Source organism: Rhizobium sp. WW_1 (genome assembly GCF_003610155.1).
GTDB lineage: Bacteria > Pseudomonadota > Alphaproteobacteria > Rhizobiales > Rhizobiaceae > Rhizobium > Rhizobium tropici_A.
Window position 1 is genome coordinate 1 of record NZ_RAIN01000023.1, and the last position, 57671, is coordinate 57671.

Consider the following 57671-nt stretch of genomic DNA (forward strand, 5'->3'; position numbering starts at 1 on the left):
CTCATCTTCGCTTCCTTTGATAGAGCTACGATGAGCCGAAAATCCTCTCTTCTCAATTAAACCAATTCTGTCTCAAGGGCGCTGATGTCGGACAGCATAGCCCGGCCGACACCCTTTTGGGCTGGCACGAGTTTGCTGAGCAACTGGAAACGATGCGCGAGAATTCTGGCGCCGATTGGCTCGCGACAACCGACTACGGATTGACGGGAGAGCTGGCCTTTGAGCTAGGAAATGGCAGCCCCGTTGTGCAAATCGTCGATCGACAGCGTTTCACGTTCGAAACCCCGGATCCGCTATTGGTTGACAAGCCAGCGCTTCTCGTGGTGCCGACAAACGAGGGTGCGATTGAGCGGTATGCAGGCTGCTTCGACTCATTTTCAGTACTAGGCAACCTGTCACGCCAGGCCGGAAACCGCGTCATCCAGAGCTACACCATCGCCATGGTTCAGGGTGCACCGGAAAATTTGCTGTCGGACGGCTGCCCTTTGAAGCTGTAGTTGCCTCGCTCACACCGAGGTGCCGATCACTGTGCCAACCCCGGCGGTAACGGCCATCGCGATAGCCCCCCAGAAAGCGACGCGAAGCGTGGGTTTCAGTATGGCAGCTCCGCCAGCCCTGGCGCCAATCGCTCCAAGCAGCGCCAGAACAACCAGCGAAACTCCAAACACGGCAGGAACCAGAATATTCTTCGGCGCAATCAAAGCAGCCAAGACGGGCAGAATCGCGCCAGACGAAAAAGTTGCCGCCGAGGTCATGGCCGCCTGGATCGGATTGGCTGAAATTGTATCGGAAATTCCCAGCTCGTCGCGAGCATGAGCGGCAAGCGCGTCCTTTGCCATTAGCTGCTCGGCAACTTTCATAGATAGAGCCGGATCGACGCCACGCGATGCGTATATGGCCGCCAGCTCCTTAACCTCCGCATCACGGTTCGTCGCAAGCTCGCGTTTTTCCCTTGCGAGATCGGCGCGCTCCGTATCGGCCTGTGAGCTTACAGATACATATTCCCCGGCAGCCATCGACATCGCGCCGGCGACAAGACCAGCGATACCCGTCACGAGAACGGAGTTCGATGATGTTACGGCCGACGCGACCCCCACCATCAAACTGGCCGTTGATATGATCCCGTCATTGGCTCCAAGGACCGCAGCGCGAAGCCATCCAACGCGGTCTATAAAGTGCCGTTCCATTTGCGCACTGTCCATTCGATTTCCTTTGGGAGCTGAGAGGCAATCATTGGTCGCTGCTACCAAAACCTTCTGACGACCTCATGTCAAAGCGAACTTCAGAATTTTGTGTGGTGCCAAGCGCTTTGCTCGCCTCGCCGTCGGGGGATGCGTGCCCCTCCCTGGTTGCCCTTCACGGAAACAATCTCTCTCTTCCAATTTGAGCTGTCCGCGCCCAACTTCGCTTATCGGCAAGCTGCTGAAAGAAGATCTGCACTCAGCTTCGAAAACGCGATTACTGACGCGATCTTATAAGTCCCTTGTAAGAATCGAATGCCAGGTTCGGCTTGCGATCGAAAAATACCCATTCGATCCGAACCTCGGATGGATGAACCATCTGCAAAAACTGGCCGCGCTTGACGCATGACGCAAAAGCTCCGCTGAAGAAGGGCTTTATCAATGACCTCCATAACCTCCGTTGCGGCAACAGCGGCTGCATCAATCCCCTCAAAACTCCCCGCGCCTACGACTCCGGATTCCGATCCGGCCAAGACCTCAGCTCCAACGGTCGGCTCGTCCTCCGCAGCCAACGTTCCGTCTGCTATTGCAGCGTTGGCGTTGCGTGGAGATGCGGATGGGGACGCCGACGGCCACTAAAACCTAATTTGAAGAAGTAATCACAACAGCGACTGAGCTAGTTGGTTTTCTAGCGGCCTGATAGCTGCAGATAACGTTCACACACCAGAATGCCGCCTCGCCTCGTTTGGACGGCAATCGCTGCTCCGCCCAGGCAGCGCGATGCCTGGGCGGAGCAGCTTGATCTTGGTCCTTTCATTCACAAGATGAAACGCTATCCTACAAGTTTTGCTACTCAAGAGTCAGAACATCGACATCGATCCCGCCTTAGATGGTTCTGTTGCAAACTTCCTGGTTACTGGTGACATGGCATTGATCTCCTGAAGTCGCGGAGATTGGCAATGTTCAAAGGTCGGCATTTCGAGCAGTCAGTGATATTGCTATGCGTGCGCTGGTATCTGAGCTATGGCCTGAGCTTGCGCGACCTGAAGGAAATGATGGCTGAACGCGGCATCAGCGTCGATCATTCGACGATCCATCGCTGGGTCGTCCACTTTGCGCCCCTGTTGGCGGATCGGTTCAATCGGCGCAAGCGCGCCGTCACTGGCAAGTGGCACGCCGACGAGACCTATATCAAGGTTCGCGGCCGATGGACGTATCTCTATCGCGCCATCGACAGCAACGGCGATACGGTCGAGTTTCGGCTCAGCGAGCATCGTGATCTCTCCGCCGCCAAACGTTTCTTCAGAAAGGCTTTCGCCCGGCACGGCCGGCCGGAGCGCATCGTCATCGATGGCAGCCAGACCAACCGGGAAGCGATCATTTCCTGTGACACCACAAGCCGCCTTCAGGATCGGTCCTGCCGTCGTGCTGAATTCCTATGCATTCGACAGAGTCAGTATCTGAACAACCGCATCGAGCAGGATCACCGACGCATCAAGCGGCGTGTCAGACCGATGCTCGGCTTCAAGTCATTTAAATCGGCCGTGGCAACATTGTCCGGAATTGAGATGATCCAGATGCTACGAAAGCGCCAATTGCAGGACGCTTACGCGCCAACCCGTCAATCTCTGATCAGGTTGAGAGCCTGGCTGCCGCGTTCTGAGCAGCCGTGGCAATCTACCGACGCGACTACCTCAATTTTTGCAACAGAACCCGCCCGGGTCATGGGATGGGCCTGCCGGCAGATGCAATACTCCCCGATGTCGCGGACTTTGCTTTTCCGCCGGAGAACTAACTGGCGTGTGGGGACTTAGGGCCCCCAATTTCTGTTCAGTCGAGCTTTGCTTACGGACGCGTCGATGCTTGACCACGATAACTCGGACATCCCTTGCCATCATTTCACTCCTTAAGCCTCTTTCCAAATCAAAAGCCATTGCCTTTTGTTGGAGGAATATAGGGATCGGGATAGCCGAGTTTCGGCTTGCTTGCTTTACTACCTGTATTGCTTGACTGCTGCTGGCTTGGTTCCTTGGTCTTGTCAGACCCACTCGATTGGTAAGCATATGTGCCGAAGATGGCACCTGCTACCAAGGCAACCAGAAGAGCTGTACGCATGTCTATCTCTTTGTCATGAATCCGTCGTTGAGCGATCCCCGCGAACAGTGAGGTTGCGCCGGGCGCGCGGGATTAACTGGTGGGTTCTCTCAGGCTTCAGCCTTCATATGTGCCGCCATGCCGCCTCGGACGCGGAAGGGCGACAAGTTTATGGCTTCTAGTGCTTTGCCATGGTCGAAATCCGGTCGATATGAACCGAACATTTTGCGTGATGAACAACATTGTCGACCGTCGATCCAAAGAGCCTGTCGAAGACGTCGTTCGCATGAGCGGCAACAACGATCAGATCGGCCGATGTCTCGGCGGCCACCGCCAGAATCGTATCTGCGGCCCGGCCGGTTCGCACGTGAACGAGTGCTGGGATTGCGGGCTCCCTGCAGAGCTGCGACAGCTTTTCTTCCGCCTCGTTGATCACGGACATGGCCCAGTCGTCCGGACTTTGCCTGACAAGCGACGGAAATCGCTCGATAGCGTGGACGAGATGAAGGGAGCCATCGATATCGAGAAGCCCCTGAGCCATGTGCAGTAGATGTTCGCCCTTCTCCTTTGAGCCCAAGCCGATAGCGCAGACAATAGTCTTATACACGGACGTTGCTCCTTTAGAATCGGTCCTTCCCATCGCCGCCGACAAACTCGGTTTGAAAGCCAAGAGCTCGTGCACGCTTTAAAAACCGGTCTGCACCAAGTATGTCCACTTTGAAGCTATCGCCCAGACATTGCGCGAGAGGAGCAGACAACTCGCTGCGAATCCATGAATGGGCTCTTCCCGAGAGAACCGCAATTTCCCATTCGTCGTGATCGACATGATCAAGACGAAAGTCGCAATTTTGATTTCGAGAGACACAATATCCTGCGCCCGCAAGGAGCGCTTCTTCTATGCGAGTGGGGTCGTGTTGCATTGCCTTCGCCTCCTACTTTGCCGTTAGCAGTTCAACCTATGTGCAACTGATCATCGAGGGCGTGGACGCCTGGGGCAGACCACACGGCACGTTCTGCCGCTCCCCGCTCAAACAAGGTCCTGATGTTACCTCTCAAGGTGACCTTGCCGCCGGAGACCTCAACCTGGATGGCCTTGGCCTCCAGTTCCGCATCGCGTCCCAACGCCTCTTCAATGCGCCTCTTCACGTCGAAGGCGCTGACGCTCGGAACGACTTCAATGAGATTGGAGATGCAGACAATGCCGGCAAGATCCCTTACGGCATCCGCAGCAGCGTTCTTCTGGTACTGCCATTCAACCGTGCCGGTGAGCGTGACCACACCCCTGCACACACGAACCTGCACCTTCTGCTTCGGAATGGAAATGTTCCAGTCCACCATCTTGACCGCTCGCCGGGCGATGTCGTCGTCATCGGTCCGCCTCGGACCCAAGATGCGGACGTCAATCTCCTGGGCGATGCCACGAACGCCCTTTACGCGCCGCACAGCCTTCTCCGCGGCGTCCTTCTCCGCATATGTGCCGACGGTGGCGTCGCCTTAACGGCTTGGTTGGATCGACTTGGTATTCGGGTTGCCATGACCGAAGCTGCTCATGTTCACTTCAGACGCCACCGCTTTCCCGCTGAGATCATTGCCCACGCCGTATGGCTCTATTATCGGTTCCCGCTCAGCCTACGCGACGTCGAAGATCTGTTGGCTGAGCGCGGCATCAACGTCTCATTCCAGACGGTCTCGGAATGGGCGACGAAATTTGGCCTGAAGTTCGCTCATCAGCTCAGACGACGCTCACGCGGCCACTTTGCCGACAAGTGGCAGCTCGATGAGATGGTCGTGACGATCAAGGGAAGGAAATACTGGCTGTGGCGTGCCGTCGATGCAAACGGTTACGTCCTCGATGCCCTGCTTCAAAGCCGAAGGAACAAGGCAGCAGCGCTGCGTCTGATGCGCAAGCTACTCAAGGACCAAGGTATCGCCCCGCGGGTGCTGGTCACCGACAAGCTGCGTTCCTACGGTGCCGCAAAGGCCGACTTGATGCCGGGCGTCGAGCATCGCTCGCACAAGGGATTGAACAACCGAGCTGAGAATTCCCATCTGCCGCTACGGCGGCGAGAGCGACGTATGATGCGGTTCAAGTCCGCACGACAGTGCCAGCATTTCGTCTCAACTCACGGCCAGATCGCCAATCTTTTTCTTCTTCACCGGAAACACTTGAACGCCACCGACCATCGCCGGCTTCGTACTCACGCCATCTCGATCTGGCGTGAAATCGCTGGCTCCATAGCTGCCTGAAACACGGCACACATCCGCAACGCCGGTTCCCAACATTTAAGGCGACGCCACCGTACTGGGTGCAGCGGGCCAAAGACGCATAGTCCGCTTCAGAGACGGCGGTTTCGAGCGAGGAACCGAGCTCATCCCAGCCCTGTCGGAAATCCACCTCACCCGGCCCCCGAAACATGCCGTTGGCCAGCTCGCCGGCGCCAAAGCCGGTAAAGCGGATCAGTTGTGCCTGCTCCTTAAGTGTCGCCGGCCGGTCCTGCTTGGAGATGTTATTGGCAACGAGGATCGCCGCGACATTGGCGCGGGCACGATCCTTCCAGGACGAAGGTAAGCCGCGATCAGCCTCGATATAGAAGTTTGCCCGGAGCCTCCTCGGGCGTAACGGGGGCCGCGAGGGTACGGCCTTCGGGAGTGCGGATGCCGGCGCCGGCGCCGGCGGCGGCGGATCTGGATCGTCATCGTTGGCTGGCTCGACAGCCGTTACGGGCGCGAAGCTCCCAAAGGCCGTGACGCCGAGCCCAAGACCGGACGAGAGTGCGGTATTGCCGAACATGTCGAGCGTGAAAGGATCGTTGCTCATGATAAAATCTCCTGGTGAAAGCGCGCGTCATCGTTCCGCCAGGGCGATCGGCGGCGAAGGGACGCTGATGACGGTGGGGATCCCGCTGCAGCGGGGACGTTACGACCACTCGATGATGAAGAGTTCCATCGAGTCTGCGTCAAATCTGATGCCGAGATGTCTGGCATTGGGCGTGGCGGCGATCATTGCCTCCAGCTGTACGGCGTCGATGAATTCGACACCGTCATCTCCCCCGAAGGTCTTGCGCTTGACCTCGAACCAGTCGTCGTTCGTGCGCGGATCGCATTCGAGCGCATAGGCGACGAACGGCTTTTCTCCATCCGGCAATCTGCCGTTTGAGCACAAATACACGCCGTGATCACCCACGAGCCAGACACCCGGCTGTTCGTCACGACCGGGATCAAGGCCATAGTGAGGATTACGAAAGCCACCATTGGCTTCGGCGTCGGCGCGACCGCGGGCGATCACCGCCCGCACGGATTCGATTGGAAAGGAAAGCATGGAGCATCTCCTCACGCCGCGGCTGCCGCACGGGCAAGATGGCGCAGCTGGACGGGCAGCTTGGTGGCGATCTCATCGTCGGTCAGGTCGTCGAGCAGCTTCAACCGGGCAAACCCAGCACCGCGGTAGAGAGTGATGACGCGATGACCCGGCAAATAATGGGGGGAGCTTTCGTCGGAGTAGCCGCGATAGGCGTCCGCCGTGGCACTCCAGATGTGCTCGAGACGTTCATTCCGCGTCATCGCTCGCACCGGGCGCGTCTCCCGTTCGATGATCGCCAGCCGCATGTCTTCGACCGACTGGCCGTCGGAGAGATCACAATATCCATGGAAGTGACGGATGACCCCGTCGATCCGTAGCGCGAAGAAAACGGATGTGACAGATTCCGTCAGGAATTCGCGCATTGCGAACATTGAGCCCCGGATCCACAGCGGCGGCAGGATCTCGAACATAGTGTCGTGTTCACGCTCGGTGATTTCGAACCATTCGCCGGCATAAAGCGCACTTGCGTCAGCGTCGAAACGGTGAGGACGTTGCGCATGCCGATCGAACATGCGGAACATCTGATGGCGGTCGGCGACGCTCTGGTAGACTTTACGGATTGCGGGAGGGGTGCTCATTGACGGCTCCTTTGGCCCTGTCCGAACCGAAGCGCGGTGCTGCCTGTCGGCTCACCATCCTCTTCAGTCCTTCATGACCCCTCCCCTCACGCCGCCTCTCCGTCCGGGCGGGTCAAGGGCCGCTCTCGAGCGGGCGAAGCTTTACCCTTGACGCGACCGGCGGGCATGCGGCATGCCTCCTCGTCCTGCCCTCATTGCCATTTCCTTCTTTTCTTCTTCCCGCGCTTTCAGAGCGTCATTCCAGTCCTCGGCCGGCGGCGTCAGTCGTAACCAGTCGCAGCCGACCTCATCGGCAATGTCACGAAGGCGGCCGGCGAAGGTTTCGCCCTGACTATTTGCGTCGGTAGCCGCGACCAGAACAACACCGGGACGTGCGGCAAGCTTGCGGACCGCGGAGTCCGTGGTTGGCGACCACCCGCCGCCGGTGCTGAGATAGAGGCTGCTGTCTCGCAGCCCCTCGAAAGCAGCAAGGCTCATGGCGTCGATCGCCGCCTCGGTGACGCAAAGACGCATGGCATCGGAAGAACCAAGGCGAAACAGAATTTTCGAACCGCCCGCGGAAAACCCCCGCCAATTGGGACCGCGCTCCTCCCAGCCGGTAACAGCGCCATCGTCATTGACATGTGCGGCCCACATGCTGCCATAAGGGCCTTCCCGAAGGGCGTCATTGTAGATGGCCTCCCGGATGATTGTTGCGGGAAGGCAGCGCCCAGTTCGCAGATAGCGCCAGGTCATCGACCCCTGCCAAGGGCTCTGCCGTTTTGCCCAGCGTTCCCGGATGGAAGTGCTGTGAGCGAGGCTTCTCGACGGCCGAGACCAAACAGAATCTGTAGCGATGACGCCGACGAGGTTGGCCACCCGGTCAAGCGCTTCGACAAAGGTGACGTCGTCCAGATGCTCCGCGAGACCGAAGACATCGCCTTTCGCGTCCGACAGTGGATCGAACCAACCCCGCCCCCCATGAATGACGATGACGATTTCCGCGCCGCGCCGGTATTTTAATGCCTTGCGGGTGCTTTCCTTGACGTCGATGGCAAAGCCAGCTTTTTCCAGCAAGGCTGCGCACGGGACACGGTCCCGAAGTTCCTCCAGTTTCTGTTTCTCCATATTTTCCCGGCGCTTTCGCGTCCGCCCTTCTCTCCAGATTCATATCTCCCGCAATTTGCGGGACCGTTTCCGGCGGCCGCGAAGAGCAAAGGGGGCAAGGGCGCGCCCCGGCAATCTGCTGATCTGCAGATCAACGCCTACCGTCGGTGCCAAGGCGCGGCGAAGCTTCCCTTGCCGCCTGCCGTTCGCAAGCGGCACCAAGGAGAGGTAAATGCCGGCTCAATGAGCTGGCCAGGGATGGAATTCACGCACGATCTCCAGATCGTCTTCGTCATCGAGTTCGTCGCTCGGCAGAACGCCGAACTCGTCGCCGGACCTGAACAGCGTGACTGGAACCATCAGGGTGCGGGAAAGCTGGAAGGCATGGTTCTGCGCAAGCAAAAGATCGGTGTTCATCTGAGGCTCCATCTTTGGAGCGGGCCATTCCCGCTCGATGGCTCCCGTCAGTGTCCGGAACCGGTCGCGATCACCGCGAAGGCGAGAGCCGAAGCGGCCGCAGCTTGCCTAGCGGACCCCGTCAGCGGGTTGATCGACGGAGATCCGGGGCTGGACCAGGAAGCCATCCATCAAGAGCGGGAATGGGACGCCTCAACAGATCTGCCTCCGGCCAACAAAGATCGTGCTGATGCGGATCTTGTCGCGCTCCTCGATACCGGATGCTATCTTCTTTTCGCTCCAGTCATCAGGTCAAAGTCGATGCCCACGTCTGCTGGATACGGGTCACATAGGACGTGAAGCAGCGAACGCCTGACGTTGGCGATTGGGAGCCATGCGGAGCCGCCCCTTGAAAAGCCGACACGCAACCGATATATGTTGGTCATAGTCGAGAGCGCTGATCCGTCGGTGCGTTGAACGATTGTTTCACTCGGCTTACCGAATTGGAGCGGACCGCATGCGGTCCGCTTTTTCGTTTCAGGGGGATTCGTTGCATCTACTATATCTCGACGAGTCTGGTCACTCGCATGATCCAAGCTCCGACTTCTTTGTCCTTGCCGGATTTAGCATATTCGAGCGCCAAACGCATTGGCTGGAAGCCCAGATAGATCCTGTAGCGGCGCGCTTTAGCTCGACTAATCCTCGAGAAATCGAGTTCCATGGAAACCCAATGCGCTCGGGCAACGGTACCTGGAAAGGTGTGTCTCCCAACGATAGAGTTCAAGCCGTCGTCGATATCTTGTCGCTACTGGCCGACAAGCAGTTGCAGTTGAAGGTTTACGCCTGCGTCATCGAAAAGAAGCTCTTTTCTCCTAACGATATCTTGGCTCGGAGTTTCGAGGACGTGGCTTCGTGTTTCGATGGATATCTGAAGACACTCTATAAGAAAAAGAACCCCCAACGCGGCTTGGTCATCCTCGACAAAAGCAATTACGAGGAGAAAATCCAGACCCTGTCTCATGTGTTCAAGCACGTGGGGCATGCCAACGGGCAACTTCGAAACTTTGCCGAAGTCCCGCTTTTTCTGGATTCAAAAGCATCGCGCCTCATTCAGATGGCGGACTTGATCGCCTACTGGATTTTCCGTCACTTTCAATCAGGCGACCAGCGTGGCTACAATCTCATAAGGCCGTACTTTGCCCGGTATGGCGTCGGGCCAGTCTCAGGCCTGCGCTGTCATGTCACGCCGGAGACAGAAGCGCGCCTCGCAACACTTCCAGTTCCAGTTCATCCGTTCCCAAAACCATCGGCGAAACCTGTTGTCTCGGATGCATCCGAGGTCTCCATACTCGATGACTAAAGCGGCTTTGGAGGTGTAGGCGCCGCTTCCGACTCGCTGGCTTGAGCATTTTAGTGAAAATTCCGGCTCTTCACCTTCAGCCTATCGATATGAAGATCCGGAACATAGATCTCACGGGCCTTCATCGCTGCCCGCTCCCTCGCATCCGGACCACCGGGCGAACCATGGGCGAATTCATCGCCGCGACCGGTCGGTAGCTTGAACGCCTCGTCGTGATCGGCAAGTCCGGAGAGATCGTTTGAGAGATCGAAGAGTCGCTGGGCGATCAGATGCACGACCTCCCCTTCCCCCTGGATCCGACCATTGATCGCCATCATGCTGGACCCGAGCACGATCCGCCACCGTTGCCCGAAGAGCTTTGGCCAGACGACGACGTTTGCCGGACCGGTCTCGTCTTCCACGGTCAGGAACATCACGCCCTTGGCCGAGCCGGGCTTCTGACGGACGAGAACGAGACCCGCTGTCATCAGCCAGCGACCGTCTCGGGCCGCCATCGCCTCTTCGCAGGTGACGATGTTGCGTGAGATGAGATCCTTCCTCAGGAAAGCGACCGGATGGCTGCGCAAAGTCAGGCCGGTGTGGCTATAGTCGAGGATGACCTTGTGTCCTACCGTCATCGGTCGCAGATCGACCTCAGGCTCCTGCTGTTCGGCAATCGTCCTGCGTTCGCGGTCACCCGCCGCGGCAAACAGCGGCAAGGGTTCGTCCCGCAGCGCCTTGATCGCCCACAGCGCATCGCGACGCTGTAGATCGAGCGAGGAGAGGAAGGCATCGGCTTCGGCGAGCTGCACCAGCGAAGCCGCCGGCACGCCCGATCGGCGCCATAGATCATCGACGCTGTCGAATGATTGGTCTGCGCGGGCAGCGACGATGCGTGCCGCATCACCAATGTCCGCAATCTGAAGCTTCCGCATTGGAGGCGTTGGTTTGGCGTCGAAAACCGCTGTCTGGTGCCTGTCACCAGCTTTGCCGAGCCCGGATCCAGCAAGCCAGGAAGAAGGCGGCAATGTGCCGAACGCCTGGTTTGCTCGCGATGAAACCAAACCGCTGATGTTCTTTGCCGGCATCCACGTTCCGCAATGGACATCGGTGCGCAAGGTCAAGGATGGGCCGACCACGGATGACCTCTATGGGTTTCTGACGACGGATCCAAACAATCTGGTGAAGCCGATCCACGACAAGGCGATGCCGGTCCTGCTGCTGACCAGAGAAGAGACCGACGTGTGGATGAGGGCGCCCTGGGATGAAGCAAAGGATCTTGCCCGACCACTTCCGGATGAGGCGCTGATCGTCGCATCACGCGAGCCCTATGGATCGACGATCGTCACCAAGGAGGGTGAGCTGGTCAGTCCATCAGGCTTGCTGTAACGAACGGAGTCTCGACGGCTCAATGTAGCGGCGCCTGTTCGGACAAGAGGAGTTCGTGCACCGCCGTATCCACGATTTCCTTCAGCCTGCGCCAACCGTAAAGGTCACGTTCGCTCACCCGCTCCTGGATCGCGGCAATCATCCAGCCGGCCGCAGCTGTGTCGTCGACGTTTTTATGAACATTGAAGTGCTTCAGACATGCCTCGATCCGCGGGCGAGCCGAACCGTGGTCGAGGTCTATCGTCGCTATCAGCGAACGGGCATCGCGATAGGTCTTCGCTATATGATGCTTACCCTCCACTCCGCTCTCGACGATTTTCCTGACGGCAAAGAGCAGAGCCATCAGCAAGTCGGCCGTTTCGTCGGGCACCACGTCATACACCTCCCGCGCCTTCGCTCGCGTTTTGCCCTGCGGAGCCGCGTGCGCTACCTCTGGTTCGTTCAAGATCGACATTCATAGTTCTATAATACGTGGTTTTATGAACTGTCAAATGTTGTGTTTCCGCCATGGATGCGCGGCAGCGAGTGGCACTGAATCTCAGGCGAATACGGGTTATGCGGGGGATCTCGCAGGACAATCTCGCGCTTGAGGCCAATGTCGAGCGCGCCTATGTGGGGTATCTTGAGCGGGGCAATAAGAACCCGACTGTCGTGACTCTTGAGAAGATCGCGGACGCCTTGTCTTGCGATATTTCGGAGTTCTTCGTTCCGGTGGCCGACGATATCGGAGAAGTGAAGCCGCTGAAGAGCGGTCGGAAATCTTCGCGCGGATGATACTCACTCAGTGCTCGACCGAGTTTGGCAAGCACGAATTTGGTTTGATTCCTTCAGGCCAGTTTCAGCTATCCATTCTAGGGTTGAACCATGCGAGACTGGCGCCCCCAATCGAAGTTTCGCATGAGGTTCGCAAAACCTCTCAGCTCTGCCTCACGCCAACGAGGCAGAGCTTCCCCACTTCCGCGCGTGTCAGTAGACTCACGCAGTTCGAGCGAAGCTCTCTCCTGGCCCTTTATGCTCAATATCGTTGGGTATCAGGCACCCCGACAGGCCCGAAAGCTTCTCATTTGGCGACCAACGCTCTAGATCTACTTGATCCTTTTCACTGGATGGGCAATGACGTCTCAGCTGGACATGTTTTCGGAGAATGCGCAGTCCGTTCGCGGAGCGTCGGCGCCAACCTCACGCGTTCGACAGGCCGGATCAACGCCCAACGAAGCCGAGATGGTGCGGATCCTGCAAGCGACCGGACGCTACCAGATCCTGAAAAAGCTCGAGCCGCGTGCGATCGCCCCTGCCCCGAGGCCGGGTTATCCGCTGCGCGGTGTCATCCTTGACACCGAGACGACCGGTCTCGATGCGAAAAAGGACGAGATCATCGAAATTGGCCTGATCGGCTTTACCTTCAATGAAGAGGGCGAGATCGGTGATGTCACTGATGTCTATGGCAGGCTGCAGCAGCCGAGCATTCCGATCCCGGTCGAGGTCACCCGCTTGACCGGCATTTCAGACGCCATGGTCCTCGACCAGATGATCGACATGCCGGCGGTGCGTGCGCTCATCGAACCCGCCGACCTCATCATTGCTCATAATGCCGGCTTTGATCGGCCGTTCTGCGAGGCCTTCTCCTCGGTCTTTGCCCGCAAGGCCTGGGCTTGCTCCAATTCCGAGATCGATTGGAGCGCCAGGGGATATGAAGGGACCAAGCTCGGCTACCTGATCAATCAGAGCGGATATTTCCATGTCGGTCACCGCGCCGTTGACGATTGTTTCGCGTTGCTGGAAGTGCTGGCGCTCACTCGCAGCGGCGCTGAGCAATCTCCCTTTGCCGAGCTTTACCAGGCAAGCCAGCGCTCACGCGTGCGCATCTTCGCCGAGAACTCGCCCTTCGATCTCAAGGATCGCTTGAAAGAGCGAGGCTATCGCTGGTCCGACGGCAGCGACGGCCGGCCGAAATCGTGGTGGATCGAGATCGCCGAAGAACTCCTGGAAGACGAACTCCGCTTCCTGCGAACCGAGATTTACCGCTGGCAGGATGCCGATCCGCCGGTCCAGCGCTTGACGGCGCTCGACAGGTTCAAAGGGCGAAGGTAAGTTCAGCCGGACGCCACTGCAGCGAGGATCACTCAGCTTGCCAGGTGGGCTTTCAAACAACAACCGAAAACAACGACCGTCGGTAGAACGCTTCAATCTCGCGCTCAAACCGCTCGAAAGCGTCACAGATCCACGGTTCGTAAGCCTTGAGACCGTCGCCGTTGCCGAGCGGGCGAGGTGATCTGAGCATCCTGAAAAGCCGCAAGCCTGTAAATCGCATCACCTTTACCAAACACGAAGCTTGAGACTCAATAACACCACCGACTGGCTAACTGTCCATCCGTTAGAAACTCAAAAACTAAATGAACCGCCCAGTGTTGCAAATTTAGCAGTCCGCAATTGCAGTGCGCTTGCCGCGTAGAATCGCTAGGTCGGAACCTAGTTTCCACAACGTGAGTTAGGCTTCAGCAACGATGTCATACTGGCTTCGGCTCAAGCATCCGCGACTGAAATAACCGCTGCGTCTTCGGCGTGGCGTGCAGAACTTTCCCCACTAGGCCATGTGCCAGTATATCTTGTTTGTATGCGCTCGTGGCCGCACCCCCACAATCAATAATAGAATTTTCGCATGGAATGTGGAGTAAATATCGAGGAATCATTATAATATTAGCATATATAAATTATAGTTAATTGCATTTTAATCAGTGTCCGGCAATATTTTACTGCAGTTTAACTTCGGATATTCCGAAACAATACAGGAATGATCGAATGGTTGTTTTTGACCGTGGCAAAGATGCCATTGCTGTTATTACCGCATTGTCAAAATCACAGGCCATGATCGAGTTCGATCTTGCCGGTAGGATCCTCACGGCCAATGAACGTTTTTGTCGAGCACTTGGCTATGAGCTGGCGGAGATCGTCGGAAAGCATCATAGCATGTTCGTCGAACCGGCTTATGCGGGCTCACCGGAATACAAGGCCTTCTGGTCGAAGCTTGCAGCCGGCACTTTCGACCAGCAACAATACAAGCGCATCGGTAAGGGCGGTAGAGAGGTCTGGATCGAAGCCTCCTATAATCCGGTCTTTCGCCGGGGAAAGCCGGTCAAGGTCGTCAAGATTGCCACCGATATCACGGCGAGCAAGCTGAGGACGGCCGAGGACTCCGGTAAGATCGAGGCACTTTCGCGCGCGCAGGCCATAATAGAATTCACTCCCACCGGTGAGATCCTGACCGCCAACGAAAACTTCCTGTCCGCGCTCGGCTATTCGCTCGCGGAAATTCAAGGCAAGCATCACTCGATATTCTGCGAGAGTTCCTACACCGCGTCGAGTGCATATCAGGATTTCTGGAAAAAATTAGCTGCTGGTGAGCTCATCGCTGATGAATTCATGCGGCTGGGTAAAGGGGGGCGCAATGTTTATATCCAGGCCTCGTACAACCCCATTTTCGATCTTAACGGCAAGGTTTTCAAAGTTGTGAAATTCGCGACCGACGTAACCGGCCGCGTTGAAAACGTCAATCAACTCGCTGCGTGTTTGACAAATCTCGCCGAGGGGGATCTGTCGCAAGAAATCGAGAAGGCTTTCATTCCCTCGCTTGAGCGGTTGCGAACCGATTTCAACAGTGCCTCCGACAAGCTGAAACAGGCAATGGCAACGGTCGCGGAAAACGCCCATGCGATTGCCTCCGGATCGAATGAGGTACGCGTTGCCGCCGATGATCTTGCCAAGCGGACTGAACAGCAGGCCGCCTCCATCGAGGAGACGGCTGCCGCCCTCGAGGAGATCACCACGACAGTAAAGAATTCCAAAGACCGGGCCGAAGAGGCGGGCAGACTTGTTGCGCGGGCTCGCAACCACGCCGAACATTCGGGAGACGTCGTACGCAATGCCATCGGTGCCATGGATCAGATCGAGGCTTCGTCGCGCGAGATCTCCAGCATCATCGGCGTCATCGATGAAATCGCATTTCAGACGAATCTTCTGGCGCTAAACGCGGGGGTCGAGGCGGCAAGAGCGGGAGACGCCGGCAAAGGTTTTGCCGTTGTGGCGCAAGAGGTCCGCGAACTCGCTCAGCGATCGGCAAAGGCGGCAAAAGAAATCAAGACGTTGATCACCGCATCCGGCGCCCAGGTCGCCAATGGTGTCGCCCTGGTTACCAATGCCGGCGGAGCTCTGCAGGAAATCGCCGCGCAAGTCCAGGAGATCGACACCAATGTCGTGGCGATCGTCGAGGCGGCGAGAGAACAGTCGACCGCTCTCGGCGAGATCAATCAGGCGGTCGATACAGTCGACCAAAGCACACAGAAAAATGCCGCCATGGTAGAAGAGCAGACGGCGGCCAGCCATAGTCTCGCACGCGAGGCGGCTGCGCTGTTCCAGTTGCTCGGGCAATTCAAATATGGCGAGGCGGCGCGAGCTTCCCAACCGGCCAAGCCACTCAATCCCCCCGCCCATCCACCTCTTCAAGCTGTCGGCCGGCGCGTTCGGCCGCAACTCCAGACGCAGGGCTCCTCCGCCTTGGCCGTTGGAAACGACAGCTGGGAAGAGTTTTGATCGACAATCCGGTTCCGACTTTTGGTCCTTCTACCTGTCTCTTCCAAATGGTCGATTGCGATGAACCCCCGAGCTCTGCAGTTCAATTTCCTTAGTGATGGACGCCTTGATGGCATCAGAACCCACGACACTGTTATTACAAGGTGCTCGACCTTAAATTTTCAATAGCATACAAAGCCTTGACGTCGATGAAACGACTGATACTGAGGCCGGGAGCGGACGGTCGGCGATGCGTTCCGACCTCACGGAGAGCGGCCACTCCGCAGCCCCCATCCCCAGAAGGCCAATGTCCAAAGCGGCAATGTCCGAGCCCATTTGCCATGTGTGGAACCGGGCGTCAGCCGCTCGCTATTGACCGCCCGGCAAGGCGCGGAGCGTATGCGGCAAGTCGGTGGGATATGAACTCCGTGAAGAGCCGCACGCGCTTCGTCTTGCGTGTCTCCCCCTGCGTGAGAAGCCAGATCGTCGCAGGTGATTTCAGGTCGATGCCGGGAACTCTCACCAGCAGCTGATCTGCATCTCCGACGAAACAGGGCAGTCTGGTCATGCCGATCCCTTGCCTTGTCGCAGCGATCTGCGCGTCGGCGTCCGGCGCCCTGAACGGAACCCCTGTAGCACGAACCTCCCCTTCGGCGATCCAGGCCGGAAGAGCCTGATCGCCGACGACGATAGGCCGGATTGGATCCGGCGCATCCGCACGCCACGCGGCCAGTCTATCGCGGGATATATAAACGCCCGCAAGCAGATCCGGACCTCTCAGGCCATGAAGATTGAGCGGCAGGGTCTTACGATCGGAGACCATCCGGATCGCCACATCGGCCTCGCGGTTGGTCAGATTCACGACCTCGCCGGTCGATACGATCTCCATCTCGATGTCCGGATGCAGACGAGCAAAATCGGCGATATCCGGCATGAGCAAGTGGGTCGCGAGGAACGGGGGAAGCGTCACCCGCAGAAGCCCGCGTACGCTCTGATCGCGCCCGAGGACGCGTGTCTCGAGTTGGTGCGACGAGGCTTCCATCTGGTTCGCGAACTCCAGAATCTCCTCGCCCGCGGCCGTCAGGCGGTAGCCCGAAGGCAGCTTTTCGAACATATGCGCCCCGAGGTGCGCCTCTAGTTGAGCGATGCGTCGCAGCACGGTCGCGTGGTTCACTCCCAGGCTCTTGGCGGCGGCCCGCACCGAGCCGCCGCGCGCAGCGGCAAGAAAGTAGCGAACGTCATCCCAGTCGATCATGGTCCATTCCCGCGCCGCGTGGAGCGGCTTCCGAATGCCAGTCTATCATACTGGGCCGAATTGTGCGTGATCGTCGCCGCGTTCGATCAGGAAAGTGGATCGTTTTCGCACCACCGATCCGCGCGATTGCGCACTCACCGCGTGGGGTCAGCGAACCCATATCGAGGCCATCGGAGGATGTTTCCGCAAGCGATGACCCGAAACGCGACACAAGGAATGCATGACATGACCAGATTGAATGGAAAGACCGCCGTGATCACGGGCGGCGCCACCGGTATCGGCCTCGCCGCTGCAAGGCGCTTCATAGAGGAGGGTGCCTTCGTCTTCATCTATGGGCGTCGGCAGCAAGCACTCGATGCGGCTATGGCCGAGCTTGGACCCAACGCCCGCGCGGTAAAGGGCTCGGTTTCCCATGAAGCCGATCTCGACCGGCTCTATGCGGCGGTGAAGGCCGAGCGCGGAACCCTCGACATCGTGTTCGCCAATGCTGGAACAGGAAGCCCGCTTCCTCTCGGCCAGATCACCGCCGAGCATATCGACGAAACCTTCGACACCAATGTGAAGGGCACGATCTTCACGGTCCAGAAGGCGCTACCGCTGATGAGCGACGGCGGTTCGATCATCCTGACCGGATCGAGCGCCGGCACCACGGGCGCCCCCGCATTCAGCGCCTACAGCGCGAGCAAGGCAGCGGTGCGCAATCTCGCGCGGACCTGGGCGGAGGATCTGAAGGGTACCGGTATCCGGGTCAATGTGCTGTCGCCCGGCGCGACGGCGACCGAACTCGCGAAGGAAGCGCTCGGAGAGGAGGGCCAGAAGGCCTACGGAGCCATGACTCCGCTCCAGCGCATGGCCGATCCGGCGGAGATCGCGTCCGTGGCCGCTTTTCTAGGGTCTGACGACAGCAGCTTCATGACCGCCAGCGAAGTCGCTGTCGACGGCGGCTTGGCCCAACTCTGACCCCGGCGTGCTTCGGTGCCTAACTCACACACAACGAAGGACAAAAGATTATGAAAGCACTCGAAGGTAAAATCGCAGTCATCACGGGCGGAAGCAGCGGGATTGGCTTGGCCACCGCCAAGCGTTTCGTGGACGAAGGTGCGCAGGTCGTGATCATTGGGCGGCGCGAGAAAGCCTTGCAAGAGGCCGCGGCCCTTATCGGGAAAAACGTGACAACAGTCGTGGGCGACGTCTCGCGCTTGGAAGATCTGGACCTGCTCTACGCCACGGTGAAGGAGAAACATGGTCATATCGATATTCTCTTCGCAAACGCGGGCGCAGGTACGGTCGCGCCGCTCGCGGCAGCGACGGAGGCCCATTTTGACCAGACCTTCGATGTGAATGTGAAGGGGTTGTTCTTTACGGTGCAGAAGGCCCTTCCCCTCTTCAAGAACGGCGGATCGATCATCCTGAACTCTTCGGTCTCGAACGTGATGGGGCTGCCAGCTTTCAGCGCTTACGCAGCAAGCAAGGCGGCTGTTCGCAGCTTCTCCCGGTCCTGGACCCTGGAGCTTAAAGATCGCAATATCCGCGTGAATACGATGAGCCCCGGCGCGATCGAGACTCCCGCCTTGGCGACAACGACCGGCCTTACCGCTGAGCAAGCCGAGGAGGCTGTCACCCAGTTTGCGTCACAGATCCCAATGGGTCGCAGGGGCAAGCCAGAGGAAATCGCGGCTGCGCTCACCTTCCTCGCCTCCGACGAAAGCTCCTACATCACCGGCATCGATCTCGCCGTCGACGGTGGGTGGGCGCAGGTCTGACCCGGCATCAACACAGGATCGGAGAAGCATTATGAGCTATGCAATCATCGGCTTCGGCAATATCGGCCAGGCCTTAGCCAAGGCGTTTTCCCGCAACGGCATCGAAGTAACCGTTGCAACCACGCGCGACCCGGAAAGCTTTGCTGCTAATGCGGCCGCGATCGGCCCTAAGGTCATGGCCAAAACACTGGCGGACGCCGTGAAGGCGGATATCATCTTTTTGGCTGTCCGTTTCGAACAGCATCCGGAGGTCGCGAAGGCACTCCCCGCCTGGCAGGGGAAGACAATCATCGATGTGACCAATGCCTACGGCGTCCCCCCCGAGCAACTGGGAGGACAGCCTTCTTCCAAGGCCGTCGGGCAGGCTTTCTCTGGCGCAAGGTTGGTGAAGGGCTTCAACCATCTGGTCGCCGCCACCCTTGCCCAAGATCCAGCCGTGCACGGCGCCAGGAGAGTCGTGTTCCTGGCGAGCGACGACGACGCTGCCGCAGACGATATTGGCGCGCTTGCGGAACATCTCGGCTTCGCGCCGATCAAGATTGGCGGCCTGTCGGAAGGTGGGCTACTGGTCCAGGCGCGCGGAAAGAGCTGGGGGCATCTCATCTTCAAGGACCTGCTCAAGTTCGACGCATAAAACGACGTCCCACCGACAGGACCACGATGTACGGATCGGATCGAGCACGATCCGGTCCCAGCGGAATGGAGACATTCCCATGAGCATTGAAAAAACATCCAGACCGTGAAGGACTTCTTCGCTGCGATCGGCCGCGGGGACAAGGAGGCTCTGCTGGCATTGGTCGCGGAAGATATCGAGTGGATCATTCCAGGCAGGGACTGGCCGCTGGCCGGCACCTACCGGGGGCACGCGGGACTGGCAGATTTGCTGGAGACGGCTTCCAGATCGATGGACACCTCCACGAAACCACGGGAATTTGTAGCACAAGGGGACCGGGTTCTTGTCGTCGGCTTCGCCAGCGGGAAGGTCAAAGCCACGAACAAGCTGTTCCAGGACGACTGGATCTTCGCCATCACGGTCCGGGACGGCAGACTGACCAACATCCGGGAATACATCGACACGCAAGCGTTGGCACGCGCCGCACACCCGGCGCATGTGGATACCCGGCCATAAAGGAGATTCTGCTGCACGGCCAATCCAAGCTATCGAGTTGATCCGTTTCGCTCGCGTCAAGACGGACTCCACCGTCATCGACATTTAGCCGTGCGGTAACCACAGGAGTCCCGCCGTGATAAGGGCCACCATGAGCGCTGATGGAGCCGGTGAAGCTCTCCTACGCGTTGGGGACGTGATTTCCCGCAAGGCCAGCCGTTATCCCAAGACCGATCAAGAGGACCCCACTGACATAGCGTTCAGCTATAAGAAAGCTTCGATTGCGCCTCAGGTAATCGCCTCAAAAGCCAGCGGCAAGCGCATAGCCGCCGTCGGTCATAATGCCAAGTAGAGTATAGACCAGGCCGAGAACAGAAGGGAAATCCTCACCGCAAAATACAAACCGGGCAGCCCCAGTGTTCCGTATAGACTCTTCGACGGGTCTTGGTTGGCTTCTTTGCGGCGATGATGGCCTGGGCCTCATATGCCAACCGCTACGCTTTCCAAACCAGTCGCAGGCGCAGCCTGCCCAATTCATCGAGTTGCGCAACCCGATCTTTAAATTGCTGCCGCTCGGTTGGCATTTTCCCAAGCTCGATGGTCGCAAGTTTCCGCCCTTAAAAAGCGCATTGAAGCCGTAGACGTTCCAAGAATGCGTGAGCTGTTGCGGACACTACGCACCTTATTCAGCTCTAACGCCAAAACTGGCGGCACGACGTTGAAAGCCGACGCCAGCTTGATGCACAGAGCGAAGCTTGAGAGAGAGGTCCTGTCAGAGTCGGCTATCCCTTCTTGGCGTCTGCGCGCGTGCGATCCGGCAGATTGTGTCGTACATTTTGTGCATCCTATCTGGATAGTCTTGTCGGGAATCGAAGGTTGCCAAGCTTCCAAAGCTGGGACCCCCGCCCTCCGATAGGGCTGAAAAAGCAAATGCAGTCGCTGAAAGACCGGCAGCGGTTGGAAAGGAATTCTAAAATCTGGCCAATCTTCGCAAAATATTCAATTCTTCCTGGTAAAGCGGCGCCCACGAATGACCATTTATGTGGCACCTGATGATAAACGAACTGGATATGCCGACGGTACTGTTCCTGCAGAAGACATCCTATATCGCCGGCGCCTTGACCTTGGGATATCTGCGACTGACTTCGACAGAAAGTCGCGGCGTCGGCCTTCTCGCCGCAAGCTTCGTGGTCTTAGCTGCAGGTTCAACACTTGCAGGACACGCCGAAATTCATCCCACACTTTACGGCCCCCTCAGCCTTATCAACATTGTCCTTGCCGTATTGGGATATTGCATGCTGGGGTTGGCGTTTGTCGTGATCAGCAACCCTGATCGAAAGGTAAATACGGGGCTTGTACTCATACCTGCCACAGCAACGCTGGCAGCGGGACTGATCACTGATTTCCATCTGAACAACACGTATCGGGCGACGACCTTCACTTTTCTCGGATGCTTGACGATGGCGGCCACGGCAGTTGTGGTGTTCCTCGACGCATATCGTGAGCCGCTTCCAATCCGAAGATTGGTTGCGGCTATACTGGCATCCGCCAGCCTCCTCTCGTTGATCATGGGTCTGGAGTTCTCGTTTAATGCCTTTCCCGTGCTTGATGTCGCCGGCGGCTTTTTCCTGATGATCATTTCCAAGTTCGTGCTGGCGATTGCCATCGTGATTTTCATCAGCGAGCGTCAGCATACCAAAATCAAACATCTGGCCGACCGCGACGCTCTGACAGGCCTCTATAATCGTCGCTTTTTTAACGCGAACACCCCTCAACAACTCCGACATGGCGACGCAATTCTCTTCCTTGATATCGATCACTTTAAGCAGTTGAACGATCGTTGGGGGCATGCCGCAGGCGACGAAGTTCTAGCAACAATGGCACAAGCGGTGCAATCGATCTTGCCTTCACCGGCATTGCTCGCAAGACAAGGAGGCGAAGAATTTATCGTTTTCCTCCCAGGAAACGCGGGGGATGGTTTACTGCATGCCGAACGTATTCGAAGAGCCGTCGCTGAGCTTCGCTATCCTACCCTTGCCCCTGAAGTCGCCGTGACCACAAGCATCGGTATCGCAAGAGCCTTGCATGAAGGATTGGAACTCTCGCATCTTTGCCGGGAAGCCGACCGCGCCCTGTATCTGGCGAAAGCCGCAGGACGAAATCGTGTCTGTGACGCCGACCTTAGCTCTTTCCACGAACTATCTACGGCTGGCCTCATGCAACACCGGGCGCGCCCTTCATGACTCGGGGCCCGACACGTTTCAGCTGAACACAGCTACCTGTTCAATGAGCGTCACGTCATTTTGGGATTTGCGGCAATGGACGAGCGGTGATGTTCACTCGCTCAAATTCAACCGGCAGTTCTTCCTGGCGGAATGCGTCAAGTTATAAAGGGCCTGTCAGCTCGACCCTTACCATAAGCACCTTATTTGCCACCCTTCTCGCAAGATCATCGCCTCCGGGATGTATGGCCACCTCAAGGCGCTTTGCATCGAGCCGACTTTCCCACCCGACCACGGATAAACGCGATTAATTGCAATCTCCAAACAAATGCGACTGACATATACTCTGTCATATCAACAGAAGCGCTGCCAGCGACAGGATCAACGCCGGGAACATCACGACGACGCCGAGCTTCAGGAAAGCCCAGGTGCCCATGTGAAGGCCTTCGCGACGCAAGGCAGCAAGCCACAAAATGGTGGCCAGCGAACCGGTGACGGACAGGTTGGGGCCGAGGTCGACACCGATCAGCACGGCTCCCGCGATCGCGTCGGGGACATGGGCTGCCTGCACAGCGCTGCCGGCAAAGAGGCCAGCCGGCAGATTGTTGACGAGGTTGGAGACGATCGCGACCGAAAGTCCCGCCGCCCCGATGGCCTGCGCCTGCGATTGAGCCGCAAGCGATGCAAGCCTTTCGGATAGAAGAGCGGTGAGGCCAGTGTGATTGACCGCTTCGACGATGACGAACAGTCCGGCAACCAGCGGCAAGACGCTCCAGCTTATCCCCCGGATGGTCTCGATCGGGCTCTGCCGTGTGATGGCGAGAACGATGACTGTCGTGAGAATGCCTGCGGCGAAGGTGGGGACGCCAAGATCGAGATGCATGGCCGATGCGCCGATCAGGATAAGGGCTGTTACCAAAAGTCCCCATCCGGCCAGCCTGGCACTTTGCGACAGGGCCGGCTGTTCGACGGTGGACGCGATGGTGTCTTCTGCCAGTGCCTGCCTCTGCGTCCAGTAAAGGCAGACGAAGGTTACGACGATCGACACGATCGAAGGCAGTAGAAAGGTCGCCATCCAGCGTGACAGGGGAGGCATTTCACCGCCCGCGAAGATCACCAGGTTCGCCGGATTGGAAATAGGCAGGACGAAGCTGGCGGCATTGGCGATGAAGGCGCAGACCAGCAGATAGGGCATGGGGTCCTTGACCCGAGCCGCGCGACAGGCGGCGTAGACCGCCGGTGTCAGGACGACGGCGGTGGCGTCGTTCGACAGGAACACGGTCACGACAACACCAACGACATAAACGAGCAGAAACAACCGCCGCGGCGAGCCTTTGGCATGGGAAGTGGCGATCGCCGCAACCCAATCGAACAGCCCCTCCCGGCGGGCAAGCTCCGACAGCAGCATCATGCCGATCAGGAAGAGATAGACATCGAAGCCCTTGGACACGCCCGCCCAGACATCGGCAGGGCCGATCAGGCGAAACACCAGCAGAAGGGCAGCGCCAAGCACCGCCCAGACGGCTTCCGGCCATCGGAACGGGCGTGCGACGACGCCGAGAGCCGTCAGTCCGGCGATACTCCAGGTGATGGCGGCTTCGGTCATTCAGATCATCTTGGGTTTCAACGTGGATGAATGGGTTTGTTGGACGGCTGCGCGAATCAAACTGTAGCTACGTCACCGCCCCGGCGTACCGTCGTGTGATCGCTTGTTCTCGGCCGCCGCAATTTGTCGAGAAGAAGATAAATGACCGGCGTGGTATATAGGGTCAGCAACTGGCTGACCAAAAGGCCGCCAACAATGGCGTAACCCAGCGGTTGACGCAGCTCCGAGCCGGAGCCATGACCGATCGCCAGCGGCAACCCTCCCAAAAGAGCAGCCATCGTGGTCATCAAAATCGGACGAAAGCGCATGTGCGCTGCCCTGACGATCGCGGCCTCGCTGCTCAATCCCTCCTCCTTCTCCGCCTGAATCGCGAAGTCGACGAGCATGATCCCGTTCTTCTTGACGATGCCGATGAGCAGGATGACGGCGATCATCGCGACAAGCCCGAAATCAAGGCCGGCAAACTGCAACGCCAGAAGCGCGCCAAGCGCCGCAGACGGCAGTGTTGACAGGATCGTCAACGGGTGAATCAGGCTTTCGTAGAGGATGCCGAGAATAATGTAGACCACGACAAGCGATGCAAGGATCAGCATAGGCACGGTCGCCAGCGAATCCTGAAAGGCCTTGGCGCTGCCCGAGAAGCTGGCCTGCAGCGAAGCGGGAGGATGCAAGGCGGCCACGGCATTCTCGATCGCGCTTGTTGCCTGACCCAGGGCAATCGAGGGGGCAAGGTTAAAGGAAATGGTGACGGCCGGCGATTGTCCCTGATGCGAGATCGACACTGGCGAGACGCCATTCGTTGTCCACTTGGCAACGACTGGCAATGGAACAAGCGTTCCATTGCTTGCCCTCACCGAAAGGCGGTCCAGGGTCGCTATGTCGCGCTGCAGGTTTGGCAACACCTCCAGGATGACATGGAACGTGTCGGTCTGCGTCGAATAGGACGCCACTTGGCGTTGGCCGAAAGCGTCATAGAGCGTCTCGTCGATCGCGGAAGGCAAGACCCCGTACAGGGTGGCAGCGGCGCGATCGATGCGGATGGACAGGTTCGGCGCCTCGGCTTGCTGATCGCTGCCGACATCGCGAAGTTCGGGTAGAGCTTGCAGCCGGTTTGTGACTTTCGAGGACCAGTTGGCAAGTTCGGTGATATCGCCATCCTGGAGCGTATATTGATATTGCGTCTTGGCCGGGCGGGCTCCGATATTGATGTCTTGCGCCGACTGCATGAACAGCTTGATGCCTTGCTGCGCATTCAGGGCGTCGCCGAGGCGCTGAATGACCTCCTTTGCGCTGACATCGCGCTCGGATAGAGGTTTCAGTGTGATGTTGATATGTCCCTGATTGAGGGCGTTACCGCCATTGCCGCCACCGATATCCATGAAGACGCTATAGACGGCTGGATCCTTAAGGATGATCGCGCTGACACGCTCCTGCAGCTTTGCCATTTCGCTAAAGGAGATATCTGGCGACGCCTGAGACAGTCCGGCAATGAAGCCGGTATCCTGTTCTGGAAAGAAGCCCTTTGGTGCGATCGCAAAGAGATAACCGGTCAGCGCGACCGTGCCCAGGAAAACCAAGAGTGTCAGATAGCGATGGCGAATGACGGGGGTGAGGCTGCGCGCATAGAGAGATAGAAGCCAGTCAAAGAACGCTTCTCCGGTTCGATAGAAGCGGCCGCGATTCTGTGTGGGAGTAGCGCGTATGAAACGCGATGCCAACATCGGGGTCAGCGTCAGCGACACAAACGCCGAGATCGCAATAGCGATCGTAAGGGTGACGGCGAACTCGCGAAAGAGCCGCCCGACGATACCGCCCATCAGGAGAATGGGGATGAGAACGGCAATCAGGGAAAGGCTGATTGAGATGATGGTAAAGCCGATCTCGCCGGCGCCTTTTCTCGCGGCCTCGTTGGGCTGCATTCCGTCCTCGATATGACGGGTGATGTTTTCCAGCATGACAATCGCATCGTCGACGACGAAGCCGACTGCGACGACGAGAGCCATGAGCGACAAATTGTCGAGGCTGAAGCCGAGAACCCACATGGGCGCCAGTGAACCGACCAAGGCAATCGGCAGCGTGAGCACGGGAATGATGGTCGCGCGAATGCTGCGCAGAAACAGGAAGATCACCAAAACCACAAGTCCGATGGTCAGCACCAGGGTAAACTGCACATCGTCGACCGAAGCTCTGATTGTCGTCGTGCGATCAGTTACCAGTTTAAGCGTGATCGACCGCGGCAAGGATGCCTGCAATGCTGGCAGCTGCGATTTGACGGCGTCGACCACCGCAATGACATTGGCGCCAGGCTGGCGGAAGACATCAAGCGCGATACCACGCTCTCCATTCGTCCAGTGCGCCATCTTCGCATCTTCTGCGCCGTCGACGGCCTGACCGATGTCGCGAATGCGAACCGGTCCGCCATTGCGGTAGGCGATGACGGCATCGTTCCATTCAGTGGTGGTGGTGATCTGGTCGTTGGTATCAATGGGAAATGTTCGCGTCGGATCGTCGATATTGCCTTTGGGCGCGCTTAGGCTGAGATTGCCGATTGCCGATCGCAAATCTTCGAGCGTGACGTCCGCCTGGGCCAACCGCCCAGGATCGACGGCTATCCGGATTGCCGGCTTTTGCTTTCCGCCGATATTGACGTAGGCCACGCCGGAAACTTGACCGATTTTGGTTGCGATATTGCGTTCGATATATTCGTCGAGCTCCGGCAAGGTGAGGCTGTCCGAGTTTGCCGACAACTGCATGATAGGGGCATCGGCCGGATTGACTTTCCTCACGGTCGGCAGTGACGGCATGTCCTTCGGCAACTGGCTGGACGCCTCGCTGATCGCTGTTTGCACATCGCTAGCCGCCGTCTGGATATCCTCGCCCAAGTCAAACTGGACCGTTATTGATGCCGTTCCCAGAGAGCTGGTAGACGTCATCTCGGTGATGCCGCTCACCCGCGACAACGCCTCCTCTATCGGCTGCGCGACACTTGACGCCATGGTATCCGGGGACGCGCCAGGCAAGCTCGCAGCGATTTGGACTGTCGGAAAGTCGATTTGCGGCAGAGCCGATACCGGCATGAAGGGATAACAGATCGCGCCGACAAGAAAGATGCCGAGCATGATCAGGCCGGTTGCGACTGGATGATCAATAAAGAAGTTAAAGAAACTCGAAGTGTCCGACTGGTCGCGATCATGCCCAGAACCAGCCGTCATTGGGAAACTCCTCCCGAAAGCTCGCCAGTGGGCGATCCGTTCCAGGGCGTAACCACGACTTTCACTCCGTCACCGATCCGCGATTGCCCATCCATAACGACGTGGTCGCCATCATTGATACCCTCGCTGACCAAGGCCATCGCATCGGTTACAAATGCTGTTTTGACGCTCCTCTTCACCACCTTTCCATCAGCCTGCACGACGTAGGCATAAAGACCGTCACGCCCACGAGCCAGCGCCTTGTCTGGCACCACGATACCCTTGCGGATCTCAACGGTCAGTCGTGTCGCAACAGGCAGGCCAGGCCAAAGAATGCCGTTCTTGTTGTCGAAGGTGGCTCGCAGATGAATGGAGCCGTTGGATGCATCGACGGCATTATCCATGATTGTCAGTTTGCCCGCGGTCAAATTGCGTGTGCCATCGGTCGTTGATAGCTCAACCTCGGCGATCCCATTTTGCATGGCGTCGCGGATTTCGCCGAACCTGCCACCGGGAGCCACGAAGGAAACGCCTATCGGGTCCATCTGAGTAATGGTTACAATGCCGTTCGTTGAGCTCGCACTGACGACGCTGCCGACATCGACTTGCTTGAAGCCGGTTCGGCCGGTAAAGGGTGCAGTGACGGTCGCAAAGCTGAGCTGCGTTTCAGCATTCTTGATCATGGCGTCGTCATATTGGACGGCTGCGACATATTGTTGGCTGGAGGCGTTCTTCTGCTCCAGAACCGACGTGGAGGCCACACCTTTCTCGGCAAGCGTGGCATATCGTTCGGCATCCGTCTTGGCATTTTTCAACTGCGCTTCGTCCTGGGCCTTCTTTGCCTTCGCCGACACCAGATTGGATAGGAGTTCACGATCATCGAGCTTTAAAAGCACGCTGCCCTTCGCGACGATCTGGCCTTCCGTGAAAGGTATTTCGACGACCTGGCCGTCGATGCGCGATCGCACGGTGACCGATTGCAGGGGCGATACAGTTCCGATCCCGTTTATCACACGATGGATTGTTGCCGTTTGCGCGGTGACTGCTGTGACGGGTATTGGGGGCGGCTCCTCCGCGGCCTGGAGGGGAGCCATTAACCCACTGACGGAGATGAACGAGAATGTCGACAGAATCGACAAGTTTCGCTTCACTAAACTCCGCGTTGATTCCAACATCATAACGAGACCCCCAACGGCACGGCGCAACAACGCGACGGCGTCACAATAGTTCAATGTTTTGGAGAAAATATTTCGACAATCGGGCATCGTGAATTAATACGCACCAATAGCCGTGTTTTTCTACCGCCCAATAATCCGCCTACGGCAATATTCGACTGAAACTATAGTGTATTGCTGTCGAAGACTGCGGCTACTTGCACGCTCGATGACGTGGCTGATTTCGATGGCCTATCGGAGAGGAGGATCGAAACTAGAGTTCCAAGCGACGCCGACGTAGCCATTCGCGGCCGTACGCCGTCGCGGAGAATTGACCGAAGCAGCCTGTATTATTATGGCCTGTCGCGCCGCAGAAGGTCGTCAATCGGCCCGCGATGCGGTGGTCCGCCGGCAGGCCCAAGCGCCACTGTTTGTCCGTTCTGGCGGACGATGTAGCTTCCATGCAGGAATCCGTGTTCAAAACGTCCCTGAACGGTGACGGGCTCATTGACGTCGACAAGCTTGCCGCTGTCGCCGGCGGGTCCCGTTTCGACGAGTGCACGTCCACTATCATCTTGAACGATGAACTGGTTGCCGAAGACTTCTGCCACCCTGCCCTTCACCGTCACAAGGTTCCAGTCCGTCATGGAGGAGATAGCAACCGGCGTCATGGGGGCAAGCTCCACGTTCGGTCGCGTCAGCTTCACGGCGCCTGCTCCAGCCGCCGCACCAACGGCGAGGATCGCAAATGCTGTGATCCCCAATGCCGCGAGGTGCCGCGTTCTTTTCTGATTTGGTTGATGTGGATGTAGGTGTTTGCCCTCTGGCCCTTCGTCGTGGCCAGCGTTTTCGTTGTTTTCGAACGACATGTTTGTCTCCTGTTTGGTTGACGCGAGAAACTTATCAGCCAGTCACAGTCGACAGCCTGAACCTTCTGGTTCAGGTTGGGTTAAGCCTACTCGGCTTAGGACAAAGGTTCTTTCTTAAAAAGGTCACCCGATGCGCGTGCTTCTTGTCGAAGACGACACCGATCTATCAAAGCGCATCGCCGCCAGCCTAAGGGCCGAAAGCTTTGCCGTTGATGTCGCCCAAAATGGCGAGGATGCTGAACACGCCGGCCTCACCGAGTTTTACGACGTAGCCGTCCTTGACCTCGGGTTGCCGAAGATCGACGGCGTATCGGTTCTGAAATCCTGGCGCGCGGCAGAGCGCAGCTTCCCGGTATTGATCTTGACGGCTCGCGACGGTTGGCCAGACAAGGTCGAAAGTTTCAAGGCAGGCGCTGACGATTTCCTGACCAAACCTTTCAAGGTCGAAGAGCTTGTTCTGCGACTGCGTGCGCTGGTGCGACGGGCAACTGGACACGCCGCTTCGAGAATCTCTTGCGGCCCGTTGGTATTCGACGCTCAGCTCGGCACGTTCGAGTATGAAGGCTTACCCCTCAAGCTTACGGCATTGGAATGGCGCGTCCTCTCCTGTTTGGTCCTTCGCAAGGAAGTCGTCGTTGACAGGCGTGAGCTGATCGAGCGCGTCTATGAAGGCGACGCCGAGGTCGACTCCAACTCTATCGAAGTCATTGTCGCAAGATTGCGCCGAAAGATCGGATCGGAACACATCGAGACCGTTCGCGGTCGCGGCTATATGTTGACGGCTGCGACATGAGATCACCTCAGGTCCCCCGACGCTCAACGATCTCCCGGCGTTTGGTCGGGTTCTCCTTCCTTTTCGTGACCGCAACAATGATCGTCGCTTCCGCCACCCTCTATCTCATTGTGGCAGGTGTCGTCCGCGAACAGATCGACCAGCGCCTCGACACCGAGATCGACGGATTGCGCAACGCCGTGACAGCTAAGGCGGACGGGACCATCGCTCTCAACGCTTCACTCGACGGGCCACCGTTCGACCGCCGGGGATCCGGATGGTACTGGCAGATATCGGGCGACGCCATCCACATCACCTCGCGCTCACTCGCTGGCAACAATATCACCACTCCGCCGCATCCATTCGACTGGCGACATCTTCTAACTGGTGCTTCGCAGCCAGCCGATAGCTCCGACTTCCGCGGTGAGAAATTATATCTGCGGAGTTCCGAGATCACCGTCGGCAACAAGGCTGTCGAGATAACCGTAACAGCGCCGCAATCCGCTCTGAGCGGCCCAGCGCAGCGTGCGTTGTTCTGGTTGATGCCAGCGATGGCGCTGCTGGGCGCGATCCTCCTCGCCGGAATTTTCCTGCAAGTTCGATATGGCCTGCGCCCGCTACGAAAACTAACGATGGATATTTCCTCAATCGCCGCAGGTACCCTGCCCCGACTGCCCGATGCCGATGTGGAGGAACTGCGCCCAGCGATAGCTGAAATCAATCGACTGGTCGACCAAAACCTCCAGCGGCTCGCAGAAACTCGTTTGCACTTTGCCAATCTCGCCCATGGCTTGAAGACACCGGTTACCAGTCTCCTATTGGCGTTATCTTCTGCGAACGATCCCGATGGCGAGATGCGGGCTCTGGTTCGCCGGATCGATCATCGTATCCGCCATCATCTCGCCCGTGCCCGTAAGACGGCGGCAGGTGGGCCGCTCGCCGCAACGCTGGTCAAACCACACGTCGATGATCTCGTCCTCACCATGTCGCGCATTTATGCCGAACGAGCGATCACAGTTGAAAGCAATATCGATCCCAAACTATCTGTCGCCTGCGTCGCGGAAGATGTCGATGAGATACTCGGCAATCTGATCGACAATAGCTTTAAATGGGCATATCACACGGTCAAAATTACTGCCGAGCCTAAGGGAGGCGAGGCAGTAATTACCATTGAGGATGATGGTGCCGGCATGCTGGAGGCTCGTGTTGCCGAAGCATTCCTCCCAGGGGTACGCATGGACGAAACTGTCCCAGGCGACGGCTTCGGGCTGGCAATCGCCAGGGAACTTATTGAGCTCTATGGCGGGATGATCGCCTTGCGAAACGGCAACGATGCAGGATTGGTTTGCTCGATTACGCTGCCCCGAACCACCGATCCTGGCCCCGTTGGTGAAAAGGCGCACATCGCGTAACGGACTATCGTTTCGAATGGCGTTCTTCCGCGTGATCCCCTTGAGCTTACTCAGCCTCCGCGATCCCTCATTACAAGACACCGACGATCATTTCCAACGCTATCGCAAATCGTGGTCTGGAGCGGAAGCAGGCCCACCAGCGCACTATTTCTAGTCACTACTTCAGCAATGACGTCAGTGAATTAGCAGCAGCTGAAGGCACGTTGAACTGAAATGGCTGACAAGTTACGGTTAGGAGTTCAACGCGCTGTTGAGATCATGTAGGCCGACCATCAGCAGCATCGCGGGTGGCGTCGCCTTAACCGATCGCCGACGTCGTGCGTGCTTGTCAGGCGCATTTCATAGGACAGTCGACAATGCGATTTCACGCCAAGTGGTCATGGCGGTGGCGCGGAGCTGGCGGTGGTCTGCGGCAGAGAGATGTTTCCGGTGAAGCTGAAAGAGGTTGGCGACCTGGCCATGGACCGAGACGAAACGTTGACATTGCCGCGCTGACTTAAAGCGCATCATTCGCCGCTCTCGGCGCCGTAGCGGCAAATGAGAATTTTCGGCACGGTTGTTCAATCCCTTGTGCGATCGATGCTCTACGCCCGGCATCAAGTCGGCCTTTGCGGCACCGTAGGAACGCAGCTTGTCGGTGACAATGACCCTTGGGGTGGTACCCTGACGCTTGAGCAGCTTGCGCATGAGCCGCAGGGCTGCCCGCTTGTTCCTCCGGCTTTGCAAGAGCGCATCGAGGACGTAACCGTTTGCATCGACGGTGCGCCACAGCCAGTACCTCTTTCCCTTGATAGTCACCACCAGGCGAGTGGCGCAGGGGAATTTCACCCCCACGCTCTCTCAGAACCGGACGTGATACTCTCGCATCATCCGGCTCCCATTGTTCGACCGTATCCATGAAGCAGAGGCCAATGGGCGAACAGCCGAGGTTGGCGCTGCGCGATGCGCAAAAGCCAATGCCGGGATCGCCGCTTATGCCCACGCAAGGACTTGTACTTTCCCGAGGCCCATCGAGCCAAGTATCTCTCGACACTCCAGAGCGTAGGTTGGAGAGCTGAAGGACAGAACCGACCATAGTAGTTGATCCAGCCGCGGATGTACGAGTTGAACATCCGTGCCAGATCATCGAGAGCCCTGTCACTGCGAAGGTGCAAGGACCAACTACGGATCGTGCCCCGTATCGCCTTGAGCGCCGTCGGACTGGCCGCAGGACCGAATGAAACACCCATGCCCCCGGCCTTCTTGCTCACAAGTCTCGGCCGGAAAGCGTAGCCGAGAAAGTCGAACTTGTAGACCGGATGAGTGCCTCGCCGACTTTCATCCTTGCAATAGACGATTTTGGTCTTGTCAGGATGAAGCGTCAGCCCACAATCAGTAAAACGCGCGTCCAGAGCGTTCCGAAGCGCCATCGCCTGGTCCTCGGTCCGACAATGACAGATCGCGTCGTCAGCATAACGCTCAAACGGAATGTTCGGGAAATTCCGACACATCCACATGTCAAACGCGTAGTGAAGAAAGAGGTTTGCCAAGAGAGGGCTGATTACCCCGCCCTGTGGCGTTCCTCGTTCTCTGGCGACGAGATTTCCGTCCGGCATCTGCACTGGCGCTTTCAGCCATCGTTCAATGTATAAAAGCACCCACGGGCAATCGGTGTGCTTGCGCACAGCCCGCATCAGCAGGTCCGGTTCAATGCTATCAAAGAAAGCCTTGATATCGAGATCAAGAACCCAGTTGTAACGCCAGCATCGCTGCCGCGCCACGCTGATCGCATCGAGTGCCGATTTGCCGGGCCGATACCCATAGGAATCCGGATGGAATTCAGGCTCCACTGTCGGTTCCAGATGGCGTTTGACCACCATCTGCGCAATGCGATCGGCGACCGTGGGTATGCCCAGCGGGCGCGTCTTCCCATCGCTCTTGGGTATGTCGACCCGCCGCACCGGCGGCGGAAAGTAGCTGCCCGACGCCAGCCGATTCCAGAGCTTGTACAGGTTGTTCGTAAGATCAGCCTCAAAGTCCAAAATCGTCTGGCCGTCAATACCAGCCGCTCCTTGGTTGGCTCTAACCCTCTTATATGCTTCCCACACCTCCCTTTTCGGGATCGCGTACGGCTTTGCTCTATCCACGAGGATCCTCCCGTCGCCGGTTGTCCACGCTCCAGAGCTGAACAACGCAGCCCCTTCGCTCCAGCCCCATTACAGGACCTTCAGCACTACTACGGGCTGCTCCGCCCCTGTGCTCCGCTTCGGTAATCTCACCCTCGCAGGGACCGCCGGCTTGGGTTTCTCCCTTAACATCGGAGCGACAGGTTCCCGCGTTCCACACGAAAGCCTGGTTAAGAGTCACGCCGCCTTCATGCCGGATGCCGCCTGGGCAGAAATCAGGTCGCCCCCCAGACTTGTCCCGGGCTAACGAATTCCTCCCGGTTTCGACATCATCTTGCACTTTTCGACACGTCATCAGCGGTTCGCTTGCGCTCGTCTCTCTAAACCTCACCTGACGGACTAACGTCCGCCTTTTCTGCAACGCTCACCACCACGGCTCTTTACCGTTGCAGCTTGCAGTGGTTTGAAACCTACCCCTGACGGTCGGCTTCGAGGGACCATACCCTCATCTTCCGTGCAGCTCGGCTCCCACACTGCTGTGGGTGCCTCGCGGCACACCCTCGTCCAGATGCCACTTGTCGGCAAAGTGGCCTCGTGCGCGGCGCCGGAGCTGATGAGCGAACGTCAAGCCGAATTTCGCCGCCCATTCCGCGACGGTCTGAAACGTGACGGAGATGCCGCTCAGCCAACAGAGCTTCGACGTCGCGAAGGCTCAGCGGGAACCGATAATAGAGCCATATCGCATGGGCAATGATCTCAGCAGGAAACCGATGGCGTCTGAAGTGGGTATGCGGGGCTTCGGTCATGAAACCCGAATATCAAGTCAGCTCCAACCAGCCGGTTAAGGCGACGCCACCCTTGAAGAGGATCGAACCGCCGGCCTCCGTGAAATCACTATGTAGTTGACATTTTAGCCGTCTCACTGGAGCTGAACATCATCACAGCGTGATGCGAGATTGCGAATCTACCGCGCTCGCCTCAGATGTTTTATTTCCATTCATGTCGACTGCATTCCCTGAATCGGCCGTTGCTCGTAGCAGTGTCCTAAGGCCGTAGCTTTACCTTCCGGAACCGCCAGTCTTCTCGAAGCAAAGACATCAATACGAGATCGTGACGCCCTTCAGCCGTGCGCAACGACGCGCGCAGGATGCCCTCCTCGACAAACCCCAGGGCTTGATAGAGATGGGCGGCGCGGGTGTTGGACGCGAGCAGATCGAGCCACAGCCGATCAATATCATGTTCTTCGAAAACCCAGCGGCAGATTTCCCGCAGGAAGGCCGCGCCATGGCCCTGCCCCGGCGGCGAGACCGCGATCCGGTGCAGTTGCGCCGTTCCCATGCCGTCATCATCGCGGCGAATGACCGCGAAGCCGACTGGTTCACCATTGCTGCGCGCCAAAAGATAGGTGCAGGTCGGTGCCGCCATCCGCCGATAATGCTCGTCGGCATAGTAGCTTCCGACCAGCGCCGGGTAGCCAGGACTGCGTTCGATTTCCATGATCAGCGGAATGTCGGCATCGCTTGCCTGCGCGAGGGTGAGCACCGGCGCATTCACGCCCGGCCGGATATCGTGCATGTCCATGATCAGATCCGGCCCGGCTTGAGCGTGTCGAGCGGCGCCTCGCGCCATCCATCGGTGCGGGTGAGATAGGCAACGCTGTCATAACCGGCAGAGGCAATAGCGGCGAGCGACCGGTCGAGGCCGACACCGACCGTCTTCACGCCGTGGCTGTCATCGCCGAGCGTCACGCGAATGCCCATCGCCCGTGCTCGCTCAAGGATCTGCGGCAAGGGATAGACCGGCCCGTAGCCGTTGCGGAACGCCGCGCAGTTGACGTCGAGAATACCGCCCGATGCCCGGATTGCTTCCAGAGTCCTCTCAACCACTGACAGAACTCGCGGCGAGAAGCCGAAGCGTGGCGGCTCGAACTTCCGTACCAGATCGAGATGCGCGACGATATCCGGCCGCAGGGTTTCGACCATCGTCGTGACGGTGTCGAAATAGGCGAGATGCAGTGCTTCCGGTCCGCCGAGATCGGCGGCCAGCGCCGTCGTGTCGGCCGGGGAAAAATCGACCCAGCGGCCACAGATATCATGGACGCTGCCGACGATATAATCGAAGGGATGCGCCTGCCGCAGCGCCGTCATCGCATCGAGCCAGCCTTCCGGCGGCAGAGTTTCGGTCTCGAAGCCGATCAGCAGCTCGATCTCGCCGGCGCGCGCATCACGCAAGGCAAAGGCGCGCTTCACATAGCCGTCGAAAGCTTTCGCGAGACCGGCAATGCCGCAATCTTCCTCGCCGGGATAGAGATCCTCGACCCGGTAGCGGGGGCAGTGTTCGCTGAGCCCGTAATGGGTGAAGCCGCGCTCGATGGCCGTCTCGACGATCTCTTCGAGCGTCGATTTGGCATGGGCGCAAAATTCACCGCTATGGCCGCCATGATAGCTGAACCAGACCATCTTTGTTTCCTTCCCGGGCCGCGAGAGCGCGCGGTCGCGATCATCGATCGAAACGATCGCGCCGGCCGTTTCCGCTGGCCGCTTGTCATCTGCAGGATGCGCCCAGGTAATCTATGGGTGCAGAACCTGCGAGCTTCAGTCCTTCGCCGGCGAGCGATAAATCGTACCGTTGTAATCCTCGATCCGGCTGATCATCAGATCGTGGAGAGTGACGAATTCGGCGCCGACCTCCCCTTCCCCGAGGGTCAGGATCGTCAGGCCCAGAAGTGCTGCGCCCGGCTGTTCCGGCATCGAATGGTCATAGGTGAGGAAGCTCGATGCGGCGCACCAGATCATCCGCGTTTCCGGCAGGTCGAGCTGGACGGTGCGATGCATGTGGCCGGTGACGACGGCAGAGACGTCATGTCCGACGATCAGCCGGCGCAATCTCTCGCGGCCGTCATGCATCAGCGCCCAGGCGGGCCGGTCGGCCTCTTCCCAGTTGGTCAGGAACAGCGGCATATGGGTGAAGAGAACCGGGCGGCGCGATCCGCGGGTTGCCAGCGCCTCTTCGAGAGCCTGCCACTGGGCGCATTCCTCGGCCAGGCCAGTATCGATGATCTGGCTGTTGAGACCGATCAGGCGCCAGCCCGGCAGCTGGTCGGAATGCCAGTGTGTCGCACCATACTGTTCCTGCCACAGAGCCAGCCGCTTGCTGTTGCTCGGCTGGTGGCTGGCGCGGGAAATATCGCCGACATCGTGATTGCCGGGCAGAACAAGCCAGGCAGGCTGCAACGCGTCAAGCGCCAGACGACCAAACAGCAGGTCCTCCGGCTGTTCGGACCCGAGCAGCGTCAGATCGCCGAGAATGACGACGAGATCGATATCGCTGCGGGCATTCACATGCGCGACGACCTTCTCCCAATTGGGGACGAAGACGGCATTGGTCGAGCCGATATGCGGATCGGAGAGGACGGCGATTTTCATGGAAGACTGTCTTTCAGTAACAGTTAGGTAGAACGCCCGCAGAGGACGCGAACAAGGCATTCAACCGGCCGGCGAGCCTGAACCCGCCGGCCATTTTTAGAGCGTTTGAGGATGATGGTGCGAATTACTGCGCCGCCATCACGCCGGCGACATGCTCGCGGATCTTCGGCAGGGCGGCATCCGGGGTGATCTTGCCACGCTGCAGCTGGTCGAGGATCGGTGCCACGCCCTTCCAGACGCCGTCAGCGGTGTTGTTCGGATAGGCGAACCACGGCATGGCGGCATTCATCGATTTGAACACGGTCTGGAAATTCGGGTGCTGGGCGTAGAAGCCTTCGAGCGCCTTGGCGGCCTGGACGTTGACCGGCATGTAGCCGCTGGCCTTCGACACTTCGGCCTGAACCGCAGCGCTGGTCATGTATTTGATGAATTCCCAGGCGGCGATGCGCCTGGCGGCGTCCTTGGCAAGCACCATCAGCGCGTTGCCGCCGGCCGGCAGACCACCCCTCTGGGCGTCGATCAGTGGGAAGCGGACGGTGCGCATGGTGAAACGGTCGCCGATCGCGGTCTCGTAGGCGACGAGGTCGGAAGGCGATTCAACTACCATGCCGATCTTGCCGGCAAAGAACTGCTGCTGCGCCGGCTTCGGATCGGCATAGACAGACATGCCGGTCTTGACGGCTATGTCCTGGGTGATGCGCAGCGCCTCGAGCCCTGCCTTGTCGTCAAAGCCGATGCCGGTGGCCTTGGCGTTCAGCATCTGGTCGCCGGCGCCCATGACCATCATCTGCCAGTACCAGTCGTCGCTGAGGCCACCGACCGAGAAGCCGATGCCCTGAACGCCGTCGCCGAGCTTGCTGATCTTGGCGGCCAGATCGATGACGCCGTCCCAGGTGGTCGGGAACTGGTCAATATTGCCACCGGCCTTCTCGACAAGTTCCTTGTTGACGTAGAGCAGCGGCAGCGACGCGGTGAACGGCATCGCATACTGTTCGCCGCCGACCTTGGCGAGGTCGAGAATGGCCGGCGCGTAATTGGCGGCCTGCCAGTCCTTGCCTTCCTTGGCGAGCATCGCGTCGAGCGACTGTGCTTCGCCGCGGTCCTTCATAATGCCGGCAATCGTCGGCAGCGAGGAATAGGAGGCGAGATAGACGTCGGGTGCCGAGCCGGTCATCATGCCGCGGATGACGCTCTGGTCGCCGGCGCTGTAGTTGGCGGCCGGTGCCTGATCGTTGATGACGATCTCCGGATGCGCCTTCTTGAAGCCATCGAGAATAGACTGCATGAACGGCAGCTGCGTGTGGTAGAAGTTCAGCGTGACGGAATCGGCTGCAAAAACCGGTGCGGTCGCGACCAGGGTCAAGGCTGCGGCCGTGAGGATGGCTTTCATTTTCATGGTGTTTCCTTTGGAACGTGGATTGGTCTTGACTTTCGTCTCTGCCCGGTGGCCGCCGGGCAGAGACGGTTTATTTGACGCCGGTCATCGTCACGCCCTGCACGAACCTGCGCTGGGCGGCGAGGAACAGCAGGATCAGCGGTGCGGTGACAAGCGTTGCGCAGGCCATCAAAGGCCCGAAACTGTCGCCGCCTTCCTGGCCCCGGAAGAACAGGAGGCCGAGGGTCGGCGGCGCCAGATCGATGGATCTGATCACGATCATCGGCCAGTAGAGATCGTTCCAATGAAAGGTGATCGAAAAGATCGAGAAGGCGGCAATGGCAGGGGTCATTGCCGGCAGGATGATGCGGATGACGATCTCCACCTCGCTCATGCCGTCGAGACGCGCCGCCAGCAGGATCTCGTCGGGGAATGAGCGGATGAACTGGTGGAACAGGAAGATCGCGAAGCCGGAGGTCAGATAGGGGATGACGACACCGGTATAGGTGTCGAGAAGCCCGAATTTTGCGAGCACGATGAAGATCGGCAGCGCCGTTGCCTGCGCCGGAACGGAAAGGCTCAAGAGCACGATCGCGAAAATCAGGCGACGGCCACGAAAGTCGAATTTGGCCAGCGCATAGGCGCAGGTGACCGTTGTCAGGATCTGGAACAGCAGGATGCCGCCGGTCATGATCACGCCGTTCAGCATGAAGCGCGGCAATGGGCTGTCGAACAGCGCGCGGCCGTAATTGTCTGCGATAGAAGTGAGGATCGGCGGGGCGTCATGCAGGCTCCCGAAAATCTGCCCCGGGGCCTGGGTAGAAGCCCGCCACATCCAGAAGAACGGATAGATCATCAGGAAGGCGCCGCCCAGCAGCACGGCATGTGCCAGGATCTGGCGGAGAGAGAAACGCGCCATCAGAAATGCGCCCTTTGATTGCCGAGCGCCACCTGGATCAGCGAAAATGTGCCAATCAGCATCAGGTAGACGACGGTCAGCGCACTGCCGTAGCCGGCCTTGAGCCCGGTGAAAGTGTCGGTATTGATCTTGTGCAGCAGCATTTCAGTGGCGCCATAGGGACCGCCATTGGTGAGCACCGCCACCGTATCGAAGACCTGAAAGGCCTGGATGCAGCTCAGCACGAAGACGACGATCGTCGTCGGCGCGAGAAGCGGCCAGGTGAGATAACGCAGCCGATCCCAGAACCCGTCCATGCCGTCGAGCGCCGATGCGTCCTTCAGCTCGCCGGAAATGAGTGTCAGACCGGCGAGGAAGAGGATCAGGTTGAAGCCGATCAGGTGCCAGATGCCGATGATTGCAAGCCCGATCAGTGCCAGCGTTCCGTCGGCGAAGAAATCGATCGGCGGCAGGCGGAGCGCCGTGAACAGACTTGCCAAGGGTCCGATATGCCCGTTCAGCAAATAGCTCCAGACGATCGACATCGCCGTCAGCGTGGACGTGACCGGCAGAAAATAGACGATCTCGTAGAAGCGTCGCGAACGGCGGCGACCATCGAGCAGCACGGCAAGACAAACTGCACCGAAGACCGAGACCGGCACGACGATTGCCGTATAGATCGCACTGTTGCGCAGCGCGCTCCAGAAGAACGGATCCGCGAGCATATGCGTGTAATTGCCCAGCCCCACGAAGTTCAGCGTGATGCGCCCCAGGCGGTAATCGGTCAGGCTGATCAGCGCGACGATGAAGACCGGCGCCACCACCGTCGCGACCAGGAGAATGAATGCCGGCGCGGAGAACGCGCGGGCAAGCGACGCATGGCTCCATTCGGCGGTCCGCATGGCGCCTGCGTTCAACTTGGCATCAGACCGTATGTTCACGACGGTCCTCCTGTGCCAAAGCCGCCTGCATTTCCGTGGCCCAGACACGCCGACCGGCGGCATCGAAAACGAGCGCCGCCCCCTCGGGGATCTTCAGCGCGATCCTTTCACCAACATTCCGGCCCTGGCTCAGACGGGCAAAACTCTCCGGCCGCAGCTGCACGCGCACGCTGCCTGCGCCGATCTCCTCACCGTTGCAGCGGATGCCGACCTCGTTGCCGGTGAACTCGACCTGTTCCACCGGCAGAGAAAAGTCGCCGGCGCCGGCATCCGTCGGGTGCAGTCGTTCCGGCCTGACGGCCAGCTGGTAGGTCCCGTCAGCGATGCCTTGCAGCATCAACCCCAGCGGCCGACCATTCACGAATACGGCGCCCCCTCTGATCGTTGCCAGCATTTCGTTGATCGCAGACGTGCCGACGAACCTTGCCACGGAAAGATAGTCCGGCCGGTCATAGATCTCTTCCGGTGCGGCGCATTGCCTGATCTCTCCGCCCTCCATGACGGCGATCCGGTCCGACATCGCCATGGCCTCGGTCTGGTCGTGGGTGACGTAAATGAAGGTAATGCCGGTGCGCCGGTGCAGATCGACGATCTCCTCACGCAGCTGCTGGCGCAGTTTAGCATCGAGATTGGAGAGCGGCTCATCCATCAGGAAGACGGCAGGATGCCGGACCATGGCCCGGCCGACGGCGACGCGCTGCCGCTGACCGCCGGACAGTTGTGCCGGCTTGCGGTCCATGAGCGCCTCAAGGCCAAGCTGCTCCGCCACCGTTGCAACCTCTTTGGCGATTTCGCTGCGGACGCCACGCACTTTCGACGAAAGGATCGCGGCGCCCGGCAGGCGCTGCCGGAATGAGAGGCGGGACATTTCCAACGGCACCGCGATATTGGCCCGGACCGTCATGTGCGGGTAAAGCGCATAAGACTGGAAGACCATGGCGATATCGCGGACCTTCGGCGGCAACGGTGCGACGTCACGATCACCGATCAGGATGCGGCCGCCGGTGCAGGGCTCGAAGCCAGCAAGCAGACGCAGCAACGTCGACTTCCCACAGCCGGAAGGCCCAAGAAGCGTCAGAAATTCGCCCTCACGGATGTGAAGGTTAATGCGCTTGAGGACCTGGGTACGGTCGAACCGCTTTTCCAGGTCCATGATATCGATGGAATGACCTGCCATATCCGCTACTGCTCTATTTGCGGCCACCCCACCCGGAGGTTAGCGCCCAATTCCGTTTTGCGCGCTGACCGGTGTCAGGCGAAGTCAAACCGGTCGATGCATCTCGACACCCTGGCCGGTTCATGTCGTCAACGCGCCATCCTCTATGGGCCTTTCTTGACGTTCGGATGACACTCGCAACATAATTGACGATTTTTTATCTTTATTTTATATGAGGATAGGCTCTATAAATAACGTATGAGTTACTTTAAAACGCCCCTAAGCTATTGACGTAGGCCGCAAAAACACCCTATCGAATGATGGCGATGAACAAGCCGAAGCAGGCGCGACCTGGATGATGGCGCAAGCAAAATGCATACGCATTGACGGGAGCGAGAGGCGTCTTGACGGAAGAGAAGAGTGCGGAAGCACGCAAACAGCCTCGGCGCAGACACCCGCGCAGGCCCGATCTTTCACAAACGCGTATCCTTGATGCCGCTGTTGTGGAATTTGCGGCGAACGGGCTGACAGGAACCCGCGTTGAAGCCATCGCCGAGCGGGCCGAGATCAACAAGCGGATGATCTACCAGTACTTCGGCAACAAGGAACTGCTCTATCAGGCCGTCATCGAGAAGGTCTATCGCGATGTCTGGGATGCCGAGGCGGCACTGAACCTTGACCAGCTCCCTCCCCGCGAAGCGCTGATCGCATTGGTGACATTCGTCTGGAACTATTATCTCAAACACCCGGAATTCATCACCATTCTGAATTCCGAAAACCAGTTGAAGGCCGTGCATTTTCGAAAGTCCCGCATTCTGAGGGACGGCGCCGCCAACTCGCGGCCGCTTGTCGATGACATTCTGCGGCGCGGAGAGGCGGACGGCACATTTCGGGTTGGGATCGACCCAATTCAGCTCGGCCTGACAATTACGTCAATTTGCTACTATTATTTCACCAACCATGCGACGAGCTCTATCGTCTATGGCAAGCGCATGATGACACGAGCTGCGCTGGAACAACGTCTTGCGTTCAATATTCAGACAATTCTGGCTATCGTCGCACCCTATCACCATGTTTGAACTGACGGTGACCTTGAGGCCATGGCCTGATGGGATTCGAACCGCTGACCACGCCCTTGCCCCTAGCTGAAATCCCGCGTCTTCAGCCTAATCGCATCGAGATGCGGATACTCGCCTGGCGTCGGGCTAGATAGCTCGCTTTGTCTTGGCATCTTCAGCTGGACAATAGGGCACGAGTTCTGGAAGGCATTGCTGGCTATCGCGGAACTTGTTGCCCCAGTCGCGCAGGTTTGCCAGGATCGGAGCGACTGATCGTGCAAGGTCGGTCGCCTCGTATTCGACCCGCGGAGGCACCTCGGGGAACACGCGACGCGTCACCAGACCATCTGCTTCAAGCTCACGCAGTTGTAGCGTGAGGACGCGCTGCGTGGCGTCCGGGATCAGTCGGCTCAACTCCATGAATCGCTTCTTACCCAAAAGCAGATTGACCAAGATCGTCGGCTTCCACAATCCGCCGATGACCGACATTGTCAGTTCCGCCGCACATCCGCTTTTTGGCTCCAGCCGCTTCGGTCTCACTACGGGCACCCCTTCGAACCTTACTTACAGCGATGATAGTATAGGCGGTAAATGTGCATTCTTTCAATGATTTCCGCCTGCGCTTAAATGGCAATCAAAAGTTCCAAGAGCAAGGAAACATTGATGACCTTCCAGGCAATTGTCGCGAGGCAGAGCAACGACGGCGTGACCGCCGCGGTGGAGTTGGTACAGGACGAATTCCTGACCGCGGGCGATGTAACAGTCTCGGTCGAATGGTCGACCGTGAACTACAAGGACGCGATCGCGCTCGCGGGCCAGAAGATCATCCAGACCTTCCCGTCGATCCCTGGCATCGATTTCGCTGGTACTGTTGAGAGTTCGGCCGATCCACGTTTCGCGAGGGGAGACCAGGTCGTCGCCACCGGCTGGGCTTTGAGCCAGACGCACAACGGCGGCTTTGCACAAAAGGCGAAAGTGCCTGCCGACTGGCTGGTGAAACTCCCTCCTTCGATCTCGACGCGCCATGCAATGGCGATCGGGACAGCAGGGTTCACGGCCATGCTGAGCGTGCTTGCACTTGAGCATGGCGGCATTTCACCGGACCGGGGTGAGATCCTCGTTACCGGAGCGTCGGGGGGCGTCGGTTCCATCGCGATCGCCATTCTGTCGAAGCTCGGCTATGGCGTCGGCGCTTCGACGGGGAAGTCGAGCGAGGGTCCTTACCTGAAGGATCTCGGCGCCACCTCTCTCATCGATAGAGCGACGCTCTTCGCTGAGGGACCGCCGATCTCCGCGGAACGATGGGCGGGTGCCGTCGACGTCGTCGGCGGACGCGCGCTCGCCAACATCCTCGCCCAAACTACCTATGGCGGTGTCGTCACCACTTGCGGCTTCGTCGGCGGAAGGGATCTTCCAGCGTCCGTGTTGCCATTCATTCTTCGCGGCGTGACGCTGGCCGGCATTGACTCCGTAAATGCCCCTCGGCCCGTCCGTGAACAGGCATGGCAGCGTCTGGCGACGGATCTCGATCTGGAGAAGCTGGCATCCACAGTGTCCGAGGTCGGTCTCGGCGATGTGACGAAGGTAGTTGGCGAGATGCTGGCTGGCCGAATCCGTGGGCGAACCCTCGTCGATGTAAACCGATAGTACGGCCCGGCAACCGAACCTTGAAAACGCGCGCAACTGCGTCTGGCTCTCTTAAGGAGCCAGGCGAAGCCGTGGTGCGCCTATGAACTTGAACAACTGGAATGGAGAATTCGAATGAGTGCAAGACCAGGAACGGCTCTCATCACCGGGGCTTCCGGTGGGATCGGCGCGGTGTACGCGGATCGGCTGGCGAAACGGGGATACGATCTCGTCCTCGTCGCTCGCGATCGTGCAAGGATGGAAGCTGTTTCCGATCGGCTAAAGGGGGTCGGGTCGAAGATCGAAATCCTCGTCGCCGACCTTACGAAGGAGAACGATCTCTCCGCGGTCGAGGCCAGACTCGGGATGGGCGACATATCGCTGCTTGTCAACAACGCGGGAATGTCGCTGAAGGGCAGCCTGCTGGAGAACGGCGGGGCGGAGATCTCGAAGATCATCGCCCTCAATATCACGGCGCCTGCGAGACTGGCTGCGACGGCGGCCAAGGCCTTCGTCAAGACGGGCCAAGGGGCAGTGATCAATATCTCGTCCGTGCTGGCCCTTGCCCCGGAGCGCTACGACGGCGTCTACAGTGGCTCGAAGTCGTTCCTGCTGAACCTCAGTCAGTCGATGACGGCTCACTATTCTGGCCAAGGCCTTTATACGCAAGCCGTCCTGCCTGGAGCGACGAGGACGGAACTCTGGGAGCGTTCGGGCAAGGACATCGACTCATTCCCAATCGAAATGGGGTCGGAACAAGAGCAGTGCGGTATCGTACGCTAACGGCGAACGGAATGAGAACTTATGCGACCCGCCGCAGTCCGGCTGGCAGACGAAGCGATCGAAATCCGTTCGGCATCTGATGTTCGGCGTCCCAAGTGTAGATGCCGGTAAGGTTGATATGCTCCCAACTGAGCGGCGAGATGTGTTTCAACAGGGTATCAGGAATATCTCGACCCGCTCGTTTCAGCTGTTTGACCGCGCGATCAAGATAGAGCGTATTCCAGTGGACGATCGCACTGACCACGAGGTTGAGACCAGAGGCGCGGAACGCCTGGCTTTCGAACGATCGGTCGCGGAGCTCGCCTCGCTCGTGGAAGAAGACCGCGCGTTTCAGCTTATGGGCAGCCTCGCCCTTGTTGAGACCCGCTTGGCATCTCCGCCGTAGTGGCGGGCTTGAGTACCATTCGATCATGAAGAGCGACCTTTCGATACGACCGAGTTCGCGGAGCGCCCTCGCGAGATGGCTTTGCTTCGGAGATGCGGACAGTTTCTTGAGGATCGTAGACGGCACCACGGACCGCGTCGTGATCGACGCGGCGAGGTGGAGCAGATCGTCCCAATGATCGAGGATCAGATCGGCATTGATCGGCGCCCCGATGTGGTTCGACAGCGCCGGATATGCATCGCTTTTCTCGAACGTGTGGAACTTCCGGTCTTTGAGATTGCGCAGTCGCGGTGAGAACCGCTTTCCGATCAAGGCGAACAGCCCGAAGATATGATCACTGGCACCGCCCGTGTCGGTAAAGTGCTCCTGGATGTCGAGGACCGTGTCCTGATCGAAGAGCCCATCGAGCACATAGGCCGCCTCGCTCTCGGTCGGACTGATGGGCAGAATGCTGAAGTAGCCATATTGATCTGACAGATGGCTATAAAACTTCGAACCGGGCTCGCTGCCGTAATGCAAATTGATGTCGCCGCGCTTCGCGGCTCGGTCGCTCGCGCGGAAGAATTGGCCATCGGACGATGACGTTGTGCCATTGCCCCACAGGCGGGAATGCGGATGTTGAGTGTGGGCATCGGTGATGCACGCTTGCGCCGCGCGATAGGTCTCCGATCGCGCATGGAATGTGCGCATCCACCCAATCTGGTGAGCGCTGATCCCTTTGGATGCGCCCGCCATTCGTTTTGGCCCGAGGTTCGTCGCATCGGCCAGCACGCCAGCAAGCATGGCAGAGACATTTTTCGGGACGTCGCCGGTGCGAACATGCGTGAAGTGATCCGCAAAGCCGGTCCATTCATGCACTTCCCTTAACAAGTCGGGAACTTCAACCAACGGGTACATGTCGCTGATCTCGGCATTCAGTTCCTCGGCTGCCAAGGGGACTCCGCCGACGGTTGGTGTGACGATCAACGTTCCGGCCTCAAGACGAACTCCTTCGAGCTTTCCGGACCGTGCTCTATGCGCCAGACGCTGCAGGTTGAACTCGAGCATCTGACGCGCTTCGGCAAGCCACTGCGCGCCGTCGCCCTGGACCCCCAAACCGAGACGATCTTCTTCCTTCATCGTGATGAATGTCGACCGCGGCATCAGATGCTCGTCAATCGGCCGGAAAGTTCGGCTGCCGTCGACCCAGATCTCCGCAGATCTAAGCCGGTCTCGCAAAGCCACGAGCGTTGCGATCTCGTAGAGACGGCGATCGGGTTTTTCCTGTTCGAAGATAAGCCGTCGATCAGTTTGGCCGAGGTGGGTGATCGGCACGCGATCCGGGAGTGTCCGCCGCTTCTCGGCATAAAGCCGTTTCAGCAGTGCAATTGCCGCAAGAAGCGGGTCGTGGCGATGCGCCGAGCGGAACGTGAAGGCCTGAAGGAATGCACCAATGTATTTGTGGACGGTCGCGTATTGTTCGGCTGCCACGGTCAACGGCGGTGCCTCGTTGTCGTCGACCATCGACTCAAGCTCAGGCTTCATCCGAAGCAGCCGGTCCCAGCCGACTCTTTGGTCGAGAACATCCAATGCGTTCCGACCATAGTCGTTGGCGGACTGCAGTGCGGTGATCGTATCCAGAAACATGCGCAGCGCTTTGGCGGTATTCGCTCTGCGGTCCATCTGTCGCTGCTTCTTTCGATTGTTGGCTTGCGAGAACAACTTGCCAATCAGCTTGATGAACATTGTTACCGCGTCGTCCGTGAGCTTCTGGCAAAGCTTGATGACTTGAGCCACGATCAGAGCGTGGCGACGGCTGGCGTTGAAGTCGTTGGCAAGCCAGGCCGGCGTTGCGTTGCCCTCCCGGATCATCTGGTCCCACCGTCCGGACGATACGCGCGCCTGCAGTTCCGGATCGATCTCCAGCCCCCGTAGAAAAGCAATCCGCTCGGTCAGCCCGACGAGGTTCGACGCAGCCGGCGCTTCTGGCGCCGAACGCAGCCAATGAAAGCGCGTCTGGCCGATCGACGGGTCGACCTCCAACAGCCTATCCAGTGATTGAAGCCTATCGAGTGGGATGTCTTCAATCAGGGTTCTTTCTGCCCGGCGCCGGGCTATGGCACGGCCGGCAAGGCCAATGCGTTCGATCGTATCGATCGCCGGCAGAAGAGCTCCGCGTTCGCGAAACGCGGCGACAGTCGAACTGGCTATCGCGGCACCGTCGTCGGACATGGTCGCCGCTTGAATTGCCGCCAATAGCGAAGCGCGGCGATCTTCCAGCGTCGCGCTTCTCGTATCCAGATACGCCATTAGCCGCGCCATATGATCCCGACGGGTTTCTTCACGGCGTGCATAGAGGTCAAATTCTTCTGGAGCGGCGCCGATCTGATCAGCAACATACTTTAGCATGGCGCGAGGCAGAGTTTCTTCTGCTCCAAGCACTCGACCGGGGTATCGCATCACACATAGCTGGATGGCAAAACCGAGCCGATTGTGCTTACGTCTCCGCAGTTCGATCTCCAGGAGATCCGACAATGACAACGAATAGTGTCGGATCAAGCTATCCTCGTCGATTGGGATATCGAAAAGCTTCCGGCGATCTTGATCTTTGAGAAGCTTGCGCTTTGCCATAGCCCGACTCCATTTATGACCAATCTGCGTCGAGCGTTGTCGAGTCGGGCCGGACAGAGAAATCAAAACTGGCGCATGTCGATGGCAATCCACAGAGATCGGATGTTGCACATCCGATCTACGGCATCGTTCCTGTTTCGTTCGGCCTTAGCGTACGATTTCGGACTGCTCTTGTTCCGACCCCGTTTCGGCGCACGCTCATATCCGCGACTGTTTTGCCGCCAGTCATCTCAATTTCTCGAGGGCTGGCCGGAGCACTTGCCCTGTGTTCCACAGCCCGCTCCATCAAGCCAATTCGCTGGTTGTGTCAAAGGGCGTGATGATCTTTCGATAGCCGACCGCAACGGGCTTCTTGCCGGAGACGGCAAATTCGCCGACGACACGGTCATGATAGATGCGCGGATTGTGGGACGTAATCGTGCGAGCATTGCGCCAGTGCCGATCCAGAGCCGTGGCTCGTTTGGCGGCTGACGCGCCGAGGGCGTCGAAGAGCACCGTCGTCGCTTCCAGGATCAGCTTCGAAATGACCGTCACCGACTGACTCAATTCGATTTCCGCGAGCAGATGGATGTTCGTCTCGTCCGGGTCTATTCCGGCGAGATTGGCGTCATAGGATCGCTGAAGCGCAGCTGCAACATTCAGCACGATGGCGCCGGCGGCATAAGCCGGTCCCCTCACCCGTCCGACCACCTCGAGAACCTGAGGATCGTCCGCACTCGCCGCACCGTTGCCACGGGGATATATGCGGGCTCGCGCGCCTACATGGCGTGAAAGTTCTGCAGCCGCGGCGCGACCGATGCCGGCAAGGCTTGCAAGATGAACAAGCTGGAAGAACGCGGTCGTATAGGGAAAGCGCGCGGAATTCGGCTTGATATGGAAGTTCTCCAGCCGGACATTCTTGAATCTTGCCGTACCGCTGCCGCTCAGCGCCTGTCCGAAGCCGTCCCAGTCGTCGAGGATTTCGACGCCGGCAGCCGACGTCGGGACCAAGGCGGCGATCGGCTCGCCTGATCCGTCCACCGCGCCAAGATTGATCCAATCGGCATAGATCGAACCGGTCGTATAGAATTTTTCGCCGTTCAGACGATAGCCGCCGCCATCTGGAACGATCGTCGTCGCATAGTCGCCCACCTTGGCCCCGGCAAGCTCGGAGAAGCCACTGCCGACCATCTCACCGCCGCCCAGACGTGACAGCCACTCGTCTCGCCATAGATCACGAGGGGCGTTGAGGAGATCCTCCGTAAAGCCTTGATGACTGCGGAAAATATTGGTAATGTTGGGATCTGCAGCCGATAGCTCGATCAGAAGAGCGAACAGCTCCGGCAATGTCAGTTCACTGCCCCCATAAGCCTTGGGAATACGAAGGCCACCAAATCCCGCCTCACGAAGCCATTCAACTTCCTTGAAGGGCAGACGCCGCTCCTGATCCCGCTCAATCGCGGACTGGGCGATCTGCTCGAAAATCGACCGGAAGCGCGCGGCGATCTCGTCATATCGGGCACTGGGGCCGCTGCCCCAGCCTTCATCGATCTGGGTCATGAAATGGTCCTCGATTGGGCGCCCGTGCGAATCGATCATGTGTCATAAGCCTGCCTTCCAACGCTCTGACTTCGCCTGCCGAACAAGGGCGCGGCAGATCCGATTTGCACTGCCGAAGGCGCCGCTGTTCAATGACGGGAACACTAGGAAAGCATTGGCCTCATCGTAAGAATATTTTATCTATAGATTTTATAGACTAAGAAAATGCTTTCCCATTTGATAGGCGATTGCGCGTGGTGTCGTCGTCGTCACCCGGTGCCTCCAGCGCTAGGCTTGTGCGCATAAACAGCCCACAGCGGAGCGAAATTATGAGCCAGAAGACGATTTCCAGCGATACTCTTCGCAGTTGGCTGCAGGATGGCAGAGAGCTAGCCGTATTGGATATTCGCGACCCCGCAGTTGTCGGCTATGCCTCGCCGCTGTTCGCGACCAACCTGCCCTCCGAGCGAGTCACCAGCGAACTCTCCCGCTTCGTGCCGCGCAAGGCCGTCCGCACGGTCCTTGCCGATGCAGGCGACGGGATCGCCTCGGGCTTGGCAAGCCAACTGGAGGCTGCCGGCTGGCCAAATGTCTTTGTGCTCGGAGGCGGTATACCCGCCTGGACGGAAGCGGGGAATGGAGCGCCCCTGCCCACATTCGACATACCCGGCGTAGATTTCTCCAAAGCCGTCGAAAAGGAAAAGAAGACGCCCGTTATCACGGCCTTGGAACTGAAGACGCTGCAAGACGCCGGTGAAGACGTCATCGTTATCGATACACGCACCGTGGCGGAGTTTGCGCGCGATCACGTACCGGGTGCTGTCAGCGTACCGGGGGCGGAGCTGGTTCTGCGCTACAAGGACGTGGTGCCCTCCGAAACAACAAAGGTCGTCGTTTCATGTGCCGGGCTACCGCGTGCCATCCTCGGAGCTCAAACACTCATCGACGCACAGGTTCCAAATGCGGTCTCATACCTCCATGACGGAACGAAAGCCTGGACGGCCGCGGGCCTTCAACTGGAAAGCGGAAAGACACGCATCTACCAGGACCCAAGTGATGAGGCACGGGGCTTTGCACGCAAGCATATCACCACGCTAAGCAGCCAAGACCACTTTCCTCAAATCGATATCGATACCGCAAGGAAATGGGCTGCCGATCCCGATCGCACCACCTATCTGCTGGACGTGCGCACACCAGAGGAATTCGAACAGTCGCATCTTGAGGGAACCTTGTCCTCCGAAGGAGGGCAGTTACTGGGTGTTGCCTACCGTACCATTGCAGTGCGAGGCTCGCGGGTCGTTCTGATCGATGATCTGCTTGGCGTGCGCGCCCGTACCGTCGCCCATTGGCTCCAACGTCGCGGCTATGAGATAGCGCTGTTGCTCGTCGACTTTCGCACGCAGAATTGGCAAAGCGCCGCAAGGTCGGGCGAGCTCGTGACCTAAGCGGTCTGCTTCGGCCGCCAGCGCAACAAGTAGGCTTCAAGCGCATAGGCGAGACGGTTAAGGGTGAAGCCGACGAGGCCAAGCACGAGGACGCCGACCATGACAAGCGCCATGTCGAACCTCTCGCGACCAGCTATGACCAGCCCGCCGACGCCTGGACCGACCGCGAGGAAATACTCCGCCCCGACGGTTGCCAGCCACGCATAGATCAGGCCCAGGTGCACGCCCGTGGCGATCGACGGCATGGCCGCCGGAATATAGATCCGCAGCGCCTTCTGACGTGCATTGAACTTCAACGCTCTTGCGACCTCCAAAAGGTCTGGCGGTGCCTGGCGCATGCCGTCATAGGTATTGAGAACAATGGGAATGAAGGCGGCAAGGGCGACAAAGACGATCTTCGCCTGTTCGCCAAAGCCGAACCAGACCGAAATCAGCGGTATCCAGGCAAGGAGGGATATCTGTTTCAGCCCATTGAAGGTCGGCATCAGCAGCCGATCGGCAATGCGCGACAAGGCAAGCACGCTCGCAAAGCCGACCCCGAGCACGCAGCCGATCAGAAACCCGGCGATATTGCGCATCAGGCTGAAGCCAAGCTCGCCGATGAGATCATTGTCGATCAGTTCGCGCTTGGCGGTGGCGGCGACATCTTCCAGTGACGGCAGAAAACGCGCATCGACGAGGCCGGTCCGGCTTGAGACTTCCCACGCGACGAAGAGAAGGATCGGCAATGTGATGCCGCGGCGGAAACGGACGAAACGGCTGGCACTGGCCATCGTCAGATCTCCTGTCGCTTCCAGCGCTGGATCGACAACTCGACGCGATCCAGCCCCTTGTCCATGATGAAACCGACAAGCCCGATGGCGATCATCGCGACGATGACCGTGTCGAGCCAGAACATCTGTCGCCCCCAGACCAGCAGGTATCCAAGCCCTTCCGAGGAGGCGAGCAACTCGACCCCGACCAGCGCCGTCCAGGAATGCGTCAGCCCGTAGCGAATACCGGTGAATATCGAGGGGATGGCGCCGGGCAATATGATCAGCCGCAACATCTGCCAGCGGCTGAAGCGCAATGCCCTGCCGACCTCGATATATCTAGGCGAGACGCCGCGAATTCCGGTCAGCGTATTCAGCGTCATCGGCACAATGGCGCCTTTGGCGATGATGATGATCTTCAACGTCTCCTCGATGCCGACAAACAGCATCAACAGCGGGATCCATCCGAGTGTCGGGATCTGCGCAAAGGCGAGGAAAAGCGGCTTTACATAATCCTCGACCCTCTCGGAGAGCCCCATGGCGATGCCAAGAAGCAGCCCCAGTCCTGCGCCGATCGTGAAGCCGACGATGACGCGCCCCAGACTGACCCCGGTATGATAGAGGAGCTCGCCGCTCAGGATCATGTCCCGGCCCGTCTGGTAGACATAGGCAGGCGCCGGCAGGATCTGCTCCGGCAGCCAGCCTCTGGTGGAGGAGATCCACCAGAGGCCCAATAGGCCGAGCGGAAAGATCAAGCCTGTCGCGAGTATGGCGAGCCGCCGCAGCCTTGCGGAAGGCCACCGCAAGCGGGTCCGGCCGGAAGTCTCAATCATCGCGCTCATGCAAGTCCCCTTCGCAGGCCGATGGCCACAGCTCAGGAAGCAACCGGCTTGCCGTCAGCGCCGTAGGGCTGCCAGAATTTCTTCAGGCCAAGCCTCTCGAGCGCGTTATCGAGATATTTCGGCTCGAACCAGCCATTGAGATCGACGTCGCGGCGTATGAGACCGTATTCCTTGCTCTTGACGGCCTGTTCCTTGTATTGCGAGACGAGCAGGTCATCGATCAGCGGCGAATTGCGATAGGCCAGCGTATCGTTGCGGAAATACTCATCGAGGATCGGCACCGGCGTGCCGGATTTATGCCAGAGTTCGAAGAGCTGAGCGCGGTTCGGCTCTTCGGACGACCATTGCGCCGCCTTGACGAAGGCATCGACAACGCGCTGCGTGATCTCCGGATGAGCTTCGATGAAAGCCTCGCGGCCAATGATGCCGGCATTGCGGCCGAAGCGCGGATCGTCTCCCTTGGTCGTATAGATGATGTCGGCGCTATCCTTGGCCGCCAGATTGATCAGCTGCGTATCGCCGAATGCGGCATCAATGTCCTTGCTGGTCAGCGCGGCAACGGTTCCGGCGCTGTCGAGATTGACGACCTGCACATCCCGCTCGGTCAGTCCGTGCGCCTGCAGAACTTTGATCGCCGCAAGGTGACCATTGGTTCCGCGCTGCAGCGCGATCTTGCGGCCCTTCAGATCCTCGATCGTCTTGATGCCCGATCCCTTGGCGACGGCGAGATAAAGCGGCTTGCGGGCGCCGCTCGCCAGCAGGAACCGCGTCTTCAGGCCGGTCGCTCTTCCAATCAGCGCCGGCAGATCGCCTTGGTAGGCAAAATCGAGCTGGTCGTTGGCAAAGCCTTCGTTCACGGCAGGACCTGCGCCCTTGAAGAAGGTCCATTCGATCTTGATGTTGGGATCGCCGGCAAATTCCTTTTCCAGAAAGTCACCGGCGCGCGCCGTCGCCGCCGAGGTCCCCTCGGAATAGGGGCGGTTGTCGACGCCGATCGCGGCATAGCCGACATGGATGACCAATGGGTCCTCGGCGCGGGCGGAGACCGAAAGCATGGTTAAAGCGATTGCGGCCCCTGCAACCAGACGCAGGATGGATAGCAGCTTCATTCTCATTCTCCGTTTTATCTATTCTGCGGCGGCGATTGCGGGCCGTGCTTCAGGAGTGCGTTGGCCGGCAACGGGTGTTGCGCGAGCACCTGAAGGTATTGCGGTTGTTGCATTGAGGCTTTCGAGAACGCGGTTGCGGACGTCGACCAGCCTCGGTGAGGTTCGTGCACGCGGGCGCGGCAGGTCCACCGGGATAATGTCGCGAATGCGGCCGGGCTGCGATGACATGACGACGACACGATCGCCGAGATAGACAGCCTCCTCGACGTCATGCGTCACCAGAACCATGGTGATGCGTTCCTTGGCCCAGATGTCCTGCAATTCGTCCTGCAGCCTTGTCTTGGTAATCGCGTCGAGCGCCCCGAACGGTTCATCGAGAAACAGCGCATTCGGACGATTGACCAAGCCTCTGGCAATGCCGGCGCGCTGCGCCATGCCGCCGGAGAGCTGGTGTGGATAGGCGTTGGCAAAGCTCGACAATCCGACGAGATCGAGGTGGGATTCGACCAGCCTTTTCTTCTCCGCCTTTGATAGCCCCGAGTTTTCCAGGCCGAGCGCGATATTGCGCGCGACCGTCAACCAGGGGAAAAGCCGCGGCTCCTGAAAGACGATGCCTCGCTCTAGGCTCGGCTCAGTGACCGGCCGTCCGGCATGGCCGACGAAACCGGAGGTGGGAGTGTCGAGACCGGCGCCCAGGCGCAGCAATGTCGATTTCCCACAGCCACTCGCCCCAACAATGGTGACGAATTCGCCCTCGGCGACATCGAGGCTGACATCATCGAGGGCCGTCAATGTCGCGCCGTTGACCTTGAACCGGCGCGTGACGTGACAGATCTGGAGGTGCAAGGAATTGCTCATCGCCCGGCTACTCCGCAGCCACGGCATGCCGCGCAGGATGCTCCGGCACTTTCAGCCCGAGATTTTCACGCAAGGTCCTGCCCTCGTATTCGCTGCGGAAGAGACCCCGGTGGCGCAACTCCGGCAGCACGTGCTCGACGAAATCGTAGAGCCCCGTGGGCAGCTGCGGCGGCATGACATTGAATCCATCCGCGGCCCCCGCCCTGAACCACTCCTCCATCAGGTCGGCGATCTGAACAGGCGTTCCCACGATCTGCCAATGGCCGCGTGCGCCGGCAATGCGAAGGTAGAGCTGCCGGATGGTCAGATTTTCGCGCCGCGCCAGATCGAACAGCAACTTCTGACGGCTCTTGCTGCCGTTTGTTTCCGGCAGGTCGGGAACGGGGCCGTCGATGGGGTATTGCGACAGGTCAACGCCACCCGACATGCCGTTCAATAGGGAGAGGCCGACGGCCGGATGGATCAGATCCTGGATCTGCGCGAATTTTTCCTCTGCTTCCTGTTGCGTCCTGCCGACGACGGGAAAGATGCCCGGCATGATCTTGAGATCGTCGCGGTCGCGGCCGTATTTCGCCAGACGGCCCTTGAGATCGCTATAGAAGGCCTTCGCATCGCCAATTGTCTGGTGCGCAGTGAAGACAACCTCGGCGGTGCGGGCCGCAAGTTCCCTGCCCGGCTCGGACGAACCCGCCTGCACCAGGACCGGATGTCCCTGCGGCGCACGCGCGACGTTCAGCGGGCCTCGGACCTTGAAGTATTTGCCCTTGTGGTTGAGAATGTGCTGCTTGTCCGGATCATAATAGACGCCGCTCTGCTTGTTGCGAGGGAATGCGTCCTCTTCCCAGGTATCCCACAAGCCGCGCACCACATCGGCAAATTCCTCCGCCCGCTCGTAGCGCTCGGCATGGGCATAATGTTCGTCCCTGCCGAAATTATGCGCCTCATGGTCGCTCGAGGACGTCACCAGGTTCCAGCCGGCGCGACCGCCGCTGATATGGTCGAGGGAAGCGAATTTGCGGGCGATATGATACGGCTCGTTGAAGGATGTCGAGGCAGTGGCAACGAAACCGATGTTTCGCGTCACCGCAGCCAGCGCGGACAGCAGCGTGATCGGCTCGAACTGGGCGACATAGCGGATCGCCGTCCGATGCAAGGCCTCAGTGTCCGCTCCGCGCGTTCCGACGCCATCCGCCATGAATATGAGATCGAATTTCGCCGCCTCGGCGATCTGCGCGAGCTCGACGTAGTGGCTGAAATTCGAACCTGCATCGGCTTGCGCGAGAGGATGTCGCCAGGCAGCAATGTGGTGGCCCGTCGGATAAAGAAATGCTCCGAGCCTCAGCTGGCGTCGTTTACCCGTCATCGTCTTCTCCCTCGTGGTAGCGGAAGGAAGGCTAATCATTAAATCTAATAATCCATAGAAATTATATTCTATTTAGCGATGCCGCCTCGGATTTGTCGTCGCGCACAGCAACGATCGGACGGAGAACGTTTCGCAGCGACCTCTTATGAAGTCCGGGCATTCATATTGTTATCCGCGCGCATGCTTGCTCGGGAAAGAATTTCTTCCCGCGAGACCAAATAGATATTGCTGGACTTGGGACGACACTCGCCAAACCCTTCACGTCATGAGCGGCTCAGCGCCGTGACGATCCATCGGCGTGGAGCAGACATGTCTTTCAATTCCGACAGTTCCGATCCATTCGTTGCCAAAGCCATCGAACTTAGGCAGGCTTTCCATCAGGATGCAGTTCAACGCGACAAGCTTGGCGGCAGGCCGACCGAGCAGATCCGCGTACTGAAGCAGAGCGGATTGCCCTCTGCGCAGATACCGGTCCAATACGGCGGAAAGGGTGCTTCCTGGCTTTCCATCCTGCGTGTCGTCAGGGAATTCGCGCGCACGGACGGTTCGCTCGCCCATCTCTTCGGCTATCACCATCTGCCGCTGAACCTCGTTCTTTTCCGCGGTTCGAATGCCCAGAAGGACCATTTGCTGCGTGCCTCGGCTGCCGGGAATCTGATCTGGGGCAATTCCGGCAATGCCATGTCGAAGACCTCATCGGGGCGGCAGATCGACAAGGGCTGGCTTGTCAACGGCAAACGCCCCTTCTCGTCGGGCTCTCACATTGCCGACTATATCCAGATCTCGTTCGAAACCGCCGAGGGGGATCGCCTCACGGCCGCCGTTCCAGCCGACCGAGACGGGATCGTCATCGAAGACGATTGGGACGGAATAGGCCAGCGCCAGACCGGTAGCGGCACGGTCAGCTTCCACGATCTTGAGATCGAGGATGATGAGCTCATCAGCTCACCCGCCATCCCGCTGACACCCTATACATCGCTGACCTCCCTGCTGCAGCAGAGCGTGCTGCTTAACGTCTTCGTCGGCAGCGCCCAGGGCGCGCTGGAAGAAGGTAGCGCCTACACGACGACGTCATCGCGCCCATGGATCTATTCCGGCGTCGAAAATCATACCGACGATCCCTGGATCAAGCGGCAATATGGCGATCTCTATATTCGCACGCTGGCCGCCACCGAACTGGCCGACAAAGCTGCCCGCAGCCTCGACGCGGCATTCAACCAGGGACCCGGGCTGACACGTGAAGACCGTGGCCTCGCTGCCATCGATATAGCCACCGCCAATATCTATGCCGGCGAGGTCGGGCTTGCCGTCTCCAGCGAGATCTTCGAGGTCATGGGCGCGCGGTCGGCGACGACTGCCAATGGTTTCGATCGCTTCTGGCGTAACGTCCGCACCCACACGCTCCACAACCCCGCCGAATACAAGAAGCGCACGGTCGGCACCTGGCTGCTGACCGGCGAGCTTCCGACGCCGGCTATGTACCGCTGAAAGGATTTCCCATGGCGAGACGCAAGGACCAGATCAAGCTCGGCGCCTTCCTGCTCTTTACCGGCCATCACGTCGCGGCCTGGCGTCATCCCGAGGCGTCCGTCGGCATGGAATTCGAGAACTATCTCGAGCTTGCCAGGCTTGCGGAGGCGGCCAAGTTCGATACGATCTTCTTCGCCGATGGGGTTGCGGCACGGTTGAAGGATGTGAACGCAGCCAGCCGAAAGGCGCATAACGGCGTTTACCCGTTTGAACCGATCACGCTTCTGTCCGCCCTTGCGAGCGTCACCCGCAACATCGGCCTGATCGCCACCGCCTCGACGAGCTTTTCCGATCCCTTCAACCTTGCTCGCCAGTTCGGTTCGCTGGACCGTCTGAGCGGCGGCCGCGCCGGCTGGAACCTGGTAACGTCCTCCGACCCGGAAGCCGCCTTCAATTTCGGCCACGACACGCAGGTTCTGCATGCGGACCGCTATGACCGGGCGGAGGAATTCGCAGATGTCGTGCTCGGCCTCTGGGATAGCTGGGAGGACGATGCCTTTCCGCGTGATCGTGAGAGCGGACGTTATTTCGATCCGGAAAAACTGCATCG

Annotated in this window: 50 protein-coding genes and 7 pseudogenes (1 of these 57 running past the window's edge); 21 read left to right on the plus strand and 36 right to left on the minus strand. The window is 58.9% G+C overall.

The window, feature by feature from the left end; genetic code table 11:
• Positions 1-152 precede the first annotated feature (152 nt).
• Entirely contained in the window at positions 153-497 is a 345-nt protein-coding gene (locus BJ928_RS34280) for a hypothetical protein (RefSeq protein WP_047636084.1), read from the plus strand.
• 9 nt (positions 498-506) lie between these two features.
• Here BJ928_RS34280 and BJ928_RS34285 read toward each other — a convergent pair whose 3' ends face one another.
• Complete coding sequence (locus tag BJ928_RS34285; RefSeq protein WP_047636085.1) at positions 507-1202, minus strand: VIT family protein; 696 nt, start codon at positions 1200-1202, stop codon at positions 507-509.
• Between the two features lie 938 nt (positions 1203-2140).
• Here BJ928_RS34285 and BJ928_RS34290 point away from each other — a divergent pair.
• Positions 2141-2844 (plus strand): IS6 family transposase gene (locus tag BJ928_RS34290; RefSeq protein WP_120296797.1). Its coding sequence is split into 2 segments (ribosomal slippage): positions 2141-2792 and positions 2792-2844, totalling 705 coding nucleotides; the frame shifts between segments, so codons are not numbered across the junction.
• Positions 2845-3104: 260 nt separating this feature from the next.
• On the opposite strand, the gene BJ928_RS38645 is transcribed toward BJ928_RS34290, so the two are convergent.
• From BJ928_RS38645 to BJ928_RS34305, 4 genes and pseudogenes are all read right to left on the minus strand, one after another.
• Positions 3105-3296, minus strand: a complete 192-nt coding sequence (locus tag BJ928_RS38645; protein ID WP_147413970.1) for a hypothetical protein — start codon at positions 3294-3296, stop codon at positions 3105-3107.
• Between the two features lie 157 nt (positions 3297-3453).
• Positions 3454-3882, minus strand: a complete 429-nt coding sequence (locus BJ928_RS34295; RefSeq protein WP_047636086.1) for a universal stress protein — start codon at positions 3880-3882, stop codon at positions 3454-3456.
• Positions 3883-3895: 13 nt separating this feature from the next.
• A complete protein-coding gene (locus BJ928_RS34300; protein WP_082011999.1) occupies positions 3896-4195 on the minus strand; it encodes a hypothetical protein in 300 nt (99 codons plus the stop codon).
• Positions 4196-4226: 31 nt separating this feature from the next.
• Positions 4227-4826, minus strand: a pseudogene (locus BJ928_RS34305) (BON domain-containing protein).
• On the opposite strand from BJ928_RS34305, the gene BJ928_RS34310 reads away from it, so the two are divergent.
• Positions 4809-5522: an IS6 family transposase gene (locus BJ928_RS34310; protein WP_047636088.1), complete on the plus strand. Its 714-nt coding sequence runs from the start codon at positions 4809-4811 to the stop codon at positions 5520-5522. The pseudogene BJ928_RS34305 and the gene BJ928_RS34310 sit on opposite strands and share 18 nt — an antisense overlap.
• Before the next feature lie 52 nt (positions 5523-5574).
• Here the strand turns inward: BJ928_RS34310 and BJ928_RS39580 are convergent.
• The 5 genes and pseudogenes from BJ928_RS39580 to BJ928_RS39035 form a co-directional block, all read right to left on the minus strand.
• Positions 5575-6093: pseudogene (locus BJ928_RS39580) on the minus strand (DNA methylase); the annotation flags it as partial.
• A gap of 99 nt (positions 6094-6192) precedes the next feature.
• Positions 6193-6594: a DUF3085 domain-containing protein gene (locus BJ928_RS34320; RefSeq protein WP_047636089.1), complete on the minus strand. Its 402-nt coding sequence runs from the start codon at positions 6592-6594 to the stop codon at positions 6193-6195.
• A gap of 11 nt (positions 6595-6605) precedes the next feature.
• Positions 6606-7214, minus strand: coding sequence for a DUF1419 domain-containing protein (locus BJ928_RS34325; protein WP_047636090.1), 609 nt, complete (start codon positions 7212-7214; stop codon positions 6606-6608).
• Between the two features lie 141 nt (positions 7215-7355).
• The gene (locus tag BJ928_RS34330; protein WP_047636091.1) at positions 7356-8321 is read right to left on the minus strand and encodes a DUF3991 and toprim domain-containing protein; all 966 of its coding nucleotides are present in this window, start codon (positions 8319-8321) and stop codon (positions 7356-7358) included.
• Positions 8322-8540: 219 nt separating this feature from the next.
• Positions 8541-8717 (minus strand): hypothetical protein, encoded by a 177-nt coding sequence (locus BJ928_RS39035; protein ID WP_183079496.1) that lies wholly within the window; start codon positions 8715-8717, stop codon positions 8541-8543.
• A gap of 496 nt (positions 8718-9213) precedes the next feature.
• Between BJ928_RS39035 and BJ928_RS34340 the strand changes: the two genes are divergently transcribed.
• A complete protein-coding gene (locus tag BJ928_RS34340; RefSeq protein ID WP_082012001.1) occupies positions 9214-10056 on the plus strand; it encodes a DUF3800 domain-containing protein in 843 nt (280 codons plus the stop codon).
• 50 nt (positions 10057-10106) lie between these two features.
• Here the strand turns inward: BJ928_RS34340 and BJ928_RS34345 are convergent.
• Positions 10107-10940: pseudogene (locus tag BJ928_RS34345) on the minus strand (OB-fold nucleic acid binding domain-containing protein); the annotation flags it as partial.
• On the opposite strand from BJ928_RS34345, the pseudogene BJ928_RS34350 reads away from it, so the two are divergent.
• Positions 10941-11424 (plus strand): annotated as a pseudogene (locus BJ928_RS34350) (SOS response-associated peptidase); the annotation flags it as partial.
• A 19-nt stretch (positions 11425-11443) separates the two neighbouring features.
• On the opposite strand, the gene BJ928_RS34355 reads toward BJ928_RS34350, so the two are convergent.
• Positions 11444-11878 (minus strand): hypothetical protein, encoded by a 435-nt coding sequence (locus tag BJ928_RS34355; RefSeq protein WP_052227968.1) that lies wholly within the window; start codon positions 11876-11878, stop codon positions 11444-11446.
• Positions 11879-11931: 53 nt separating this feature from the next.
• Between BJ928_RS34355 and BJ928_RS34360 the strand changes: the two genes are divergently transcribed.
• From BJ928_RS34360 to BJ928_RS34370, 3 genes are all read left to right on the plus strand, one after another.
• Complete coding sequence (locus BJ928_RS34360) at positions 11932-12198, plus strand: helix-turn-helix transcriptional regulator (protein ID WP_047636093.1); 267 nt, start codon at positions 11932-11934, stop codon at positions 12196-12198.
• A 339-nt stretch (positions 12199-12537) separates the two neighbouring features.
• On the plus strand, positions 12538-13515 hold the full coding sequence (locus tag BJ928_RS34365; RefSeq protein WP_047636094.1) for a 3'-5' exonuclease: 978 nt from the start codon (positions 12538-12540) through the stop codon (positions 13513-13515).
• A 708-nt stretch (positions 13516-14223) separates the two neighbouring features.
• Positions 14224-16011, plus strand: a complete 1788-nt coding sequence (locus BJ928_RS34370) for a PAS domain-containing methyl-accepting chemotaxis protein (RefSeq protein WP_047636095.1) — start codon at positions 14224-14226, stop codon at positions 16009-16011.
• A 337-nt stretch (positions 16012-16348) separates the two neighbouring features.
• On the opposite strand, the gene BJ928_RS34375 is transcribed toward BJ928_RS34370, so the two are convergent.
• The gene (locus BJ928_RS34375) at positions 16349-17245 is read right to left on the minus strand and encodes a LysR family transcriptional regulator (protein WP_047636096.1); all 897 of its coding nucleotides are present in this window, start codon (positions 17243-17245) and stop codon (positions 16349-16351) included.
• A gap of 225 nt (positions 17246-17470) precedes the next feature.
• Here BJ928_RS34375 and BJ928_RS34380 point away from each other — a divergent pair, with 225 nt between their 5' ends.
• The 4 genes from BJ928_RS34380 to BJ928_RS34395 all read left to right on the plus strand — a co-directional run bounded on the left by BJ928_RS34380 (position 17471) and on the right by BJ928_RS34395 (position 20137).
• A complete protein-coding gene (locus tag BJ928_RS34380; RefSeq protein ID WP_047636097.1) occupies positions 17471-18205 on the plus strand; it encodes an SDR family oxidoreductase in 735 nt (244 codons plus the stop codon).
• Between the two features lie 50 nt (positions 18206-18255).
• Positions 18256-19008, plus strand: a complete 753-nt coding sequence (locus tag BJ928_RS34385) for a glucose 1-dehydrogenase (protein WP_047636098.1) — start codon at positions 18256-18258, stop codon at positions 19006-19008.
• A 31-nt stretch (positions 19009-19039) separates the two neighbouring features.
• A complete protein-coding gene (locus BJ928_RS34390) occupies positions 19040-19642 on the plus strand; it encodes an NAD(P)-binding domain-containing protein (protein WP_047636099.1) in 603 nt (200 codons plus the stop codon).
• 105 nt (positions 19643-19747) lie between these two features.
• On the plus strand, positions 19748-20137 hold the full coding sequence (locus BJ928_RS34395; RefSeq protein ID WP_245432715.1) for a nuclear transport factor 2 family protein: 390 nt from the start codon (positions 19748-19750) through the stop codon (positions 20135-20137).
• A 160-nt stretch (positions 20138-20297) separates the two neighbouring features.
• Here BJ928_RS34395 and BJ928_RS39585 read toward each other — a convergent pair.
• Positions 20298-20486, minus strand: a pseudogene (locus BJ928_RS39585) (LysE family translocator); the annotation flags it as partial.
• A gap of 682 nt (positions 20487-21168) precedes the next feature.
• On the opposite strand from BJ928_RS39585, the gene BJ928_RS34405 reads away from it, so the two are divergent.
• Entirely contained in the window at positions 21169-22359 is a 1191-nt protein-coding gene (locus BJ928_RS34405) for a GGDEF domain-containing protein (protein WP_052227972.1), read from the plus strand.
• A gap of 328 nt (positions 22360-22687) precedes the next feature.
• Here the strand turns inward: BJ928_RS34405 and BJ928_RS34410 are convergent, their stop codons facing one another.
• The 4 genes from BJ928_RS34410 to BJ928_RS34425 form a co-directional block, all read right to left on the minus strand.
• Positions 22688-23944, minus strand: a complete 1257-nt coding sequence (locus BJ928_RS34410; RefSeq protein WP_047636103.1) for an arsenic transporter — start codon at positions 23942-23944, stop codon at positions 22688-22690.
• A gap of 56 nt (positions 23945-24000) precedes the next feature.
• Entirely contained in the window at positions 24001-27156 is a 3156-nt protein-coding gene (locus BJ928_RS34415; protein WP_052227969.1) for an efflux RND transporter permease subunit, read from the minus strand.
• The gene (locus tag BJ928_RS34420; protein WP_245432717.1) at positions 27153-28400 is read right to left on the minus strand and encodes an efflux RND transporter periplasmic adaptor subunit; all 1248 of its coding nucleotides are present in this window, start codon (positions 28398-28400) and stop codon (positions 27153-27155) included. Before BJ928_RS34420 ends, BJ928_RS34415 begins: the two co-directional genes overlap by 4 nt.
• A gap of 242 nt (positions 28401-28642) precedes the next feature.
• Entirely contained in the window at positions 28643-29158 is a 516-nt protein-coding gene (locus tag BJ928_RS34425; protein WP_047636105.1) for a hypothetical protein, read from the minus strand.
• Positions 29159-29288: 130 nt separating this feature from the next.
• On the opposite strand from BJ928_RS34425, the gene BJ928_RS34430 reads away from it, so the two are divergent.
• Positions 29289-29951 carry a response regulator transcription factor gene (locus BJ928_RS34430; RefSeq protein ID WP_047636106.1) on the plus strand — a complete coding sequence of 221 codons (663 nt, stop codon included), beginning with the start codon at positions 29289-29291 and terminating at the stop codon, positions 29949-29951.
• A 77-nt stretch (positions 29952-30028) separates the two neighbouring features.
• The gene (locus BJ928_RS34435) at positions 30029-31342 is read left to right on the plus strand and encodes a HAMP domain-containing sensor histidine kinase (protein ID WP_245432719.1); all 1314 of its coding nucleotides are present in this window, start codon (positions 30029-30031) and stop codon (positions 31340-31342) included.
• A 339-nt stretch (positions 31343-31681) separates the two neighbouring features.
• Here BJ928_RS34435 and BJ928_RS34440 read toward each other — a convergent pair.
• The 10 genes and pseudogenes from BJ928_RS34440 to BJ928_RS34485 form a co-directional block, all read right to left on the minus strand.
• Positions 31682-32146 (minus strand): annotated as a pseudogene (locus tag BJ928_RS34440) (DDE-type integrase/transposase/recombinase); the annotation flags it as partial.
• A 62-nt stretch (positions 32147-32208) separates the two neighbouring features.
• Entirely contained in the window at positions 32209-33468 is a 1260-nt protein-coding gene (gene ltrA, locus BJ928_RS34445; protein WP_047636107.1) for a group II intron reverse transcriptase/maturase, read from the minus strand.
• Positions 33469-34000: 532 nt separating this feature from the next.
• Positions 34001-34253: pseudogene (locus BJ928_RS34450) on the minus strand (IS6 family transposase); the annotation flags it as partial.
• Between the two features lie 238 nt (positions 34254-34491).
• Entirely contained in the window at positions 34492-35028 is a 537-nt protein-coding gene (locus tag BJ928_RS34455) for a GNAT family N-acetyltransferase (protein WP_047636108.1), read from the minus strand.
• A gap of 2 nt (positions 35029-35030) precedes the next feature.
• A complete protein-coding gene (locus BJ928_RS34460) occupies positions 35031-35906 on the minus strand; it encodes a histidinol-phosphatase (RefSeq protein WP_047636109.1) in 876 nt (291 codons plus the stop codon).
• A 135-nt stretch (positions 35907-36041) separates the two neighbouring features.
• Positions 36042-36872 (minus strand): metallophosphoesterase, encoded by an 831-nt coding sequence (locus BJ928_RS34465; RefSeq protein WP_047636110.1) that lies wholly within the window; start codon positions 36870-36872, stop codon positions 36042-36044.
• A gap of 124 nt (positions 36873-36996) precedes the next feature.
• Positions 36997-38268 carry an ABC transporter substrate-binding protein gene (locus BJ928_RS34470; RefSeq protein WP_047636111.1) on the minus strand — a complete coding sequence of 424 codons (1272 nt, stop codon included), beginning with the start codon at positions 38266-38268 and terminating at the stop codon, positions 36997-36999.
• Between the two features lie 70 nt (positions 38269-38338).
• Positions 38339-39166: a carbohydrate ABC transporter permease gene (locus BJ928_RS34475; protein WP_047636112.1), complete on the minus strand. Its 828-nt coding sequence runs from the start codon at positions 39164-39166 to the stop codon at positions 38339-38341.
• Positions 39166-40086: a sugar ABC transporter permease gene (locus BJ928_RS34480; RefSeq protein ID WP_245432721.1), complete on the minus strand. Its 921-nt coding sequence runs from the start codon at positions 40084-40086 to the stop codon at positions 39166-39168. Before BJ928_RS34480 ends, BJ928_RS34475 begins: the two co-directional genes overlap by 1 nt.
• On the minus strand, positions 40070-41263 hold the full coding sequence (locus tag BJ928_RS34485; protein WP_047636113.1) for an ABC transporter ATP-binding protein: 1194 nt from the start codon (positions 41261-41263) through the stop codon (positions 40070-40072). Before BJ928_RS34485 ends, BJ928_RS34480 begins: the two co-directional genes overlap by 17 nt.
• A gap of 383 nt (positions 41264-41646) precedes the next feature.
• Here BJ928_RS34485 and BJ928_RS34490 point away from each other — a divergent pair, with 383 nt between their 5' ends.
• Entirely contained in the window at positions 41647-42321 is a 675-nt protein-coding gene (locus BJ928_RS34490) for a TetR/AcrR family transcriptional regulator (RefSeq protein ID WP_047636114.1), read from the plus strand.
• Between the two features lie 126 nt (positions 42322-42447).
• Here the strand turns inward: BJ928_RS34490 and BJ928_RS34495 are convergent, their stop codons facing one another.
• Positions 42448-42789 carry a winged helix-turn-helix transcriptional regulator gene (locus BJ928_RS34495; RefSeq protein ID WP_183079497.1) on the minus strand — a complete coding sequence of 114 codons (342 nt, stop codon included), beginning with the start codon at positions 42787-42789 and terminating at the stop codon, positions 42448-42450.
• 174 nt (positions 42790-42963) lie between these two features.
• Between BJ928_RS34495 and BJ928_RS34500 the strand changes: the two genes are divergently transcribed.
• Both BJ928_RS34500 and BJ928_RS34505 read left to right on the plus strand, forming a co-directional pair.
• Positions 42964-43947 carry an MDR family oxidoreductase gene (locus tag BJ928_RS34500; RefSeq protein WP_047636116.1) on the plus strand — a complete coding sequence of 328 codons (984 nt, stop codon included), beginning with the start codon at positions 42964-42966 and terminating at the stop codon, positions 43945-43947.
• A gap of 114 nt (positions 43948-44061) precedes the next feature.
• On the plus strand, positions 44062-44709 hold the full coding sequence (locus BJ928_RS34505) for an SDR family NAD(P)-dependent oxidoreductase (RefSeq protein ID WP_082012003.1): 648 nt from the start codon (positions 44062-44064) through the stop codon (positions 44707-44709).
• 19 nt (positions 44710-44728) lie between these two features.
• Here the strand turns inward: BJ928_RS34505 and BJ928_RS34510 are convergent, their stop codons facing one another.
• Together BJ928_RS34510 and BJ928_RS34515 are read right to left on the minus strand one after the other, a co-directional pair.
• Positions 44729-47704, minus strand: a complete 2976-nt coding sequence (locus tag BJ928_RS34510) for a Tn3 family transposase (RefSeq protein ID WP_047636117.1) — start codon at positions 47702-47704, stop codon at positions 44729-44731.
• A 285-nt stretch (positions 47705-47989) separates the two neighbouring features.
• Positions 47990-49243, minus strand: a complete 1254-nt coding sequence (locus tag BJ928_RS34515) for an acyl-CoA dehydrogenase family protein (RefSeq protein ID WP_047636153.1) — start codon at positions 49241-49243, stop codon at positions 47990-47992.
• 308 nt (positions 49244-49551) lie between these two features.
• Here BJ928_RS34515 and BJ928_RS34520 point away from each other — a divergent pair, with 308 nt between their 5' ends.
• Positions 49552-50667, plus strand: coding sequence for a rhodanese-like domain-containing protein (locus BJ928_RS34520; RefSeq protein ID WP_047636118.1), 1116 nt, complete (start codon positions 49552-49554; stop codon positions 50665-50667).
• Here BJ928_RS34520 and BJ928_RS34525 read toward each other — a convergent pair.
• From BJ928_RS34525 to BJ928_RS34545, 5 genes are read right to left on the minus strand one after another with little or no spacing between them, the layout of a single operon-like run.
• On the minus strand, positions 50664-51440 hold the full coding sequence (locus tag BJ928_RS34525; RefSeq protein WP_047636119.1) for an ABC transporter permease: 777 nt from the start codon (positions 51438-51440) through the stop codon (positions 50664-50666). The genes BJ928_RS34520 and BJ928_RS34525 overlap by 4 nt on opposite strands.
• Before the next feature lie 2 nt (positions 51441-51442).
• Positions 51443-52261, minus strand: a complete 819-nt coding sequence (locus tag BJ928_RS34530) for an ABC transporter permease (protein ID WP_047636120.1) — start codon at positions 52259-52261, stop codon at positions 51443-51445.
• 32 nt (positions 52262-52293) lie between these two features.
• Positions 52294-53370 carry an ABC transporter substrate-binding protein gene (locus tag BJ928_RS34535; protein ID WP_047636121.1) on the minus strand — a complete coding sequence of 359 codons (1077 nt, stop codon included), beginning with the start codon at positions 53368-53370 and terminating at the stop codon, positions 52294-52296.
• A gap of 18 nt (positions 53371-53388) precedes the next feature.
• Positions 53389-54228: an ABC transporter ATP-binding protein gene (locus BJ928_RS34540; RefSeq protein ID WP_047636122.1), complete on the minus strand. Its 840-nt coding sequence runs from the start codon at positions 54226-54228 to the stop codon at positions 53389-53391.
• A gap of 7 nt (positions 54229-54235) precedes the next feature.
• On the minus strand, positions 54236-55591 hold the full coding sequence (locus BJ928_RS34545; protein ID WP_047636123.1) for an LLM class flavin-dependent oxidoreductase: 1356 nt from the start codon (positions 55589-55591) through the stop codon (positions 54236-54238).
• Positions 55592-55900: 309 nt separating this feature from the next.
• Between BJ928_RS34545 and BJ928_RS34550 the strand changes: the two genes are divergently transcribed.
• Both BJ928_RS34550 and BJ928_RS34555 read left to right on the plus strand, forming a co-directional pair.
• Positions 55901-57079, plus strand: coding sequence for an acyl-CoA dehydrogenase family protein (locus BJ928_RS34550; RefSeq protein ID WP_047636124.1), 1179 nt, complete (start codon positions 55901-55903; stop codon positions 57077-57079).
• Positions 57080-57090: 11 nt separating this feature from the next.
• Positions 57091-57671 carry the 5' end (the start) of an LLM class flavin-dependent oxidoreductase gene (locus tag BJ928_RS34555; protein ID WP_047636125.1) on the plus strand. It continues 775 nt past the right edge of the window, so the window shows 581 of its 1356 coding nt (coding positions 1-581); its start codon is at positions 57091-57093; the stop codon falls past the right edge of the window.

Bases quoted from the DNA above. Each gene is read 5' to 3' on its own strand.
- BJ928_RS34280 (WP_047636084.1), top strand. From the start codon at position 153: ATGCGCGAGAATTCTGGCGCCGATTGGCTCGCGACAACCGACTACGGA.
- BJ928_RS34285 (WP_047636085.1), bottom strand. From the start codon at position 1,202: ATGGACAGTGCGCAAATGGAACGGCACTTTATAGACCGCGTTGGATGG.
- BJ928_RS38645 (WP_147413970.1), bottom strand. From the start codon at position 3,296: ATGCGTACAGCTCTTCTGGTTGCCTTGGTAGCAGGTGCCATCTTCGGC.
- BJ928_RS34300 (WP_082011999.1), bottom strand. From the start codon at position 4,195: ATGCAACACGACCCCACTCGCATAGAAGAAGCGCTCCTTGCGGGCGCA.
- BJ928_RS34310 (WP_047636088.1), top strand. From the start codon at position 4,809: ATGACCGAAGCTGCTCATGTTCACTTCAGACGCCACCGCTTTCCCGCT.
- BJ928_RS34320 (WP_047636089.1), bottom strand. From the start codon at position 6,594: ATGCTTTCCTTTCCAATCGAATCCGTGCGGGCGGTGATCGCCCGCGGT.
- BJ928_RS34325 (WP_047636090.1), bottom strand. From the start codon at position 7,214: ATGAGCACCCCTCCCGCAATCCGTAAAGTCTACCAGAGCGTCGCCGAC.
- BJ928_RS34330 (WP_047636091.1), bottom strand. From the start codon at position 8,321: ATGGAGAAACAGAAACTGGAGGAACTTCGGGACCGTGTCCCGTGCGCA.
- BJ928_RS39035 (WP_183079496.1), bottom strand. From the start codon at position 8,717: ATGAACACCGATCTTTTGCTTGCGCAGAACCATGCCTTCCAGCTTTCC.
- BJ928_RS34340 (WP_082012001.1), top strand. From the start codon at position 9,214: ATGCGGTCCGCTTTTTCGTTTCAGGGGGATTCGTTGCATCTACTATAT.
- BJ928_RS34355 (WP_052227968.1), bottom strand. From the start codon at position 11,878: ATGTCGATCTTGAACGAACCAGAGGTAGCGCACGCGGCTCCGCAGGGC.
- BJ928_RS34360 (WP_047636093.1), top strand. From the start codon at position 11,932: ATGGATGCGCGGCAGCGAGTGGCACTGAATCTCAGGCGAATACGGGTT.
- BJ928_RS34365 (WP_047636094.1), top strand. From the start codon at position 12,538: ATGACGTCTCAGCTGGACATGTTTTCGGAGAATGCGCAGTCCGTTCGC.
- BJ928_RS34370 (WP_047636095.1), top strand. From the start codon at position 14,224: ATGGTTGTTTTTGACCGTGGCAAAGATGCCATTGCTGTTATTACCGCA.
- BJ928_RS34375 (WP_047636096.1), bottom strand. From the start codon at position 17,245: ATGATCGACTGGGATGACGTTCGCTACTTTCTTGCCGCTGCGCGCGGC.
- BJ928_RS34380 (WP_047636097.1), top strand. From the start codon at position 17,471: ATGACCAGATTGAATGGAAAGACCGCCGTGATCACGGGCGGCGCCACC.
- BJ928_RS34385 (WP_047636098.1), top strand. From the start codon at position 18,256: ATGAAAGCACTCGAAGGTAAAATCGCAGTCATCACGGGCGGAAGCAGC.
- BJ928_RS34390 (WP_047636099.1), top strand. From the start codon at position 19,040: ATGAGCTATGCAATCATCGGCTTCGGCAATATCGGCCAGGCCTTAGCC.
- BJ928_RS34405 (WP_052227972.1), top strand. From the start codon at position 21,169: ATGATAAACGAACTGGATATGCCGACGGTACTGTTCCTGCAGAAGACA.
- BJ928_RS34410 (WP_047636103.1), bottom strand. From the start codon at position 23,944: ATGACCGAAGCCGCCATCACCTGGAGTATCGCCGGACTGACGGCTCTC.
- BJ928_RS34415 (WP_052227969.1), bottom strand. From the start codon at position 27,156: ATGACGGCTGGTTCTGGGCATGATCGCGACCAGTCGGACACTTCGAGT.
- BJ928_RS34420 (WP_245432717.1), bottom strand. From the start codon at position 28,400: ATGCCCGATTGTCGAAATATTTTCTCCAAAACATTGAACTATTGTGAC.
- BJ928_RS34425 (WP_047636105.1), bottom strand. From the start codon at position 29,158: ATGTCGTTCGAAAACAACGAAAACGCTGGCCACGACGAAGGGCCAGAG.
- BJ928_RS34430 (WP_047636106.1), top strand. From the start codon at position 29,289: ATGCGCGTGCTTCTTGTCGAAGACGACACCGATCTATCAAAGCGCATC.
- BJ928_RS34435 (WP_245432719.1), top strand. From the start codon at position 30,029: ATGATCGTCGCTTCCGCCACCCTCTATCTCATTGTGGCAGGTGTCGTC.
- BJ928_RS34455 (WP_047636108.1), bottom strand. From the start codon at position 35,028: ATGGACATGCACGATATCCGGCCGGGCGTGAATGCGCCGGTGCTCACC.
- BJ928_RS34460 (WP_047636109.1), bottom strand. From the start codon at position 35,906: ATGGTCTGGTTCAGCTATCATGGCGGCCATAGCGGTGAATTTTGCGCC.
- BJ928_RS34465 (WP_047636110.1), bottom strand. From the start codon at position 36,872: ATGAAAATCGCCGTCCTCTCCGATCCGCATATCGGCTCGACCAATGCC.
- BJ928_RS34470 (WP_047636111.1), bottom strand. From the start codon at position 38,268: ATGAAAATGAAAGCCATCCTCACGGCCGCAGCCTTGACCCTGGTCGCG.
- BJ928_RS34475 (WP_047636112.1), bottom strand. From the start codon at position 39,166: ATGGCGCGTTTCTCTCTCCGCCAGATCCTGGCACATGCCGTGCTGCTG.
- BJ928_RS34485 (WP_047636113.1), bottom strand. From the start codon at position 41,263: ATGGCAGGTCATTCCATCGATATCATGGACCTGGAAAAGCGGTTCGAC.
- BJ928_RS34495 (WP_183079497.1), bottom strand. From the start codon at position 42,789: ATGTCGGTCATCGGCGGATTGTGGAAGCCGACGATCTTGGTCAATCTG.
- BJ928_RS34500 (WP_047636116.1), top strand. From the start codon at position 42,964: ATGACCTTCCAGGCAATTGTCGCGAGGCAGAGCAACGACGGCGTGACC.
- BJ928_RS34505 (WP_082012003.1), top strand. From the start codon at position 44,062: ATGAGTGCAAGACCAGGAACGGCTCTCATCACCGGGGCTTCCGGTGGG.
- BJ928_RS34510 (WP_047636117.1), bottom strand. From the start codon at position 47,704: ATGGCAAAGCGCAAGCTTCTCAAAGATCAAGATCGCCGGAAGCTTTTC.
- BJ928_RS34515 (WP_047636153.1), bottom strand. From the start codon at position 49,243: ATGACCCAGATCGATGAAGGCTGGGGCAGCGGCCCCAGTGCCCGATAT.
- BJ928_RS34520 (WP_047636118.1), top strand. From the start codon at position 49,552: ATGAGCCAGAAGACGATTTCCAGCGATACTCTTCGCAGTTGGCTGCAG.
- BJ928_RS34525 (WP_047636119.1), bottom strand. From the start codon at position 51,440: ATGGCCAGTGCCAGCCGTTTCGTCCGTTTCCGCCGCGGCATCACATTG.
- BJ928_RS34530 (WP_047636120.1), bottom strand. From the start codon at position 52,261: ATGAGCGCGATGATTGAGACTTCCGGCCGGACCCGCTTGCGGTGGCCT.
- BJ928_RS34535 (WP_047636121.1), bottom strand. From the start codon at position 53,370: ATGAAGCTGCTATCCATCCTGCGTCTGGTTGCAGGGGCCGCAATCGCT.
- BJ928_RS34540 (WP_047636122.1), bottom strand. From the start codon at position 54,228: ATGAGCAATTCCTTGCACCTCCAGATCTGTCACGTCACGCGCCGGTTC.
- BJ928_RS34545 (WP_047636123.1), bottom strand. From the start codon at position 55,591: ATGACGGGTAAACGACGCCAGCTGAGGCTCGGAGCATTTCTTTATCCG.
- BJ928_RS34550 (WP_047636124.1), top strand. From the start codon at position 55,901: ATGTCTTTCAATTCCGACAGTTCCGATCCATTCGTTGCCAAAGCCATC.